This is a genomic window from Halalkalibacillus sediminis, from assembly GCF_002844535.1.
Taxonomy (GTDB): Bacteria; Bacillota; Bacilli; order Bacillales; family Alkalibacillaceae; genus Halalkalibacillus_A; species Halalkalibacillus_A sediminis.
In genome coordinates, this window is record NZ_PJNH01000003.1 from 1 (window position 1) to 55,822 (window position 55,822).

Below are 55,822 nucleotides of genomic sequence, written 5' to 3' on the forward strand. Positions count from 1 at the left end.
CCCGTCCGCCGCTCGTTCCACAAGCGTCACTCCCGAAGGAGATCTGCTTGCTTCCCGCGCTCGACTTGCATGTATTAGGCACGCCGCCAGCGTTCGTCCTGAGCCAGGATCAAACTCTCCAATAAAAGTAGTTTGATTGGCTTTATCTTACTTGTTTTTCCTCTCCCAATCAGATGAGGAAAAACGAATTGACGTCAGGCTATTTTGTTTAGTTTTCAAGGTTCGAATTCAATACTATATGGTGGGCCTGAGTGGACTCGAACCACCGACCTCACGCTTATCAGGCGTGCGCTCTAACCGGGCTGAGCTACAGGCCCATATATGGAGCGGGTGAAGGGAATCGAACCCTCATCATCAGCTTGGAAGGCTGAGGTTTTACCACTAAACTACACCCGCATAATTATTGAATCTATTATATTGTCATCGCTATTAATTTCACCGTAAGATCTCATGGCGCGCCCGAGAGGAGTCGAACCCCTAACCTTCTGATCCGTAGTCAGACGCTCTATCCAATTGAGCTACGGGCGCTTAATGGCGACAAGATTCATAATAACAAATACAAATCAAAAATGCAATAGCTTTTTTGAAATATGCGGTCGAGAGGATTTGAACCTCCACGGGGTGAACCCCCACTAGGCCCTCAACCTAGCGCGTCTGCCGTTCCGCCACGACCGCATGTAATAAAAAAAGTGAGCCATGGAGGATTCGAACCTCCGACCCTCTGATTAAAAGTCAGATGCTCTACCAACTGAGCTAATGGCTCATATCAAAATAATCTAGAATGTTCTTCAGACGAAAACATTAAAAAAAGACTTATTAACGTTGAGTCATACTAATTGAATCAATGTTGATTCAAACAACGTCAGCCTCATGAGAAATAAATGGCTGGGCCAGCTGGATTCGAACCAGCGCATGACGGTACCAAAAACCGTTGCCTTACCGCTTGGCTATGGCCCAACAATTAATGGCGGTCCGGACGGGACTCGAACCCGCGACCTCCTGCGTGACAGGCAGGCATTCTAACCAACTGAACTACCGGACCTATTTGATTTTTAAAGTAAAGTGACCCGTACGGGATTCGAACCCGTGTTACCGCCGTGAAAGGGCGGTGTCTTAACCACTTGACCAACGGGCCAAAAAATAATGGCGGAGAAGGAGGGATTTGAACCCTCGCGCCGCTTACGCGACCTACACCCTTAGCAGGGGCGCCTCTTCAGCCACTTGAGTACTTCTCCAATATGGCTCCAGCGGCAGGACTCGAACCTGCGACCAATTGATTAACAGTCAACTGCTCTACCACTGAGCTACGCTGGAATCTTAATAAACTTTAAATTGTTTAACTTTCGTTTTCACCTTGTCTTGTCCACTGTATTCGTCGCGTTGCAAGATCATTTGGTGAACATTAAAACAAGTTTTTCAATTAAGTAATTGTCTTGCGTTTTTCGCTATCTATTAAGTAGCGACGATAAGTATAATACAACATCTTTTCAGTAGTGTCAATTCATCATCACAAGATTTTTTACTTTTTTCATTGATCTATTTAAATCAAATAAACCAAAGATATTTCGCTCGCTAACGAAGAGCTTTTTAAATTTAACACGGGGCGATTTAAACTGTCAATATTGTTTAGTGAATTTATGTGAATTAGATTTTCTTATCCTATTCTTTCATTAATAGTTCCCCACGACATTTGCCACACCGATATTTATTCAAGTTGATCCTTCTTTTTCTTGAATATTGTTTATTGCACTCTTTACAGAAATAAATATAGTTGAACTTAGTATCTTCTGAAGGTAATCGTTTGCAGAATCTTGGAGACCCTGTAGCTTTCAGAAGTTCTCTGAATTCACGGCTACGATGATTGAACGGCTTCCCTTGCTGGTGTAAATGGTAATGGCATAGCTCATGCTTAATGATGCCGTCTAATTCTTCGTACCCTAGTTCTTCTAAATACTTAGGGTTAATCTCTATGACTCCTTCAGAGGGGATGTATCTTCCACCTGTAGTTCTTAATCTATAATTGAATCGAGCTTCCCCTGTAAAAGATAACCCAAAAAATGCATCAGATAGCTCCATCGTTTTTTTGTTCAGCTCTTGATCATTCATGTCAAAGCACCTATCTTTTTAAAAAACTAATAAGAGCCGTGAAGTTTCGTGCACTCGACACAGCTCTTATTGGTAACATTTTCATTCAACCATTTTCGACATACCGCATATACTATAAAAAAATGTAAAGGTGATTCGTATGCCTAAGTGGTTCATGAGTCAATTGAGAAAAGCTTATCAAACAAAGAATCTACAACAAATTAAAATGTTGAATCAATGCTGGTTCTTTTATCGTGATAGGAATATCAAATTATAAATTATTTACCTGAAGGGACCATTGTAAGAGCAATCCGTTCTCTTTTTGTATCTACTTCATCAACCCAGACTGTTACAATATCTCCCACAGCTACTACGTCTAGTGGATTTTTCACAAAACGGTTAGAGAGTTTAGAAATGTGTACTAATCCGTCTTGCTTCACCCCAACATCAACAAACGCGCCGAAATCAACGACATTGCGCACAGTTCCTTGTAGTTCCATTCCCTGCTCTAAGTCTTCCATAGCCAAGACATTCGTCTTTAACAATGGTTTAGGGTGTTCATCTCTTGGGTCTCTATTTGGTTTCTTCAGATCTTCAACAATATCTTCTAATGTTAGCTTACCAATATCAAGTTCCTCTGTGAGTTTAGTAAGGTTCTCTAGATCGAGTTGTTTATTTAATGTCTCTGAACCCAACCCTTCTGAAGACAAGCCTAAGCGTTTCAATAATTGTTTGGTCGCTTTATAGCTTTCAGGGTGAATGGAAGTTGCATCCAATGGTTCGTCGCCTTCCATCACTCTTAAGAAGCCAATTGCTTGCTCATAGGTTTTAGCTCCTAATCGTGGAACGTCCTTAATTTGCTTTCGATTCGTGAATTTTCCTTCTTCCATACGGTATTTCACAATGTTATTCGCTACAGTCTTATTCAATCCTGAAATATACTGGAGTAATGACGATGATGCTGTGTTGACATTAACTCCTACTTGGTTAACGGCCGATTCTACTACAAACGTCAATGAATCGTTCAATTTCTTCTGGCTGACATCATGTTGGTATTGGCCGACACCGATCGATTTAGGGTCTATTTTCACTAACTCACTAAGTGGATCTTGGACTCTTCGTGCAATTGATACTGCACTTCTTTCTTCTACTTGAAGATCAGGGAATTCTTCACGCGCTAATTTGGAGGCTGAATAAACACTCGCGCCAGCTTCATTTGCAATTAAGTAAGCAACATCCAGATTATGCTTACCAATCATTTCCGCGATGAATTGCTCAGTTTCTCTCGAAGCTGTTCCGTTCCCAATAGCAATTAACTCGATAGGATAATCTTCGAATACTTTCATTAATTTCTTTTCTGCTCCAGCCACATCATTTTTAGGGGCAGTTGGATAGATTACGTCAACACTCTTCATTTGTCCCGTCTCATCTACGACAGCAAGTTTACAACCTGTTCTGAATGCCGGGTCAACGCCTAGGATCGTCTTTCCTTTCAATGGAGGTTGCAAAAGAAGGTTCTTGAGGTTTTTAGCAAAAATATCAATCGCATGTTCCTCGGCACCTTCAGTTAAAGTAGAACGAATATCCCTCTCAATAGAAGGCTGAATGAGTCGCTTGTAACTATCTTCAATTGCATTTTCTAGAAAAGCCTTCTCTTCCCCACCACTTTTGATGATTGAACGATGTAAGAAGTCCATTATCATTTCTTCAGGTGGCTCAATCATGACCTTCAGCACTTTTTCTTTCTCTCCGCGGTTCATTGCTAGTACACGGTGAGGAGCTGTTTTCACCACAGGTTCGTGGTATTCATAATACATTTGGAAAATACCTTTTTCGTCCTCAGCGTTTTTCTTCATTTCTGTTTGCAAAGAACCTTTATCATACGTCAACTTACGAATTTTCTCACGGTAAGATGGTTCATCCGAGATCCATTCAGCAATAATATCACTAGCGCCCGCTAATACATCTTCAACTTCATTCAATTCGTGTTCTTCCGAAAAATACTGCACCGCCTCAGCGTTCAAGTCAATTCCTGTTTGTTCCCAAATTTGTTTAGCCAAAGGCTCCAAACCTTTTTCTTTGGCAATCGTAGCTCTTGTTCTACGTTTTTGTTTATAAGGGCGGTATAAATCTTCTACTTGTTGAAGTTTTTCCGCTTTCAATAAGTCGTTTTTCAGCTCTTCTGTTAATTTCCCTTGCTCGTCAATTAAGCGAATGACTTCCTCTTTTCGCTTATGTAACTGAACTTGGTAATCATAGGTCTCTTTGATCGATTGGACTTCCATTTCATCTAAGTTATTCGTTTGTTCTTTTCTATATCTTGAAATGAATGGAACAGTATTCCCCTCATCCAATAAAACGATGACACTTTTTACATTCTGTTCTTTTAATTTCAGCTGCTTGCTGACTATTTGTATGATTTGTTGGTTTTCAACCGCTAATTCTGTCAATGTGTTTCCTCCTTAAAGATGGACGCATATCAATCAACTTCCGTTAACTATTTTATCACATAAAAAAGTAGAAGAAACCTGTTATTCCAAGCTTCTTCTACTTCACCCTAAATATTTCATAGCGACGAGCGTCGTGTCATCATCCATATAATCACCTAGTTGATTCTCATACCAATCTACCGTGAGTTGCATCGATTGATGTGAATAAAAATCCTTTGTTAGTGTTCTTTCATTCACGCCATCAGAGAAAAGGAAAAATACGGTGTTTTCTTTTAAGGGGTGTTCGTGGACTTTCACTTTTCGTTTGATTCCGGATAAATACCCAGAAACGGGAATGCTACGATGTTTTTTACCGTCATTGAATAGAGTAATTACACCGATATTTCCAACTGATGCATAACAATAAGTATTAGTTGTGAAATCAAGTTTTATAATGGAGAGCACACAACCACGCAATTCTGTGCCGATAAGTGCTTCATTGCATTTATCAAAAATAACTTCTAACGATTGATGGTGATTCTCTTGAATTACGTCCATCGCTACATCTGCTGAAGCCTTAGCCATTTCACCACTACCTAAGCCATCTGCAAGGGCACCAATGAAATAATTTTTGTTTTCCAAATAAAAAAAACGGTCTCCCGAATAGTAGTTTCCTTTTTTTGGTTTTTGAAAAGTTGCAACTTCCATATGGTCTTTGCGGTCTATCAAAATAAAACCTCCAGGTCTTCTTCTGATATGGACTCACGCAATTTACGTAGCGCTCTACGTTGCAACCTGGAAACATGCATCTGAGATAGACCGAGACGTTCGCCAGTCTCTTTTTGGCTAAGGTTATCAAAGTAAGTACACTTCAATATTTCTTGTTCTCGTTCGCTTAAGAGAGGCATGATCTTTTCAATGATCATTTGATGATTCACTTTTTCGTACCCTTGTTCTTGTGAACCTACAAGATCAAGAATAGTTACAGTACTGCCATCAGAATCAGCCTCGATTTTTCTGTCTGCTGAAAGGGCATTATAACTTTTACCCATTTCCATCGTCTCTAGTACTTCTTCTTCGGTTACCCCGATATAATCGGCAATTTGTTGAACAGAAGGTGAATCCTGATACATATTAGTCAGTTCTTCATTTGCCTTCTTGATTTTAGGACCTAATTCTTTGATTCTTCTCGGAACGTGCACACTCCAGGTTTTATCACGAATAAAGCGCTTGATTTCACCAATAATCGTAGGAATCGCAAATGACTCAAAGGATTTCCCGAAAGAATCATCATACCTTTTGATCGCAGCCATTAAACCTAACATTCCTACTTGCACCAAATCTTCATGAATCGGACTGTTTTTAGAATATTTTTTTGCTATAGAATGAACTAGGTTTTCATATTTCAGCACAATCTTCTCTTGAGTAGATTCATCATTTGGGTGCTCTCTAAGATAATTTATTAGTTCATAAATATCTTCGTCATTACTGTGATGTTGAGATTTGGTCGTCACTGCGCCCCACCTCATTTTCCTGCAAAAACTTGGTCATCAATACAATTACGCCATGGTTATTTGTAATTTCTACTTTATCCATCAGAGCGTCTATCAAGAAAAGACCGAAACCTCCCTCACGCATGTCATCTACTGGGTCACCATCGCTATACGGCCCAATCGCTTCTTTCACTTCTTTAAGGTCAAAGCTTCCACCATGGTCGGCAACCATGACTTCAAGGCGATTCTCATACATTCCAAACCCTATAGTTACTTCTCCCGTATCCTCTTCAAAGTATGCGTGTTTTACTGCATTTGTTATAGCTTCTGAAATAGCAACTTTCAAATCTTCAATATCTTCAAACGAGAATCCCATTCGATTAGCGACCCCCGAAACAGTTAATCTCAATACGCCCACATATTCTGACTTTGCAGGCAACTTCACTTCGACAAAATCAAATGGTTCCTGCATTACATACCACCTCGGACAGTATTCTCAATATCGATGACTTCGTTCAATCCAGTAATGTTAAAGAGGCGATAAACATTTTCTTGTAAATTCACCAATTTAAACGTACTTTCCTTCTCTTTCGAAGCTTTTAAAGCACTGATAAATACTCCTAGGCCAGTACTATCCATATAGTTAACTTTTTGCATATCTACATGAACTTCAGCTCCCGGCTCTTCAACAAGCTCTAATAATTTTCCTTTTAATTGTGGTGCTGTATAGGCATCAATTTCACCCGTAAGCTTTACAATCGTTTGATTTCCATCTTGAAAATCATCGATATGTAAATTCATAATAAATCCCCCTCGTTACTTTAACTTTTGTACTGGTTTTACATTACCCAAACAATATTAATATTAAACATTTAGTGATTTCTTTTAATTATGACTAGAGTAAAGTCATCTCTTAATTCGAATCCTTGTAAACGTTCAAATTGTTTATACACGTTGTCTACAATTTCATTTGCAGGTAAATGTCTATTACTACGAATGGCATCCAGTACTTCTTCTTGTTCAATGAATCGGTCACCCTGTCGACATTCCGTCACTCCGTCAGTTAAGAGTACGATGAAATCATCTTCCCCGATCGGCGTCTCATATTGTTTGTAACGCATTTCTTGTTCAACACCAAGAAGCAACCCTTTTGCTTGGATTTCTTCAAACTCGTCTTTATCAGCACGATAAATGAAACCAGGTTCATGACCAGCAGAAGCGTAATAAAAATGGTGATCGTGTACATCATAGAGACCATAAAACATCGTGACGAACATACCTTGTTCCACATTTCTTTCTACGACGCGATTCAATAACTCTAAGATCATCTTGGGGTACATTCTATTTTCAGGAAAACTTTCCATCGCATACTTAATCATGGACATGCAAAAAGCCGCAGGAACTCCCTTACCTATAACATCCGCTATGGCAATTCCTACGTTGTTCTCTGGATCCTGTACAAAATGATAGTAATCCCCGTTCATTTGTTTTGCAGGTATGGATTTTGCTCCAATATCTAGCCCATCATTCTTCGGTATGTGCGACTGCAGAAGAGTATTTTGCATATTAGCAGCAACGTCGATCTCTGCTTTCAACTCTAATTGTTTTTCACGTAACACTTGATACTCCTGATAAGCCAAACCGTAAGAGATCATTGTTTCAATCAAGAAATAAAATGAGTCCTTAACATTATCATCAAGATCCGGAATTAAATCTAGCATCGCCTGATAATGGACGTTTACGATTTCATCCGGTGATATATTCTTCTGTATGGATGACTTACTGAATTGTTCTGCTCGATACAGGATTTCCTCATTTTTGGTTTGTAAGTACTGTTCTAATAGTTGCTTATAATTGGACATATCCTCTTGTAATGAGCTCATGTACGCTCACCCCTCTATTTATCTAAGCCATTTTATTATTTTAATGACCGTCCCTTTTTCACTTGATACGATGTCGAATTCATCCATCAGTCTTTTGACACCTGGTAAACCAGCTCCTAAACCACCTGATGTTGAATAGCCATCTTCCATTACTTTGGAGATATCTTGAATTCCGGCACCTTCATCAGCTGCAATTATTTTAAGCCCCACCGGAGTTTGTCCTTGTACTTCTTCGAAAATGACCTCACCTTTTCCTGCATATAAATAAATATTTCTTGCCAATTCAGAAATAGCGGTGGCAATTCTAGCTTGGTCCACGGAACCAAACCCTAAGTTGGATGCAAAATTTCTACCGGCTTGTCTTGCCCCGACGATATCCCACTCTTGCTTTATTGGTACACAGGATAGAGTCTCCTTCATCACTTCTCCTCCAATTCCTGTTTAAGCTTTGATAACCCTTGTTCTAAATCCAAAGCCGTAGGAACATCTTGAAGATGAATTCCAAGGTCGATCAAAGTCATGGACACTGCAGGTTGAATTCCTGTGAAAACAACTTGTGCGCCCATTAAGTCTGCCATCGATACTACATCACCTAATACCTTAGCAATGAAGGAGTCGATGATTTCTACTGAAGTCAAATCTATTACAACTCCAATGGCACCTGTAGAGTGTATTTTATTTAAAAGATCTTCTTGAAAGTCCATCGCTGTTTGATCATCAAGTTCAGTTTGAATGGAAATCAACAAGTAGTCATGCAATTTTAAAATAGGAATTCTCATAAATTTTACTCCTTCCCAATAGAATCTAGGATGTTTTCTGCCTCATCCATTTGTTTTTTTGTTGAAACAATGTAACGGTCGGTCATCTCAAGCGCTGACTCAAACCCTTTTTTCAGAGAGCTCTTTGTAGGGAATTTAGATAAATCAATACCTAAGTTCACAATTGTTTGGGCAACTTCAGGACGAATTCCCACAAGAATACACGTTGCGCCAACTAAACGAACAGCTTCAGCAGCTTGAATGATATGGTGAGCGACCATAGTATCAACAACAGGCACACCTGTAATGTCTATTAAAACTACGCTTGAACGATGTTTGATTACACCATCCAGTAAATTCTCCATAATCGTCTTCGCCCGGTCAGTATCAATCGTTCCAACAAGTGGCAGGACTGTGATGCCCTCCATTACTGGTATTAATGGAGCTGATAATTCCTGAAGTGCCACTCTTTGAAGTGAAACCGTGTTATTCCAGTTACTAGAATATTCGTTAATCAGTTGATTTTTAATAGGGTCAACCCAATTATTTACATCTTGCATAACTTGAAGAAAGACTTCTTTACTTTCCTCTTCAACTGCATTTAAGATCACATTGATGCTGACTGTGCGGAAAGTTTGCATCCCTTCAGTCAGATATCCTAATGGCCAACCTAAGTTTACGATTCTCTCAGAAAATTGGTTGATATGATCATACGAATTATCTTTTTCAATTGTCGAAAAAATGACACTTACGAACTCCCGATTTTGTTCCTCTATCAAATCAGTTGAAATCGTAGATGTATAATCTTGTAGTCTTGTTTGATCTAATTGACTTAACCACTTATTTTCAATTTTTTCTTTATTTTCCAGCACAATACTTCTGACATCCACGCTCACATTGATACCTCCAAAAAAATATGTTTAATTACAATTTATCACTAACATTCAGAATAATCTAGCCATTTACTATCAAAGACAGCAAATGTTTACTTGAAAAGACTGGAATCGACAGCTATTTTCCTAAAAGAAGAGGTCTCTTTTTTCCTAAAATTAACAAAAATAAAAAACCACCCTTTACTGTAGGATGCAAACTAGCACCTACCTAGGATGGTTTACACTTACAAATCTAATAAGCCTAGACTAATTTGTAATGCATCATCAACTTGATTCATCAAGTATTCGTCAAGCGTCGTGATTTTATCTGTCAATCTCTGTTTATCAATTGTACGTATTTGTTCTAATAATACAACTGAATCACGTTCAAAACCATATTTTTCTGAATCTATTTCTACATGTGTTGGTAATTTTGCTTTTTGAATTTGTGCAGTGATCGCTGCCACTATAACAGTCGGACTAAAACGATTTCCAATGTTATTTTGGATAATAAGCACTGGGCGAACACCGCCTTGCTCAGATCCTACCACCGGGGTAAGGTCTGCATAAAAGACGTCGCCTCGTTTTACGTACAAATTAATTACACCCCACTCACTAAGCGCTCTAGAGTGATTTCAGCCTCCTCTTCAGCTTGGAAAGCCTCAGATGCAATATCCAGGTTGATATTTTTCATCTCTACATAACCACGGCGCATTGATTCTTTGATCTTACGAGCTTTCTCCGATTTTACATAACTGTGAAGCGCTTGAAGAATAACCGTATTACGATCCGATTCTTCAGATTCTACTTCGACTAAATGATCACACTCATTTAATAAAGAAACAGGAAGCTTAACCATAATTTCTTCTGATGTTTCTGCCATTCAGTACACCCCCAGCAAATTTCGAGCCATAAAGCTATTAACAATGATATCATCGTTTTGCCTAATAAGCAAAGAAAAATGTGAAAAAATGTCGATTTTTAAATCATTTTCTCCGCGTTTAGCAAAAAAACGAACCTTTTAACCGTCATTTCCGATAAATTCTAGGAATGCGACGATTAAACATACATGGAATTTCATAGTTAATGGTTTCCAAATATGTAGCGATATCATCGACAGTAACTTCTTGATCTCTACTTCTGCCGATTAGGGTAACTCTTGTACCAACGGGATACTCGCGGGGTAACCGAATCATACATTGATCCATGCATATTCGACCTACAATCGGAACAAATTCTCCTTCAATCAAAACTTCAAAATTTTGAAGTTTCCTTATCCAGCCATCTCCATAACCGATGGGTATCGTCCCGATCCACTCATTATCTGTGGTACGATATGTAGCTCCGTAACTGATTCCTTCATCTTCACTTACCTTTTTAACATGAATTAGCTCAGTATGCAACGAAAAAGCTTGAATTAAAGGTTTTCTTGTGGCAGATGCAACATCTTCTGACGGATATAAACCATACATACCTATTCCAAACCTTACTCCGTCAAACGTATCCTCAGGATAGCGAAAAGCCGCAGCAGTATTGCCCGTGTGCACTTCTACTGTTTCTGGCAAGTACGCTTTCAACTTAGAATATAAGCCTCGAAATCGTTCCAATTGGACCTTATAATAGGAATCATCCGTTTCGTCTGCTGTCGAAAAGTGTGTGAAGACTCCAGTAATATTAAGGCTACTGTCATTAACTTCCTTAATAACATCATACGCTTCTTCGAACGTTCTTATACCTATTCGTCCCATTCCTGAGTCGATTTTAAGATGGATATCCAACTTTTCATCCTTTAGATATTCGCTAGCTGCACGAATCCACTCAGATTGAAAGGCTGTTGCTATAATTCTATTTCGAGCTGCAACCGGGGCATCTTCAGGTCTGATCCACCCCATTACTAATATAGGAATATCTTTAAAATACATTCGTAAGCGAATAGCTTCATCAAGAATTGCCACTGCAAGAGCATCCGCACCCGCTTCTAAGGCTGCTTCAGCAACTTCTATTTCACCATGCCCGTAAGCATCAGCTTTCACTGCGGCATAGATTTTCTTCTCACCATTATAATGATCGTGCAATACCTTCACATTATTACGAATAGCCGATAGATCAACTTCTGCCCAAGTATCTCGATAGAAAGGTTCTGTAGTCATAAAAGTACTTCCTTCTTTTTTCTATCATTATTGATGGTGGAAGCCTCTATTGTCAATTAGAAAAGCGCAAGCGTCCGTTTATCAGCGTATCAATTGGAGAAAAGGACCAGGAAATAAAGGAAACACCGTGAGTAAGCGAACAGATGTTGACTTATTGATTGTTCATTTTAGAAATTGACTAGTTGATGGACGCTGGAGCTAGACAAAGAAAAGTGCATGCACACTCTTTTAAGCAATTAAGAAAATTGAGCTGGTCCGCAATTGAACCAGCTCGAAGTAAAATCAAATAATTTTGAGAGAGGAAATTGAGTATCAACATTCTATTTCATCGAATTGCTTTGAACGGATTTCGCAACTTCAACCATTTCGTCAACTGTCAGACTATCACTGGCTAAAACGAATTTCATCCCATCTTGTTGCCATTCCAAAGAGTGGTTATCCATTAAGCCGACTGTAACCCCTAGGTCTACCATTTCACCTGACGCATATACAGGGACAGTCAGATTAGTGGGGTAAGAATCATATTTTTCCTGGATAATCGTAAAAGGTTTCGATCCTTCAAAAGATAGGATAACTCTTTCACCTTCTTCGAAATCTACGAATTCCTCAGTATCTAAACTAGTTCCTTCAGGAGTCGTGAATGGGTAGTAAACGCTAAACTCTTCTTCTGCCTCTAATTCACTGATTGTCGGTACACTGATCGCTCCTTCAGCAAGGTTTCTTTCAGTGTCGAATTCACCGTCTTCAATTGTTGGGTTTTCCTCATATTCAGTGAAATCAACTTCGACTTTCTTTTCCCCTTCAGCATTGAATACTTTAACTAAAGCTGGATCATATGTTTTTCGATGGAAATAGATTTCTTGAGTAGGTAATTGTTGATTACCTTTATAATTGGTTTGAACTTTGAACACATAATAATTCTCTGTCTTCTTGAATTCTCGCTCAGAATCTTGGTTGATGTCGTCGACTAAAGAAGTGAATAAGTAGGGCTGGCTATGATTTCTTGGCCAGTCATTCTGAAACTTATAGCTTTTGTTAATCGAAGGAGTTAGGACAAAGACACCTTCTTCGTTTCTTAAAATAATTTGATTCCCTTTGTCATCATTCGTATTGTGCATGATAACTTTATAGAAATCATCCTTCTTGTGCCAAACTTCTACATCATAGTTCTGATTTTCTTCCCCTGTGTTCATCGACATATTTACAGTAGCCTTGAAACTATTCGTTTCCTCTGCCTGTTTGTTCAGAGACTGTAATACATCATCAACCGATTCTTCTCCGCATGCTGCTAGCAAGCTTGTCATGAATAAAATAACTAAGAGAAGCACTAGCTTTCGTTTCATTTGGACAACTCCTTCGCCTCATTTTCATTGCTTGATGTTCCAAGCGATCTATAGTGTTGCGGTTACAATGTGCACATTGGATTTATTGTTACCCGCATTAAACTATATGAGACGACCTGTCCGTTTATGCAGACTAGCTATCGATTCAATTTTCTATGATTACTTGAGCCACAGCAAAGGCTCTACTATGAGAGATTGAGACATGGGCACCTTTTTGTTTTTCACCATTTTCAAATAAAAAAGGTTTTCCATTTTCATCAGAAATGATTTCTAAAGAGTGAAAAGATAGTTGCTTTCCTATTCCACAACCTACCGCTTTCGCATATGCTTCTTTGGCAGCGAAACGACCTGCCAGATACTCCGCACGTCTTCGATCACTTTTAATTTTTTCGAAACGATCAATTTCTCTAGTAGTCAAAATTCTTTTCACGAATTTCGGGTGTGAAGAACGCAATTCTTGGATGCGTTCAATCTCACAGATATCAATCCCTGTACCTTTAATCATTCGAAACCCTTCTTTCTAATTGCATGTTCATACAATCATTAGTATTCTTAAGAAGAAAATAATTTGTAACGTATATGAAAGAGGCGTCAATATGTACTTTTTACGCACAGAAAGCTTCAGTCAATTCATCCGATTATACCCAATCATTACAATCATTATAGCTATCCACACCGCATTCTTTGTATTCAATCACGTACTGACCATCTTCATGCCTGGGCTAGAATCGTATTATTACCTATTAATGGGTCAAAACTATTTCATCGCTGTTGAAGGTGAATATTGGCGGTTGATCACACCGATCTTCCTACATGCTGGATTTACCCACGTATTATTCAACTCGTTCAGCTTAGTCCTCTTTGGACCTGTCTTAGAACGTATGCTAGGTAAGTTCAAATTCATTCTAGCATATTTAATATGTGGAATTCTCGCAAACGTAGCGACCCTTTACTTAGCCCCATTGAATTATGCTTCCGTGGGTGCTTCCGGGGCGATTTTCGGGTTGTTCGGCTTATATGTATTCATGTTACTTTTTAGACAGGACCTCTTGGATTCGCAAAGCAGACAGATGATCATGGTCATCGTCATCTTTGCTCTAGTAATGACTTTCGTGAATAGTAATATCAATATTTACGCACATATTTTCGGATTGATCGCAGGCGTTGCGCTTGGGCCGATTATACTAAACCGCGTACGTCCGATACCGCACTATTTCTAAATTAAATTAAGGGGTGGAACTAATGGCGAAAAGCCAACTGACTCCCTACCTTGCAGTGGTCATAGGTGTTTTATCTGTATCAACAGCCGCTATATTCGTCAGGTTAGCAGATGCTCCCGCTTCAATTATTGCAAACTATCGATTATTATTAGCGGTTCTCATTATGCTTCCTTATATTCTATGGAGGAACCGGTCTGAGTTCAAAGACATCTCAAAAAAGGACTGGATGTACTCCCTAGCAGCCGGCGTATTTTTAGCTATGCACTTCATTTTATGGTTTGAATCGCTAAATTACACTTCTGTTGCAAGCTCGGTGGTGTTAGTCACTACACAGCCAATTTTCGCTTTTTTAGGTGCATATCTTTTCTTCAAAGAAAAATTCACAAGCGGCGCAGTACTAAGCATGCTTATAGCATTTACGGGAAGTGTAATAATCAGTTGGGGTGATTTCCAAATCAGTGGACTTGCCCTATTCGGAAACTTCTTAGCATTAATGGGAGCTATAACGGTTACCGGATATTTTTTATTTGGGCAAAATGTTAGAAAGAGATTGTCTCTAATGACATATACATTTGTAGTATATGGTATAAGCTCGGTTACCTTGATTATCTATAATGTTATAATGAGAGAACCATTCGTTGGCTATTCGGTTGATACATGGATATATTTCCTTGCATTAGCCATCATCCCGACGTTCCTTGGACATACCCTATTCAATTGGTCATTGAAATGGATCAGTGCATCCACGATTACTACGGGGATATTGTTCGAACCGATCGGCGCTTCTATTTTAGCCTATTTTGTACTGGATGAACTTGTCACATGGCCGCAATTTCTTGGTGGCTCAATCGTCATATTCGGCCTGATGCTATTCATCATCAGTACTTCTAAAAAGAGAAAAGTAAAGGTCATACACGACCAATAAAAATATATGAGGTGATTTGATGTCAATTCAATTAGTTGTTGACGGAGCAACAGATTTACCACAAGGGTTTGCAGAAAAATTCGATGTTAAAGTAATTCCATTGAACATTCATTTCAGTAACGAGACCTATAAAGCTGGGGAAGATTTGGACATTCAAGGTTTTTATAAAAAAATGGCTTCTGAGCAAGAGCTTCCAAAGACTTCAGCCCCAAGCCCGAACGATTTTTATGAGATTTTCAAAGAGGTAGATGCAGAAACACCGATTTTATATCTGGCGCTCAGCAAAACGTTAAGTGCCACTTACCAAAACGCAACTCTCGGGCGTGACATGTTATTAGAAGAAGAGCCTGAACGTAAAGTTGAAATCATCAATACGAAAACAACTTCGTGCGGAACAGCATTGTTATTGAACGAAGCGATCAAATTGAAAATGAAGCAAATAGATTTCCCTGAACTAGCTCAAACAATGAAAAGTTATGCAGAAAGAACAGTTACATTATTTTCTTTACGAACTGTTGATAACTTGATTAAAGGTGGACGATTGGATCGCTTCCGCGGTACTATCGCCCGTTCATTGAATATCAAACTATTAATGAGAGCTTCTGATGAAGGAGAAATCGAAGTCACTGAGAAAATCCGCGGCGAAAAGAAAGCTCTTCGCAGATTAGTAGACCAGATTGGTGAATACACGAAAAGTTTTGAAGGAAAAACAATTGCTTTAGCCCACAGTAATTGTGAAGATAAAGCGAAACAAATCCTCTCAAACATTCGTGAAAAATACGATTTCAACGATGAAATGACTGTAGAAATGGGGCCTCTCATCGCCACACATGCTGGTGAAGGTGGATTGGTCATCTCATTCCTAGGTGATGAAAAGAAGTAGATTCATGAGAAAAACTTGGCTTATCGCCAAGTCCTAATGGCGAAAGCCTTTGTTTTCACATACTCAATCCTTTAACAAAGTTAAACATTCTTAAAGTACAAAAAACTTCCTCCAGAGATGGAGGAAGTTTTATTTTGCTTTTTTTAGCTGTGATAATCTTCATACTTCGGTGGTGGCGATGTAAGTACTAATATTCCTGCAATCAATGGTAGAAGTGGTGTTAGAAGCAGTACCTCTGAATACCCACCCATTACATCGTAAAACAATCCATATGGCAGAGGTCCTAAAGCTGAACCAACAACCATCACTGATTGAGCGATACTTTTTATACTTCCTAAATGTCTTCGCCCAAAATAATTCGGCCAGATGATGTTCAGTGTAATTCTCTCAAAGCCGTGAGCTACTCCCCATAGAACTCCATAGATGATGGCACCGGTCGCCGTTTGTGTATACCATAACCAAAGAATCGCTAAGATATGGATGGCAAACGTCGCTGATAAAATATAATGCACCTTATACTTGTCCACTAGATAACCTGAAACGAATGTTACTGGAAAACCGATAATTGCCATAAGAGACAAAACAAAAGAAGCAATTTCAGGCGACAGAGATTTACCCTCCATAATTGAAAAGATGTGGAACGTAATCCCCGTATTTGTCAGTGCAGGGATACTGATGCAACCAAGGATAACCCAAAAAGCTTTAGTCCTCATGGCTTCCTTCAGTGTCCAGTTCACTTCATTATCTACTGGATTATCTTCTTCCTCTGTATGATCGAATTCTGCTGATTTTTTTGGTGTTCTTTTAACTATCCAGAAAACTACTAAAATAGCTGCTGTGGTCAACAATATGCGGATATAGGTCGGTGGCATCCAAGAAAATAATTCAGTCAATTGACGATCTATTGGAGGGATGATCGTTAACCCAATCAACGCTACAATACTGACGGCTGTAAACAGGGGGAATCTGGACACTTGTTTTTGGGAAACTTTGCCCCTTCTCCTCCCGTCGATTATCTCGTCGATCTCGCTTGGTTGGTTTCTAACTAGCATGATAGCAAACGGAACGAATAACACTAATAGCGCAATTCCCCAAACAGACCAAGCTGCTCTCCACCCTAATTGTTCGATCATAAAATAATTCAAAGGTGGAATGAAAGCGGCACCCGCAAAGCCACCAATAGCCATTACGCTAAGGGCTCGTCCCCTTTTTTCCAAAAACCACTGGGGTACTAGCGTATTCGGGAGAAGAGTCATCGATCCTTGACCAAAAATTCTCAACATGAAAAAGCCGAAGAACATCATAACAGGACCTACAATCGCTGCATTCCAGAATGTAGCTAAGGCGAGTGCTGTCCCAATCGCTGTCATCATAATCCTCTGGCCGAAACGGTCGGTCAAACGCCCGATGATAAATAGCAAAAATCCCGCTAAAAGGGTCGCGCCTGAATAAAGACCAGAAACATAGGAACGGCTATAATCGAATTCTTCAATATAGTAATCAATAAATGTGGAAATCGCGAAGGTTTGTCCAGGTCCTGAAAAAAACACACTCAGACCCGCCACCGCAACAACCACCCAGCCATAGTAAAAGGGTGTGTTCATTACTTTATTTTTAGAGAGCATGATAAATCCTTCTTTCTATCTCTTTTAAACGCTTTAAATTGTAACATAATTTACGGGTCTCGAAATAATTTACGGTTATTATTTTCTAAAACCATTAATCATTGATTGGAAGTCTTGCATGACCGGAGAGATTTGCTGTGCAGTTTTCATCACTTGACCAAAGGTGACAAAGAGTTTCTCCATATCTACTTCCCCGTCCTCCCCTTTGAAATAATTCATGACTCCACCTAACCCTTGTGGTTGATTCGCAGATTGATAGAAATCCTCAGGTGAATGGTAATAAGGGTTATACTGGTTATAAGGCTGTTCATAAAAATATGGAGGTGTTTGGTAAGTCGTATATGGAACCAACAGAGGGTCAAAAGAATATTCTTGTTGCTGATTTCTATAGTCATTCATTCGAACTCACTCCCTTACCCAATTATATGAACAGGAAAAATTATTGTGCTACCGTCTATTTTTAGAGGATTTCAAAAAGTTTTATTGAACATTATTAGAATGAATGGAGTGATTTGGAATGAACAATTATTTTTTCACTGGCTTCCCTGGATTTTTAGCAACATATATCGTAAAAGAACTAGTCCTCTCCGAACATCCAGTAAGACATGTTCAATTTCTTGTGCTTCCTAACGAATATGATCTAGCGCAACAACGGTTGGAAGAGTTGAAGAGTATTAATCCGAAAGTAAAGTATACAATCTTTTCAGGTGACATCACAAAAGAACAGCTAGGTTTATCGGATGATGATTATAAGCAAATCTCTGAACAAACCCATTACTTATTTCATTTAGCAGCCATCTATGATTTATCTGTACCTTATAAACCAGCTTTTAACGTCAACGTCAATGGAACGATCCAAATCAACAAGCTCGCCGTCAACTGTGTCGAGTTGAAAAAGTATATTTATTTCAGTACTTCCTATGTATCAGGGAAAAGATCGGGTAGAATTTTTGAATCAGAGCTCGAACATGATACAGGATTCAAAAACCATTATGAAGAGACAAAATATCTAGCTGAAAAAGAAGTTCAGCGATGGATGGGCGAGTTGCCAATCTCTATCATTCGCCCCGGAATCGTCGTCGGTCATTCTGAAACTGGAGAAACCCTCAAGTTCGATGGACCTTATTATATGTTAGAGATGTTCAGACGTATTAGGAACTTACCGCTTATCCCTTATATAGGAAAAGGAAAAGCACCAATCAACTTAGTCCCGGTGGATTATATGATTCAATCCACCCTTTACTTATCCCATTTGAAAGGGCGTAACAGTAAAGTTTATCAAATCGCTGACCCTTCCCCATCCTCATCTAGAGAAATTTATCGTTTGTTCGCATTGCATTATTTAGGCAAAGAGCCAAAAGGGCAAATTCCTTCTTTTATAGCAAAAGGTTCGCTCTCAATTCCATTCGCGCGAAAAATGCTAGGAACCCAAAAGCAAACCGTGGACTACATGGACCACTATTGTGTCTACGATACGACTAATACAAAAAGTGACTTGAGAGGTTCTGGCATCGAATTCCCTCAAATCTCTGAGTTGGTGCCAACCTTAGTAAGATATTTCAGAGAGCAAACAAGAGATCGCGAAAGTTCATAGGGCACTAGTATGTTGCCCCTTGTGACTTTCACGTCGGTTACAGTGGATTTCGCTTCCTTTCCCGTGGATTTCGCTTCCTTTCCCGTGAATTCCACATCCTTCCCCTGAAATTCAGCATCCTTTCCCTGAAATTCAGCACCTTATCCCTGAAGTTCAGCTCCTTTCCCTGAAATTCAGCACCTTATCCCTGAAGTTCAGCTCCTTTCCCTGAAATTCAGCACCTTATCCCTGAAATTTCACCGGAGTTTCTTAATTTAATATAAAAAAAATCAGCTCGTTTAACGGAGCTGATCTGCTTCTAATCCTAATTTTTTTATCAATTGAATCGCTTGTTCTTTCTCTTCGTCATTAAGACCTGCAGTTATTCGCTCTAGTTCTGCCCAATGCTGTGGAAAGATTTCGTTTAAAAGGTCGCGCCCTTTGTCGGAAATATCGGCATAACTGATACGTCGATCATGAGCAGCTGTTTCTCTAACCAAAAGTCCCTTCTTTTCCAAGTTATTGACCACATATGTAATGCTTCCGCTCGCCAATAATATGCGTTCCCCAATTTTTTGTAATGGTTGTTTGCCTCTATGGTAAAGAAGCTCTAGTGTCCCGAACTCAGTTGGGTTGAGTCCGTACCGTGTCATGTCTTTTTGAGCAAGGTCAGACAGGGTTCTAGATGCTTTGGATAATACGACGAATAGCTTCAGTGATGGATCTTGTTTGCGTTCTCGATATGTTTCTTCATTCATTGATTAAACCCCTCTCATTACTCGATGAAATCATTATAATTGTATTCAGTGCACCAGTCAAAAAAGGTTTCCTTTCCTATACACTTCTGACATAATAGACGTGAATGAAGGAGGTTTCACCATGTTAGAAGATACTGGAGAAAGAGTGATACCTAAAGAAATGGATCCACTCAACCCTTTATTACTCGAACATATTGCGAGATATCAATTCGCTTTACCCTATATAAAAAAAGGACGTGTTCTTGATCTAGCCAGTGGTTCAGGTTTCGGGACACACATGATAGCCAAACGTCGCAAAAAACAAATCGATGAAGTCATTGGTGTGGATATTGATAAAGATGCTGTCAAATATGCCATAGACAACTACTACCATCCTCTTTCCACTTATAGAACAGCAGATGCAACAAACCCAGAACTTGTTGAAGAACTTGGTACTTTCGATACAATTTTAAGTTTTGAAACCCTAGAACACATCGAAGAAGAACAGACTCTTCTCGATAATTACTACCGCCTTCTCAAACCAGGTGGGATCTTGATTGTATCAACACCTTTCGGGGAAGGACGAGGAGTCCCTAGTGGCCAGCGTTTCCACGTGCATCAATTGACACAAGAGGAATTCCGCAACCTGTTCACTAATTACGAAGAGGTCGAGTATTTTTATCAAAATGGCGTTCTTATAGAACCTAAGCGTGAAGGGGCATATTACCCTCTCGGTATCGCTGTCTGCACAAAAACCAAAGATGTATAATCCCTATATCAATCACCAAAATTTTCTCCAACCAAAAATTTCAGAGGTTGATCGTTCATTTTAATTTCTATCGGAGTTTCCATATAAATCTCTCCATCCGTGTCCACTTCTAATGAAGAATCGGCACTGATGGATATTTTTTTACCTTGGAAATGTGTGATTTGATCTAAATCTTTATTGTCGCTCGTAAGGTTCGATAATGAAAGCCACTCTTTAATTGTTTTCATATTGGATTCCCTTACCACGATGACGTCCAACAACTCATCTTTTACCGATATGGAATTGATAGGCAAGTGATGCGTGCCAATAAAGCAACCATTCATAACGATTACCATGACAGCATCAACCTCGTGTTCCTCCCCATCCACAACTAGGTGAAACCTTTTGGTGCCACCTTGTTGGAAAGTTTGTACCGCACTAAGAAAGTAACTGATTTTCCCAAAAGTTTGTTTCAGCTGATCATCAATATTTTCTGAAGCCTCTGTGATCAACCCTGCACCTGCAAAATTCATGAAGTAATTATCATTTATAGCAGATACATCAATCTCTTCCACTCTATTATTCTGAAGTGTCGAGGTAGCATTTTTTATATTTTGAGGAATGCCTAATGCTCTGGAAAAGTCATTGCATGTCCCACCAGGTAACAGCATGATCACTGGAGTTTCATCCATAGCTGCAAGTACGTTGATCGCTGTATGTAGAGTTCCATCCCCTCCATAAATGATGAGAAGATCATATTTATTTGAAGAGTTACATGCATCTTTCAAATCCTCTTCAGAATGGGTTTGCTTAATGGTTAAATCGTTTATATACGTTATCAATTCTGGTGCTACTTGCTTGATCATAGGCTGCACTTCATTATCATCTTTATTTCCATTGAAAATAAAAAGAGCACGATCGTAATGCATTTTCATCACCTCTCTACATTAACATTCCCGAGTATTCAACATACAAAACTATATGCCGATATTAAGCTAAGACCAGAAATTACATATAGGGGATGAATGAATGCTTAAACTAAAGAGAAAACAAGTAAAAACCGAAGAAGGATTAAATTATGAACCTTTTTTGGAAACTGTCAGAATCGATCTGGATCCAGAAGAAGATCTTTCGAAGCAGTTAAGAATGATTTCACTGAACAGACAAGACCTAGCTATCTTAAGAGCTTTAAAACCTGTTATTTCTTTACATATCGAGAATATCGTTTCGAGGTTTTATAAAAACATAGAACATGAATCTTCATTGATGGATATCATTGAAGAAAATAGTAGTGTCGAACGTTTGAAACAGACATTAACCAAACACATCCAAGAAATGTTCGACGGTGTTATAGACGAAGAATTCGTTAATCAAAGAGTCCGGATTGCACATGCTCATGTCAAAATAGGCTTACAGCCGAAGTGGTATTTGTGTGCCTTTCAGGATTTACTGTTATCTTTTCATAAAATCTATGATGATCATTTTGAAGATAAAGAGGACTTCGCTAAAGCAATCAGTGCTACATCAAAGATTCTGAATATCGAACAACAACTCGTTCTTGAAACATTTGAAGACGAAAACAAGCGACAGCGTGAAGAACAATACGCGACTCAAGAAGAACTCATTCATGAAATCAATGAGATGACAATGAAACTGGTGAATATCTCTGAACAAACCGAAGCCGCGATCCAGGAATTATCGAGTGATGCACAGGATATTCAAGCATTCTCCAAAACCACGTCTGAAGTATCTACAATTGTAGAGGAGCAATCGGATACCGGCAAAGCGGATATGGAAAGACTTCAAGAAGAAATGCTACGAATAGAAAATGACATGAATGCCATATACGGAGAAATGACTGAATTAGAGAAAGCTTCCCTTAAAATCAATGACATCCTGAGCTTCATCACCGACGTATCAGAACAAACCAATCTATTGTCACTAAACGCCTCCATAGAGGCAGCACGTGCCGGTGAATTAGGAAAAGGATTTGCAGTCGTCGCTCAAGAGGTCAAGAAATTAGCCGACCAGACAAAAGGATCGATTGAAAACATCACTGAGCTTGTTACAAACACTAATCGCCAGATCCACCAGGTATCAGAGGATGTCACGTCCACGACTTCATTGATAAAAGAAGGTAGTACAAACGTTCATCAAACCAATCAATTTTTTGATAAGATACTTTCGAAATCCCAGGAGAACAAACAGCTCACCGAACAGATGGAGAGCAGAATCAACAGTTTCAATGACAACTTAGACCAGATTAACGGACTATACGAACAGGTCGTATCATCGGCAAAGCATTTGGAACAACTAGCAAACGATCGATGAGAAAAACATGGCTTATCGCCAAGTCCTAATGGCGAAAGCCTTTGTTTTTCACATACTTTAATCCTTTAACAAAGTTAAACATTTTTAAAGTATAAAAAATACTTCATCGGATAGCATGGTTCTTATTCTAGAACTATGCTTTTTTTGTTTCACATACATATAATATGGGGTAAAGATAAATATAGCTTTTTTTGAAAGGAAGGTAATTTGTAATGGAACTTATACTATTTATTATTGTCGGTGGACTTGTAGGTTGGGTAGCTGGACTATTGTTAGGCGGTGTTCCAGGGGGCATTATCGGGAACATTGTCGCAGGTATCGTAGGTGCATGGATCGGTCACTCAATTATCGGAACAGTTGGCCCAGTTATTGCCGGAATCGCCCTTTTACCTGCTCTGATTGGTGCCATTATATTTGTGGCTATACTCAGTCTGATTATCAAAATCGTCAAATAAAAAAAGAGCTAGCGATTCTGCTAGCTCTTACATACGTGGCGCTCTAATTTCAAATAGTAGGAAACTTAACAGTCGATATATCGGAAAAATAGCACACAAGATATAAGCTACTCTTGGTACATCCAAGAAAAGATAAAATGACGCGAGTAGCAGAAGGAAAATGACCGTCATCCAATTTGAATAGGTACTGTTAAGAGGAATAGCATCGAAAAATAGGGCTTCCCTTTTCTTTTTCTCTGAATATGTATCAAAGCACTTCTTATGATATGGTCTCAATAACATTTTACTATTCGTAACAATCAATTCAGATTGTTGTTCAATTTCTTTTTTACACCATTTACAAATGATTTTTGTCCCCATAGATAACTTCCTTTCAACAATTAAAGCAATTAATTTTATCTTATCGCAACAAATGTGAGGTGTCGAATATGAATTTAAAATTAAGTGTACTTGATCAGTCCCCCCTATTAAAAGGTAACACTGAGCATGATGCATTGAATCAAACGATAGAATTAGCAAAACACGTGGATCAATTAGGATATGAACGTTTCTGGGTCAGTGAACATCACAGTACGAAAAGTTTGGCTGGGTCGGCGCCTGAAATTCTCGTTTCATCGATTGCTGCTCATACTAAGTCAATCCGAGTTGGAACTGGTGGCATTCTACTTCCCCATTACAGTCCCTATAAAGTCGCAGAAACTTTCAGAGTGTTAGAAGGACTATATCCGGATCGAATTGATTTAGGTATTGGACGAGCTCCCGGGGGTATGCCAGGCGTGAACTATGCCTTGAATGGAGGGAAATATCCAGACGTTCATAGTTACCCTCAACAGACGGCTCAGTTACTTGATTATTTACAAGGATATCCTCATGAAAAATATCAAGTCCGCGCCACGCCACTTGGACCCACCGTACCTCCCGTTTGGATGTTAGGGTCTAGCGGGAATAGTGCAAAATTAGCCGGGGAGCTTGGTGTTTCATATACATTCGCACAATTCATCAATGGTGAAGCAGGTTCAATCGCACTGGACCGTTACTATAATAGCTTCATCCCTTCTACTCAACAAAAAGAACCTAAGGCAAGTGTCGCTGTCTTTGTCGTACTAGGTGAGACAGATGAGGAAGCTGATTACTATGCTTCAAGCTTGGATCAAGCATTATTATTGATTGAACAAGGTCAAATAAGGGATTACTTCCCCGACCCAGAAGAGGCTAGTAAACAAACCTATTCCTATTTTGAGAGAGAAAGAGTTCAATATAACCGTCAACGTATGATTATTGGTAGCCTAAACAGCGTTGAAGACCAGCTGAAAGAGATGGCTCAAACTTACAATGTAGATGAAATTATCGTCAACACGATTGTGTCTCCGTTTGAAAGACGAAAGTGGACCTATGAACAATTAGCCTCTATATTCAATTAATCTTTGAAAGGAGAATGAGCATGATTGCATTTGATCATCTTGTCGTATTTTCAAATCAACCAGAACAACACAAACAGCTATTTTCTTCTCTACACGGACAAGTTACTGTGAAAGGCGGAGAACATGAACAGTGGGGTACGTTCAACCACCTCGCCTTCATGGGAAATAAAAGCTATATCGAGTGGATTGGGGTTGAAGACGATGATAAAGCAAAAGAATCAACCAACCCACTCATCCGTCAAGTTATTTTCGCAAAAGAACAATCAATGGAAGGACCGATTCAATTTGGTTTGCGCGTGGAAGACTTGAATGCTTATATCAATCATTTTGACCAGGAAGGGATCGAGTATGAGGGGCCTTTTCCCGGAAGTCGAGCCCAACCAGATGGGACATTGCTTGAATGGACAATGCTTTTTCCGAAAATGAACAGCCATACCGTCCTCCCTTTCTTAATCCAATGGGACGGTGAGGGAAACACAGCACAAGATCCTAGTTTAATGAACAGTACTGAATTCGATTCTGTCACCATTTATACGCAAAATCTAGAATCTACTACTAATCAAATGAAAGGCTATTATTTATTGGAAGAGCCTAGTCACTCATCAGAAAATGAAGTAGAATGGTCACTAGGAAATGGAAAATTAATAGTGAAAAAAGGAGATGGGTTATTGAAAGCGAATTTCGATCACATCGAATTCAACCAAGCTAGATAGCCCGTAATATATTCAAATGAACAAATCTATTTTTCTTATTTTAGTTTCAATTATGCTTATATTGTTGATAGCTTGTGAGGAAGAATCCTCCGAAGAACCGGCTGATGCTCCACAAAAAGATGAAAGCGAACAGCGAGAAGACACCTCATCGAGTGAGGAACCCGCTGAGGAAGCAGACGATGCTGACGAACCCTCTTCCCAAGAGGAGCAAAAAGCACTTGAAATAAACACAGACCTGGACCTTGATTCATATCCCACTGAAAGCACAGAGTGGGGTGAGAATGTCACAGGTGTAAAAAACAAATTAGCAACTGATGAACAGGTGGTTGCCCTTACATTCGATGCTTGCGGAGGTCCTCATGGAAGCAAATATGATGAGGAACTGATTGAATATTTGATAGATGAAGAGATTCCTGCGACTCTTTTTGTAAATAAAAGATGGATTCTCTCCAATGAAGAATTATTTCAAGAACTAAGTGATAACCCTCTATTCCAAATAGAGAATCATGGAACCGATCACCTACCATTATCTGTAGAGGGCAAAGAAGCTTGGGGCATTGAAGGCACTGAGTCACCGGAAGATGTTTATCACGAAGTCGTTGAAAATCATCGACTGATCACTGATTTGACTGGGCAAGAACCTAGTAACTTCCGATCAGGGACTGCATTTTATGATGAAGTCGCTGTAGAAATAGTGAATGACATAGGTCTTGAAGTAGTCAATTTCGATATCTTAGGTGATGCAGGTGGAACTTACTCAAGTGATGAGGTGGAACGTTCTTTACTGGGTGCCACCGCTGGGTCCATTGCGCTTTTGCATATGAATCAACCTGAGAGCGGTACCGCCGATGGAGTTAAAAACGCCATTCCTCATATGAAAGAAAAAGGTTTTGAATTTGTACTTTTAGAAGAATACGACCTCGAATGATAGTTGTTGAATGAAAGGTTTCAATAACTATCATTTTTTTGTGAGAAAAACTTGGCTTATCGCCAAGTCCTATTGGCGAAAGCCCTTGTTTTTCACATACTTTAATCCTTTAACAAAGTTAAACAATTTTAAAGTGTGAAATATTTATTTCAGATTACGAAATATTCTTTAATCGAAATAAAAATCGTGGTATACTATTTTTGTAATTCTATTGAATATTTGCACATTTAATTATCAGAAAATTTCGAAGTATATCGAGGAGGATTTACAATGACACAAACAACTTACCCACAAGTATGGGATTTAGATGTATTTTTCAAAGGTGGAAGTGAATCAAAAGAATTGCGTAACCACCTAGAGAAAGTTAAAAATCGATTAGATGAATTTGCGAAGAAACTACAATCATTTGAAACACCTACATCCAGTAGCCAAGCTGGTGAAATCGCAGACCTGATCGAAGAAGGATCCGATATCTCACTACATATTCGCCAGTCTGGAGCTTTCATCAGTTGTCTAGAAGCCCAGGACATGAAAGATAAAAAAGCTAGCGCTTTAAGAAGTGAAGTGACCGAATTATCAGCTACCTATGGCGCTGCATTTAATGCATTCCAACAAAAGCTTGCTCAGACAGAAGAGAATGTATGGAAAGACTTGCTTAATGATGAACGTTTAAAAGAGTGGGATTTTGTGCTAAACGAGTGGCGCAATAAAGCTCAAGAGCAGTTATCTGAAGATGAGGAATCATTGATCTCTGCCCTTTCGGTAGATGGTTATCATGCTTGGGGCCAAATGTATAACACGATTGTTGGAAAGATGACAGTCAATGTAACTGTTGATGGAGAAGAAAAAGAATTATCTGTCGGACAGGCTAACAATTTATTGTCCCACGATGACCCTGAAGTACGTAAAGATGTCTATGAAAAATTAGAAGCTGCTTGGAAGGATCAAGAAGATCTATTTGCCAATACACTCAATCATTTAGCTGGCTTCCGCTTGAACGTATACAAAAAGCGTGGCTGGGAGAATGTTTTGAAAGAGCCTTTGGACATCAACCGTATGGAACAAAAGACTTTAGATGCTATGTGGGGGGCCATTTCGAAGCATAAAGATCCATTCGCTAAATTCTTGAATCGCAAAGCTCAGTTGCTCGGTAAAGAAAAGTTGGAATGGTATGACCTCGGGGCTTCCACCCAATCGAATAAAGAGAAATTATCATATGATGAAGGAGCTCAATTCATCTTGAAGCATTTCGAGAAATTCAGCCCGGAAATGGCGAAGTTTTCGAAGCGTGCTTTCGAAGAAGGTTGGATTGAAGCTGAAGATCGTTCTGGAAAACGCCCTGGTGGATTCTGTACTGGTTTCCCATTAGACGAACAATCCCGAATTTTCATGACTTACAGTGGATCGATGTCTAATGTAGCGACATTAGCTCACGAATTAGGTCACGCATTCCACTCGCATGCTTTAAAAACGGTTCATCCTTTGAATCGCCGTTATGCGATGAATGTTGCTGAAACAGCATCAACTTTCGCTGAAATGATTGTTGCCGATGCATCTGTCAAAGAAGCATCATCTGAGAAAGATAAGATTGCTTTATTAGAAGATAAAATCCAACGAAGTGTTGCATTCTTCATGAATATCCATTCTCGTTTCTTATTCGAGACACGTTTCTATGAAGAGCGCAAAAATGGCTTTGTTCCAGCAGAGCGTCTGAACGAATTGACTGACGAAGCACAGCGTGAAGCATACAAAGGTGCGGTACAATCGACTAGCCCTAGTTATTGGTCGAACAAACTGCATTTCCATATAACTGGTGTACCATTCTACAACTTCCCGTACACATTCGGGTACCTTTTCTCGCTAAGTATTTATGCAAAAGCTTTAGAGGAAGGTACTGATTATGAGGAACAATACATCGCACTTCTTAGGGACACAGCTACAATGTCTGTTGAAGATCTAGCGATGAAGCACCTAGGAGAAGACATCACTCAAGAAGCATTCTGGGAAAAAGGAATCGAACTTTGCAAAAGTGATGTCGATGAATATTTATCACTCACTGATAAATAATAAAAGCGTAAGCGTCCGGTTATCAACGTATCAATTGGAGAAGAGAAACAAGAAATATAGGAACCACCGTGAGTGTGCGAACGGATGTTGACTTATTGATGGATTCTCTTTGAAATTGACTAGTTGATGGGCGCTGCAGCTAGACAGTATAAAATTACTTGTTACTTGCTTACCCCCATAAGCAAAGATAATAGATATAACGCCCGAGGATGTCTGTCCCTCGGGCGTTTTTATGTTCAATATCATGGATTCAATTTCTTTTCGTAATAACAGTAATTGGTCTCGTGTCCTCCAATAGCAGCAGTTTGCACTAGGTTATACCCTGATTTGATAAATAACTTTTGGGCTGAGGGATTATGTTCGTTGGTATCGGTACAAATATAATAAACTCCGTTGTCCATCGCCACTTTTTCTGCGAATTGATAAAATTGATGACCAATTCCTTCATTTTGGGCTAAAGGATCAACTGCTAACCTCTTCAGACAGTAGTAGGGTTCGTCATACGTCCAGGGAATTTCTTCGTACTCATGGTGCCCTTGATCACTTATACAGATAACTCCACGTATACTTCCATCACTATCGAATACGTATAACCTACCGTTATGTAAATCTTCTTCATAATGTTTAACCGTCGGGTAATGCTCATCCCATTGCTCAATACCTTCTTGTTTCATCTTCAATTTAACTCGCTCGATCATTTCTCCGATCGCCTGCAAGTCAGTTCTCGTCGCTGCTCTGATCATCTTTGTCACCTCGTAAAAAGTTTAATCAAAAAAAATGGTTTAATCAATCGGTTGACATTCAAATCATCATTTGAATATAATACAATCAAACGATCATTTGAATGAAATGAGGTAAACTCAATGAAATTACCGAATTGTACATCAGAAGTAAGCGAAGAATCACTTCAACATATATATAAAGAACTAGCATCGGTACCCACAGAAAGTGTAGCAAAGCTGTTCAAGGTTTTATCTGACGAAACAAGAGTAAAAATCGCCCATGCATTAACAATTGAAAAGGAACTGTGTGTCTGCGATGTCGCTGCCATCACTGAAACGACAGTGGCATCAACTTCTCACCATTTAAGAACACTAAAGAAACACGGTTTAGCAAAGGTACGTCGTAAAGGTAAAAATGTTTATTATTCCCTCGACGACCACCATGTCCATGATCTGATTAAAATCGCAGTCGAACACCAGGAAGAATTGGAGGAATAACATTGGCTAAAGAAACTTATTATGTACAAGGAATGTCATGCACTTCATGTGCTCAAACGTTTGAAAATAACGTCAAAAATTTAAAGACAGTTGAAAATGCCGATGTTAACTTCGGCGCTTCTAAAATAACAGTACACGGCTCTGCCTCTATTGAGGAACTGGAGAAAGCTGGAGCCTTCGAAAACCTACAAGTTTCCACTCAATTGAGCGAGAAAGAAGCAATGAATATTCACTCGATCCTACGTGACCACTGGAATGTCCTTACTTCATTCCTTCTGCTATTGGTTGGCTTAGTGGGATTCTTTACATTGGGTGATGAACATCCGCTGACGATAGGAACTTTTTTAGCTGCAATCGTAATTGGTGGATATGACCTATTGATTGCAGGAGCCAAGAACCTAGTGAAGCTCAGGTTCGATATGAAAACATTGATGACCATTGCCGTGATCGGTGCAATTATAATTGGCGAATGGGTAGAAGCATCGATTGTCGTCATTTTATTCGCAATTAGTGAAGCATTAGAAAAATTTTCGATGGACCAAGCAAGATCTTCTATTCAATCACTGATTAAGTTGGCTCCGAATGAGGCGACGGTCCGCCGTGGTGGAGAGGAATTCGTAGTCAATGTCGATGATTTACAAAAAGACGATATCGTTCTCGTCAAACCTGGAGAAAAGCTACCGATTGACGGAAAGATAGAATCGGGAGAATCGTCTATAAACCAGGCTGCGATTACTGGTGAATCGATGCCTATTCATAAGAAGGTCGATGACAATGTTTTCGCAGGTACGTTGAACGAAGAAGGATTCCTTGAAGTACGTGTCACCAAACTCGTCAAAGACACGACGCTTGCTAAGATCATCCACATGGTTGAGGAAGCACAGAACGATAAAGCGCCAGCTCAACAATTCGTTGACCGTTTTGCAAAATACTATACTCCTTTCATTATGTTAGTAGCACTTGCTGTGGCAACTTTACCACCTCTTTTTCTATCAAGTGGATATGAACTGTGGATCTACCAAGGGCTTGCCGTTCTTGTGGTAGGTTGCCCATGTGCACTCGTCATATCAACACCTGTAGCAATTGTCACAGCGATTGGTAGCGCTGCTCGAAACGGGGTTCTGATCAAAGGTGGAGCCTATTTAGAAACTTTAGGAAAGGTCAAAGCGATCGCTTTCGACAAAACAGGAACAATCACTCGAGGCGAGCCTGTCGTGCAACAAGTAGAATGGGTGGATTCAGCTGTAAATCAATCAGATCTTCTCACTGCAGCTTATGAGTTGGAGAAACGTTCACAGCATCCATTAGCTCAATCAATCATGCGTTACGTAGATTCAGAGATAGAGCGATCACAATCACTTCCTGTTGAAAATTTTCATTCTACGACAGGAAAAGGAATAGCCGGTCGTATCGGAAACAACCACTATAAAGTTGGCAGCCCAAGTATGTATGAGAATTTATCTGCCGAAATCACAACTCAAATTGACCAAATGAGAATGTCCGGTCAGACGGTCATTCTGCTTGCCAAAAATGATGAAGTTAAAGCATTATTCGGAATTGCTGATGAAATCAGGGAACATTCTCCTAAGGTCATCGAGCAACTGAAAAGACTCGGCGTCAAAGAGTCGATTTTACTGACTGGGGATCACAACAGAACTGCACAAGCGATCAGTGAAAAAGTCGGGATCAAACGCTATCTAGCCGATTTACTTCCTGACGATAAGCAAGACCAAATAAAGAAACTCCAAGAAGAATATGGTGGAGTAGCTATGGTCGGTGATGGCGTGAATGATGCCCCTGCTTTAGCAACTTCTGACGTCGGTATTGCCATGGGAGGAGCTGGTACTGATACAGCTCTAGAAACTGCAGATATCGCCTTAATGGGTGATGATATCGAGAAACTCCCATTCACTGTTAAACTCAGTCGCCGAGCATTGAACATCATTAAACAGAACATCGCTTTCGCATTAGGAATAAAAATAATTGCCCTTCTGTTAGTCGTTCCAGGATGGCTTACTCTATGGATCGCCATTCTAGCAGACGTCGGTGCAACACTACTTGTCACATTCAATGGAATGAGATTATTGAAGAACGAACGAAAAGCCAACTAGATTGCTAGTTGGCTTTTTTATATGGCGCTTTTATCGTTTAGTGTTGATTTTATCTAGAAAACTTCGTATGGAGGAGAAACACGTGAAGCGGAGACGCCTGAGGGATCAGCCAGCGCAGTGCGAAAATCCATTTTTCCGAAATTGCAATGGAGTAAAAATTAGTTGAGCGCAAGCCCCTAGGGACGGCTAAAGTCCGTTACGTCCTGTAACGAACGCCGTCATTAAACCATCCAGGTCGTCACAAGCTTCCGCTTTTAAGCGTTTTGACAATATCAACAATGGACTTTAACTGAGACTTTTATATAGTAAAGTTGATTTTAGGTCGACATAATCTCTTCAATTTGTTCAATCAATATTTTCATTTCAGCATCCGTCCCGATAGAGATGCGAATATACCCATCAATCTTCGGTTGGTTAAAATAACGTACATAGATGCCACGTTCCTTCAAGCTCTCATATAAAATTCTCGCGGTCGTTCTGGCAGGCTTCACAAATAGAAAATTCGACTTTGAATCTGTCATATTGAAACCTAGTGAACGTAATTCTCCAGAAGCCCATTCACGCGTCTGAATTACTTGGTTAATAATATGAGAATAGTATGTCTCATCCTCTAAAGCCGCTTCTGCTCCTGCTAATGACACACGATTGATCGTATAAGAATTGAATGAATTCTTGATTCTCTCCAATCCTTCAATTAGATCCTCATGCCCGACCGCATAGCCTAAACGGATTCCAGCGAGTGCATGTGATTTAGACAATGTTCGTGTAACGAGTAAATTGGGGTATGCTTTAGTTAATTTTACTGCTGTTTCAGTTCCAAACTCCACATAAGCCTCATCAACAATCACGACTTGATTTCGGTTGTTTTGGAGGATGCGTTCGATATCATCCAATGCCATAGCGACCCCGGTAGGTGCGTTCGGATTAGGAAAAATCACGCCACCAACTGAATCATATAGACCTTCTACATCGATTGAAAGATCAGCATTCAAAGGAACCTTTTGAAAAGAGATATCATAAAGGTTCGAATATACTGGGTAGAAGCTATAAGTTATCTCTGGAAACTTGATGGTTTCGTTCGGTTCGAAAAAAGCTTGGAACACAAATGCCAATACTTCATCAGAGCCATTTCCGACAAATACGTTAGAAGGTGCTACTCCTTCCCGATTCGCGATTTTTCTTTTCAAATCACTAACCGTCGGAGTCGGATAACGCCTCAAATCATCGTTAATAGCCCCATGCATTGCTTCAAGTGTCTTTTGGGAAGGTGGATAAGGGTTTTCGTTCGTATTCAGTTTGATGACATCTGTTTGTTCTGGCTGCTCTCCAGGTACATAAGGCTTCGCTTCTTTTACCTTTCTACTCCAGAATTTGCTCATCCTTACCTCTCCCTCATTCGTTCAGTCAATACCTCTTTTACGCGTTCGATCGGCATATCTTTTTCAGCTAATAAAACAAGGACGTGATAAACGAGATCAGAAATTTCCATCGCTAGATTTTCATTATCATCATTCTTCGCTCCGATAATGATTTCACTGGATTCCTCGCCAATTTTTTTCAAGATTTTATCGACGCCTTCATCAAATAAGTAGTTCGTATAAGAACCCTCTTTCGGATTTTCCTTCCGGTTTAAAATCGACTGATAGACATCATGGATAATTTCTCTACGATAATCCAACGAGTCATCGTTCAAATCTATATCTCTATAAAAGCAACTACGCGCTCCTGTATGACAAGCAGCTCCTACTTGTTCAACCTGTAAAAGAACAGTATCTTCATCGCAATCATAAGACATATTTTTCACATATTGATAGTTTCCAGAGGTCGCCCCTTTATTCCAGAGCTCTTTTCGAGAACGACTATAAAACCATGTAGTCTTCGTATCGATTGTCTTTTGAAGCGATTCTTCATTCATGTAGGCTAGCATCAGCACCTCACCCGTGCGAGCATCTTGGACAATCGCTGGAAGAAGACCTTGTTCGTCAAATTTGAATTCGATATTTTCCATCTTGTTCACCCTAACCTGATTGGTAAATTTTCTTCGTATAAGTATGTTTTTAAATCTTTGATTTCTATTTCCCCGAAGTGAAAAACAGAAGCAGCCAGTGCAGCATCGGCTTTCCCCTCTTTCAGAACTTGTGAGAAGTGCTCTTTCTTACCTGCTCCGCCCGAAGCTACAACAGGGACACGAACGCGTTCAGCTACCCGACTCATGAGATTCACTTCGTAGCCTTCTTTCACTCCATCTGTATCCATCACGTTCAGTACGATTTCTCCGGCACCGCGGGCTACACCTTCATCAATCCAGTCCCAAAGTTTCTTGCCTGTGTTTTCACGGCCACCTTTAACAAAAACGAACCAGTCACCGTCTTCCTTTTTTACATCGATTGATAACACGACGCACTGGCTACCAAAGCGTTCGGCCGCTTCATTGATCAATTGCGGATTCGAAACGGCTGCACTATTCACCGAAACTTTATCAGCTCCTGCGTTTAGGACACTTCTGAAATCTTCGACTGTTCGGATTCCGCCGCCAACTGTAAAGGGAATGTGTACCTCTTCACCTACCCTTTCAACGACGTCTAGGAAAATGTTTCTCTTTTCATGAGAAGCAGTTATATCATAGAAGACGAGCTCATCCGCGCCAAGTTCACTATATTTTTTCCCTAATGCAACAGGGTCGTCCACGTCTTTGATGTCCTTGAATTTCGTGCCTTTGACGACGCGACCATCGCGCACATCTAAACACGGAATAATTCTTTTCGCTAGCATGACTACTCCTCCATTACTTTCTTCAAATCAACTTTACCTTCGTAGATCGCTTTACCAACGATTGCACCATAAATATTCATTTCTCTTAACTGTTCAATATCTTCCTCGGAAGACACTCCACCAGATGCAATCACCTGAATATCATTTACAGAATCGATCCGCTTCAGTTCTTCAAAGTTCGGTCCTTGAAGCATGCCGTCTTTAGAAATATCAGTGTATACGATCGTTGCAACGCCTACTTGGTCTAACGTTTTCAAGAAATCGACAGCATCTACTTCTGAAGTCTCGATCCATCCATCCGTTGCTACATAACCATTTCGTGCATCTATTGAAACTACGACCTGGTCACCATATTGATTCACAGCTTCTTTTAAAAAATCAGGATCTTTGACGGCTGCAGTACCTAATATCACTCGCGAGACTCCGATATTCAGCAATTGTTCGATTCTTTCGATCGAGCGAACACCCCCACCTACTTGCACAGGAAGCCTAGTCTGCTTAACGATTTCTTTTATGATAGTAAGATTATTCGAAGGGTCACCTTTTGCGGCATCAAGGTCAACTAGATGCAAATACTCCGCACCTTCTTCTTTCCACTTTTGAGCCATATGAACGGGGTTACCGTAATCCGTCTGCTGGTTGTAATCTCCTTGGATCAGGCGGACGCATTGTTGATCTCTGATATCTATTGCTGGATATATATTCATGAAACGATCCCTCCGAAATTCTTCAGTAGCTGCATGCCTGTATTCGAACTTTTTTCTGGGTGAAATTGCATACCTGTAACGTTCTCTCTCTTTACTGCAGATGTAAAAGTCTCACCGTAAGTTGTAGTGAAAAGGACATCTTTATCATCTGCTGGTCTAGCGTAAAGAGAATGGACGAAATACACATATTCCCCTTCGCCGATTTGCTTTTGTATCGGGTCACTCTCAAAGTGTCCATTGAGTTCTAACTGATTCCAACCCATATGTGGAACCTTAACTGCTCCTTCAAAAGGCACGATTTCACCAGGAATTAATCCCAATCCTTCGTGCTCCCCGTACTCGTAACTTTTCTCGAACAGCAATTGCATACCGAGGCAAATCCCTAATAAGGGTTTTCCTGCTTCAGCTTGTTGGATGATCTTATGATCGAATCCACTTTCTCTCAACCTTTTCATCGCTTCACCAAAAGCCCCCACGCCGGGTAGGATGATACCTTCAGCTTCCTCCAAGTCGGAAGGTTGATCGGTGATACGTGAAGATATGCCGATGGTTTTAAGTGCGTGCTGTACATTTTTTAAATTTCCTGCTCCGTAATCTATAATTGCAATCATTGACTTGCACTCCTACTATTATAAAGTCCCTTTCGTCGAGGGCACATCTCCGTTTGCATCGATAATTGTTGCCGCTTCATTCAACACACGACCAAACCCTTTGAAAATCGATTCGATAATGTGATGAGTATTGCTCCCGTGGAAGAGTTTGATATGAAGGGTGACTCCTGCTTGATTAACAAACGCTCTGAAGAACTCTTCAACAAGCTCAGTATCGAATGACCCGACTGAATCTTTCATCCCTTCTACATCAAATACAAGGAAAGGTCTTCCCGAAATATCAGCTGAGACAAGGCTTAATGATTCGTCCATCGGTGTGAAGTCAGAGGCATAACGCTTGATGCCCTTTTTATCACCTAGAGCTTCACGAAATGCTTGTCCTAAAACGATTCCCACATCTTCTACTGTGTGATGGCTATCTACCTGCAAGTCACCATTTGCATCCACCTTCAAACCGAATTTACCGTGTGATGCGAAGAGGGTCAGCATATGGTCAAAGAACCCTACTCCCGTTTCAATCGAATCATCTGCTTTCTTTTGATCCAAGTTCAGTGTCAAATCGATGTTCGTTTCACTAGTTTTTCTCTTAATGGCTGCTTCACGCATACTCTCACTCCTCTTCTTCATTCAAACCTTTTACGGATGGAAGCTGCGTGAGCATCCAACCCTTCAGCTTCTGCAAACTTCTGTATTTTTTGATTGACTTGTTCTAATGACTGTTTATCATAATAGATCACACTCGACTTTTTCTGAAAGTCATAAACCCCTAAAGGAGATGAAAACTTTGCAGTACCATTCGTCGGAAGGGTGTGGTTCGGTCCTGCGAAATAATCCCCTAGCGGTTCTGGTGAGTATGACCCTAAGAAAATAGCTCCAGCATTTTTAATCTTAGGCAGCTGTTCAAAAGGTTGTTCTACTAGAACTTCTAGGTGCTCTGGTGCTAATTCATTAACAAACTCAAAAGCATTTTCTAAATCATCTACGAGATAAATACGGCCTTGCTTAGTAATCGAAACATCTAGAATCTCTTTTCGAGAAAGGTTTTTTGTTTGAGTTTCAACTTCTTGTTGGACTTCGTTAGCTATTCGCTTTGATGTCGTCACTAATATAGAAGAAGCTAACTCGTCATGCTCTGCTTGTGCTAATAAGTCTGCTGCAATCAATTTCGGTTCAGCTTGGTCATCAGCAATAACACAAACTTCACTAGGACCAGCAATCATATCAATATCCACGTCACCAAACACGAATTTTTTCGCCCGTGCAACATATGCATTTCCTGGGCCGACAATTTTGTAGACTTTGTTAACTGACTCAGTACCATAAGCAAGTGTCGCAATTCCGTGAGCTCCGCCAACTTTCAAGATTTGATCAGCTCCCGCAATAGAGGCGGCTACTAGTGTATTAGGGTTCACTTTTCCGTCAGCTTGGACTGGTGTGGTAACTGTGATTGATTCAACACCTGCAACTTTCGCAGGTACGACATTCATTAATACGGTTGAAGGGTATGCTGCCTTCCCACCTGGGACATATACACCGACACGTTCGATCGGTGTGACTTGCTGACCCAGCCAAATTCCTGGCCCGTCATTGGTGTACCATGACTTTTCTGATTGGTTTCTGTGATAGTTATCGATATTATGTCTTGCTTCTTGGAGAATATCGATTAACTCATCATCCACTTGTTCAAATGCTTGATTGATTTCCTCTTCAGTTACAAATAGGTTATCCAGTTTCGCGCCATCTAATTGCTCGATGTAGTCGAAAACTGCGGCATCCCCTCTATCTCTAATTGAATTGATGATGTTTTTAACACGTTCGTCGATCACTTCATATGTTTCAGAATCACGGGAAGTTCTTTCTTCAATTATTGTAGAGAACTGATTTTGATCGATGGATTCGATTTTAAGCATTCTTCAGCCCACCTTCTGACTGTTTGATGGTTTCCTGAATATTTTCAATAAACGGCTGAATGGCTTCACCTTTCGTTTTAAAACTTGCCTTATTACTTATTAATCTAGCACTACTTTGAAACATGTCTTCTAAGACTACGAGACCGTTTTCTTTTAATGTTCCACCTGTCTCTACTATGTCAACAATGACATCGCTTAATCCTACAAGAGGTGCAAGTTCTACTGATCCATTCAATTTAATGGTCTCGATCTGCTTGCCCTTTTGTTCAAAATAATCAGTGGTGACTTTTGGATATTTTGAAGCGATGCGAGGTTTGATCATCCCATCTAGATCAGTACCTTCTTTACCAGCAACAGCAAATCGACATTTCCCAAATCCTAGATCGATTACTTCATAAACATCAGCTGCTGATTCTAGTAGAGTATCTTTTCCGGCAACACCTATATCTGCAGCACCGTTTTCAACATATGTCGCTACATCAGTTGCCTTCACTAATATCATTTCGAACTTCTGATCATCACTTTTAAAAATCAATTTTCTGCTTTCCTCATAGAACTCAGAGAAAACCACTCCAATTGACTCGAATAGTTCTACACTTTTTTCTGCCAATCTGCCTTTTGCTAATGCAATTTTAATTACTTCCATACGTCGAACCTACTTTCTTTACCAAATCTTCTATATCGGTGTATGTTACCTGCTCACCTGAGCTTGGTATTTGTACTGTGCTTTTGTTGATATCGATTGAAACAACATCTTCTGATGATTGATTTTCTCCAGTTATATGAACCTCAAAACCTCTTTGACGAAGTTCTCGAGCTACTTTGAAGCCTTCCACCCACTCATCTGCGTGTACTTGTAGCTTTGTAGATGACTGTTCTTCAGTGATGCCTTGAGATTTTAGAGCTGCAATCAAATCATCCACATACACTCCAAAGCCGATCGCGTCTTGGTTCATACCGAAATATTGAGTCAGGTCGTCGTATCTCCCACCTTGGATCACCGGCTTACCGAAATCATGGATGAACCCTTGGAACACGACACCAGTGTAATAGTTCAAATGATTGATTAACCCTAAATCTATGGATATGAACGATCCATAACCTAGTTGATCTAGTAATGAATAAACATCTGTTAAATATCTCACTGCTTCTTTCATTTCTTGGTTGATGGCAAGCTCATCTGCCTTTTTAAGCACCGCTTCAGAAGTACCGAATAATTGAGGAAGTTGCAGAAGAACCTTCGTTATTTCTTCATCTAATTGCAAATCTTCCAATAACTGCTTCAGCTCTGGGAGATTTTTTTGTTCAATCTTTTCCTGAACCATCAGTTGTTTCTCTGTGGACAAATCTGCTTCTCCAATGAGTGCCTTAAAGTAATTAGCTTGTCCAATGTCCAGTTGAAAACGATTCATCCCTACTTTTTTAAAGGATTCAATAGCAAGGGCAATCATTTCAACATCCGCTTCAACACTTGCCTTCCCGAAATGTTCAACGCCGACTTGAGCAAATGAACGGGAGAAAACATCCGATTCCCCATTCTCCATACGAAAAATATTCGTAACGTATGAGAGTTTGCTTTCTGGATGTTCAGCCTGGTCAGAGCTCGCGACCATGCGAGTGATCGGGATCGTTGCATCAGGACGTAAAACAAGAATTTTACCATCATGATCCACCATCTTGATCATCTGATCCGTATCCATCGTGCCTGGCATACTCACAAATAAGTCGTAATATTCGAAGGTTGGAGTTTGTATTTGCTTAAACCCATATTGTTGATTCAATTGATTTAATTTTTCTATCACTTGTTGTTTCAGCTGATAGTCTTGCGAATATAGGTCAGCTACCCCTTTTGGTAACTGTTGTTGAAATTTCACACGAAATCATCCTTTATTTGTTTATCGCTTTATCAGAGTAAAGTTTTTTAGTTATATTTCATTCTAAGAGGTGTACATGTGCTTGTCAACCCATTAGAATGATAGAATATCTATTTATAGAATTACCTATTTAGGAGGAGAAGAAACATGTACGATTTCCATATGCACTCAACTTTTTCTGCTGACTGTAAAGCACCAATGGAAGATATGGTCCAAGCAGGTATAGAACAACAATTGAAAAAAATCTGTTTCACTGAACATATAGATTATGAATACCCTGATACCTCGATTATCTTTGATGTCGACCTTGATCAGTATGAAAACGAAATTAGGAACATGAACGATCGTTTTGGAAGTCAGATTCAAGTTCTTAGAGGAATTGAAATAGGTGTACAACCACATATTCTTGATCAATATCGTCAGCTATTTAAAGAACGTAGCTTTGACTTCACTATCTGTTCCATGCATACGACTGATCGCAAGGACTTGCATTCAGGTAGGTTATTTGAAGGTGTTAAGCTTGATGAGGCCTATGAGAAATACTACGGGGAACTATATGAATGTGTTAAAAATTTTGAGGAGTTCAGCATTCTGGGACACTTGGATCTAGTTACCCGATATAAATACGAGAAAGGTGTCTATCATTATCTAGACATCATTGAGGAAATTTTTAAAACGATTATCCCGCGAGGACAAGGGATCGAAATCAATACATCTGGTTACAAGTATAATATGGAACGTCTTCTTCCGAGTAAAAATATACTTCAACTCTATTACGATATGGGTGGAGAAATCGTTACGATAGGTTCAGACGCCCACAAACCCGAACGAGTAGGTGACCGAATTGACGAAGCAAGAGAGTTGCTGAAGGATATCGGGTTCAGGTACGTTTCCACTTTTGAAAAAGGTGAACCTGATTTTCATAAATTAACTTAACTTGATGAGAATCTCCGATAATTATGGGATAGGTGCGGTTAAATGTTGGGTAGGTTCAGTTAAATCACGAGTAGGTTTGGTTAAACTAGCCGTAGATTCTGTTAAAAGATAAATAGGTTTAGTTAATTCAGTGTTAGGTTCTGTTAAATCACGAATAGATTCAGTTAATCTAATCTTAGGTTTGGTTAAATAAACATTAAATAAAAAGCCGAACGATTAACTCGTTCGGCTTTCCTAATTTCAATTAATTTTGGTATTCTAATTTTCCTAATAAATAGGCTGCAAGCAGACCACCTGCTAAACACACGACACTGAGGACATTCAACATCGTATCTGATTCAAACCCTGGATAAACTACATATAATGAACCGATCACCAGCCCGAGAATGAGTGCGTAAGTTTTATAAAAGTAATTATCTAAGAAAAACTTGACGATACGTCCCATTACTAATAGGCCAACCACGATTCCTAACCCGAGTGGGATCAAAGCATCTATCACGAAGTTTGAAATTGATTCTATAAAAGTCGGATACATCCCAACTAACAGTAACAGAAACGAACCGCTTATTCCCGGTAAAACCATAGCCGAGCTAGCCATCATACCAGATAAGAACAATAAGATATATGTCGTAGCACTGAACTCATCTATGGCTGAAGCACTTGATTCATTAAAGAACCCCATAGAAGCTACTAATAAGACAGCCAATATCAATATGGCATAATGTGATTTATTAAAAGTCTTTTTATAATCTGATTCTCTTGCCAACATTGGGATGATCCCAACTATAAGTCCTAAAAATACGAATTGCACTTGATTCGGATAATGTTCCAGCAACCACTCCATCGCATTCGCAAAAGCAGCTAACGCTAGCAGAACTCCAACAAACAATGGTAAGAGAAATGCTAAATGTTTCTTCCAGTCTTTAGTGAAAATGCCGGTTATACCATCGATCAATTGTGGGTAAATCCCTAGGACTACTGCAATCGTTCCACCACTTACTCCTGGAATCGCATCGCTTGTACCCATGATTGCGCCACGGTATAAATTCTTCCATTCAATCATTCAATAATCCCCATTTCTAATTTTCCAGTTATGAACAATCCCTTGTCCTAACATTATACTAAAAAACATTCAAAATACTACTGAGGACTCAATAATATTTGAGGAATATTAGATTTGGGGTGACGAATGATTTCTGGTGTTGCATGATAAACTTGACGCAGAGTTTCTTCAGCGATGATATCCTCACTTGACCCTTCTTTGACAACTTCGCCATGATTCATTAAAATAAGCTTCTCACAAAATTGCGCGGCCAAATTCAAATCGTGTAAGACCATCACCACTGTAAGGTTCTCACGCTCCTGCCATTCTTGGACCAATCTAAGGACGTTCAACTGATGTCCTATATCTAAAAAAGTAGTAGGCTCATCTAGCAATAATAGCTCTGGCTCTTGGACCATTGCCTTAGCAATTGCTACTCGTTGCCTTTCACCACCGCTCAAGGTATCTAGCATCTGTGACTTGAAGTCCTTAAGTCCTGTTATTTCTAATACATGGTCGACTTTATCATAATCCTCCTGACTCTCTCTTTGGAAAAAGCCAAGGTGCGGATAACGCCCCATTAGGACGGCATCATAAACTGAGATCGGATAAGGTGCAAGCCCTTCTTGAGTCAACACTGCTACGCTTTTGGCGATCTTTTTGGTCTTCCACTGGTTCACACTCTTTCCTTTTAAATAAATCGAGCCAGCGGAGGGTTCCTCCAACCCTGATATCAGCTTGATCAATGATGACTTCCCTGCCCCATTAGGACCAATTAAGCCGACACATTGCCCTTCAGTTATTTCGATCGTAACATTCTGGACTATGGATTGACCTTCAATTTTTTTTGAAACTTGTTCGAGTTGTAACATGACGAGCCTCCTAGAAGTATCCTCTCTTAGCTTTTCTTAATAGGTAACCGAAGAATGGTGCCCCTAGAAAAGCCGTGATGACTCCAAGTGGGATTTCTCTTGGCGCTAGAACTGTCCTTGCAAAAGCATCAGCACCTACTAAAAAGATTGCCCCACCCACAATCGAAAGCGGTAAAATCAATCGATAATCTGAACCGAAAATCAATCGGATAATATGGGGTACGACTAATCCGACAAAACCAATGGCGCCTGAAACGGAGACAGCTGCACCAGTAATGATAGAAGCAAGCACTAATAGATAAAATCTTGTGCGCTGAACAGAAACACCCGAATGATAGGCCGCTTCTTCACCCAATCCCAACATATTCAATTCCCTAGCAAAAAATAAGGAAATCACAACTACGATTGAAATGATCGGTAGCACGACCTGATTATAACTCCAATCTGTCAGTGCTAAACTTCCCATCATCCAGAAAACGATCGTTTGTAACTTTTCATTAGATAAAGATAATACCAACGACAAACAAGCACCTATGAATGCCTGAACTACGACACCTGCTAAGATGATCGTTTCTAGTCTCGCCTTATTTTCAACGCGCGATAAAAAGTAAACAATCATCAAAGCCGCGAAACCGAACAAAAATGCGACAGCAGGAAGTGTGAAATTTCCTAACCAAGTGACTTGCCATCCGAAAACGAAAAATAAAGCTGCTCCGAACGAAGCTCCAGACGACACACCTAATATGAATGGGTCTGCCAAAGGATTTCTCAATACCCCTTGGTAAATTGCTCCCGCGAGACCGAGCGCAGCTCCCACGATTGCCCCGAGAATGACACGCGGCATACGGATATCCCATACAATCGTTTCACTAGAGGCACTCCAGTCTGAGCTCACCCACTCTTTTATAAGTGGGATTTTAGAAGCGATGACCTCCCACACCATCGAAACCTTGATCGATGCTGCACCCAGTGAAATTGATAGACTCATAGCAAACAGTAACACTAGAACCAAAACCGGCAGCCATGTCATCAATTTTTTTCGAATTGTCGCTTGATTACTTCCCACTTGAATGTGCCCCTTTTATTCCACTTGATCTGGGTAAAGATGTTCAGCGATCGCTTCTAAGCCTTCAACTAAACGAGGCCCCGGGCGCGTCACTTGATCACCGTGAATATCATATACTTCCTCGTTCTGTATCGCAGATATATCCTGCCAGTTTTCCCTACTTAATACTTGTTCCTCAACGTTCTCGGTGTAAGAACCGTAAGTCGTGAAAATAACATCTGGATTTCGTTCTATGATTAATTCTTCACTGATTTGTGGCCAACCTTCTTGATCACTGATGATATTCTCGCCACCAGCAAGGGTAATCAACTCATTAATAAATGAACCTTCCCCACCAGAATATAATTCTGGACCAACTTCTAGCCAAACCTTTTTACGCTCTTCTTCCGGAATTTCCGAAACAGCCGACTCTATTTCATCCACCCTATTTTTCATATCATCTACTAGGTCATTTGCTTGATCGGCATAGCCTGTCGCCTGACCTATCATTTCTATATCAGCATAAACCTCTTCCAAACTTTGAGCCCCTGTGACCACTACATTAAGGCCCGCACTTCTCAGTGAATCTATACTTTCTGCATTATTTAGATCTGCTACCACTAAGTCTGGTTCTAACTCGACAATTTTCTCTATATTTAAATTCATATCGCCGACTTTTTCTAAATCTGCTACCTCTTCAGGGTAGTTGGACCATTTGTCCACACCCACTACATGATCTCCAGCACCTACTGCAAAGACAATTTCAGTACTACTAGGTATAACAGTTACGATTTTTTCAGGTTTTTCTTCAATCGTGACTTCTTCTCCGCTTTTATCTGTAAGAGTCACTGATTCAAATGATGAACCTTCTTCTTTACTTGCTTCTTCTCCACTTGATTCTTCTTCCTCATTCGCTTGCTCTTCCGTTTGTTGATCTGAATTCTCTTCATCCTCTTGGTTATCCCCAGCGTTATCACCTTGGCAAGCTGCTAACCCGACAACTAGCACAAGTACGATGGCCAATAACCATTTTTGAAGTGTGTTGACTTTTGTCATAAAAATCTCCCTCTCTGTCCATATAAAAATGCCTTTGCTTCCTCCAGGAAAAGAAACAAAGGCATGAACAGATATGTATTAACCTACTCAAACAGCCTTTCCTTTAAACCCGAAGGAAAAAGACTCGAACAAATAGGCAGGTCTCCTGGCTTTGGGTCATCGCTTCTCATCCCTTCCCATCCAATTAAACGGACAGTGGTTTGATAAGTCGCTCCCAATCACAGTGGCGGGACCGCGTCGGATTTACACCGAACTTCCCTTTTAAGCGAACAGATTATCTGCTCGCACCTAAATGAGTCGAAATATGAAATTAGTATTCTTCATCATATTAATTCTTTCTTGCCAACTAGTCAACAGGGAAGTAATCACCTACACTTCTTACTAAATAGCCGTAAAAGTGATACGATAGTAGCAACGACAAGGGGTGAAGACGATGGATTTAGGGGTAATGATCCAATACTATCGCACAAAGAATGGTATGACTCAAAAGGATTTAGCCAGTGGAATTTGTTCAATCTCTTATTTGAGTAAAATGGAGAATGGATCGATCCAACCTAAAGATGATTTAGCTGAGTTGTTATTTGAGAGACTTGATATCAGTTTTTCCGAAATCACTTCATATGATGAAGACGACATAAATAAGAAGATTCAACAGCTTTATAAAAAAATTCAACAAAATGATCATGATTCGTCTACTTCGCTGGTCGAGGAATTAGAAAGAATCATTACCCCTTTCCATCGAACAGAAACTCAAAACTTTTTCTTGCTGGTTCACTTCTATTATTTAATAAATGAAAGGGACTCAGAGAAATTCAGTTTGATGGCGCCTGAAGTGTTACGGCTTGAAAATACATTCTATGAAGAAAAAAAATATTATTATTGTAAAATCATTGGTTTGTATTATCAGCTAATCTCTTATCCTAATAAATCAAACGAATATTTTGAAAAGGCTAGATTTTTGCTAGAGGAGCATACTCTTAAGGACCCTGAAATCTATTATTTGTTAGCCTTGTCACTCACGAGTATGAAAAAACCCGCTTATTCCAACTACTATTGTCAGATGGCTACAGACCAATTCGCTAATGAATTCCTTTATAGTAAAGTTACGGATTGCTATATCTTATACGGAATTAATTACACCATACTAGAAGCTTATGACTTGGCTGAAAATTACTTAAAGCAAGTTCTTCACTCCAAACCGATGGGACATACTTCTGATGTACGGGAACAAGCCAAACATTACCTAGCTGTGCTTAGTTATTGGAAAGAAGAATACGACGTTGCAATCAATTTTTTTGATGATACTGTCACAGAGGATTTACATTCAGACCAGGTATTAGAAAAGTATTTGATTTTATCGAAAATCAATTATATTAAAGGAGAATTGGATCAAGCTAAAGAATATTTAAATAAAGGGAAAGAGTTATTGAAGAAGGAAAAGCACGTTAGCTTCCAGCATCGCTTCTTCATTCTCGACCACCAGATCCATGGTACCATCGGAGAATTCCATTTCATTCGAAAAGCAGAAAAAGTGCTCCTCCCTTTTTTCGAGGAGACAGAAGACTCAACTTCGTACAATGAAGTTGTACAAATTCTCGCTAACATCCATTATGACCGAGAAGAATTCCAAGTGGCCACTGAGTATTTCAAAAAATTGATGATTAAATAAAAGACGAGGTGCAAACAATGACAGACACAGTTTTATTAAATGAAGAAAACAATATTGCTACAATCACACTCAACCGACCTGATCAACTCAATTCTATGAACCTAGAGTTGTTGGAGTCATTGGCTGAGCGCTTAAAAGAAGTGAAGGAGAGTTCTTCTCAAGTAGTCGTACTGACTGGAGCTGGGAAGGCATTCTCTGCGGGTGGCGATGTGAAGATGATGCTTCAGTCTTCAGACCCAAAAGACTTCGAAAAAGTTATGAGCTTAATAAAAGAAGTCATTACGACTTTTTATCAATTACCTAAAATTACGATTTCCGCTTTAAATGGAGCGACTGCTGGCCTAGGCCTAAGTTTAGCTTTGGCTAGTGATTATGTCATCGCACAACAGGATGCTAAAATCGCCATGAACTTCATTGGTATTGGATTAATTCCTGATGGCGGTGGTCATTTCTTCATGGAGCAACGAGTTGGAACAGTGAAAGCAAAACACATGATTTGGGAAGGCCAAATGATCCAAGGAGAACAAGCATTAAAACTAGGATTGGTAGATCATATCGTAGAAGGAGAGTTAGATAAAACCGTTAATCAGTACACTTCAAAACTGACAAACTCTCCATTATTAGCCATGATAGAAACCAAGAATATTTATGCTAACCAAAATATTTCAAAGCTTGAGGCCATTTTAGAAGCTGAAACGAAAGGGCAACTCAAAATGCGTCAATCAAAGGACCACCAAGAAGGAGTCCAAGCATTCCTAGATAAAAGAAACCCAGTTTTTAAGGGAGAATAGAGTAGAATAAAAGAAGTATAAGCATCCTTTAAATAACTTTTAAAGTGACGCAATTATCAAAGAAAGTGGCGCAACTCCATTCTTGTATTAAATAAAATGAACCGGACGATCGTCTAATCGTCCGGTTCTCTTTATACCCACTTCAGTCATTTGAAGTGCTTCCGCAATTCCTTTTTAAAAATCCGTGGATAGATTGTCACCTTTCTGTAAGTCAGAACTCATTTGCATATAGTAATAAAATACTCGAGCCAATTCCTCGATTCTAAACTTTACGTCTTCATCAATGATTTCGTTCACATGGGAGAAATGAGCAGACTGAGTATATACATAGTTAGGTGTGATAAGTGATCTAAAGTAATCCAGTATTGGTTTCAATTGATTTTCAATTACCAAGTGATGTTGAAATGTCCCACCATTCGCAACAATTGCTACAGGCTTGTAACGCATCACTTTTGGAGAGATTAAATCAAACAAGTTCTTTAACGCACCTGGGATAGAACCTTGGAAAATAGGAGTAGCGATAATATAGCCGTCTGCTGCCTCCATTTCATCAATCATCGATTGTGTATCTTCGTTATAATCATCCTTCGGTCTTCCATCAGCAAATTGCATGTCATATTTCTCGAGATTCAATTCTTTTATTTCATAATCCGCTGAAAACTTTTCAAGTTCTGTTTTTACAGCTTCAAGTAATATCTTGGTTTTCTCACCTACAATGGATCCATTTATCAACAAGATTTTCAAAGTATGTTCTCCTTCCTTACAAACCGCTCGTCTTTTATATCTTGCACTATCTATCATTGTAAAACGATTACACTACTATCCGTCAATTGATTAATTCCGGCATATCTTACATATAGCTTTCCAAATTGCTCAAAAATTCATCTGTTTCTTTCTGGGATGTTAAATGGATAACTGTTCTTTTCTCCTCTTCAGATAACTTAGCCTTAATTTTACGGCCGTTTTTCTTGGGGAAGTCCCATATGTATTTTAAAAATTCCATATCTATCTTTTCAGGGCAACCTTTTCCCATGTCTGGTCGTTTTCTTCCTCTATATTTTAAAAATCTGCTTATAGCACGATACAAACATTTAACTCTAGGGTACTCTAAAAAGATTATTGTATCGGCCTTTTCATATCGAATATCGAGTGTTGATAGGTATGTACCATCAATAATCCATTGGTCTTCTTCAACAATCTTCATTTGTGCATTTATAAATTCATCTTTATTTATTGCTTTCCAACCAGGCTGCCAAAAAAACGAGTCTAAATGGAAAACCTCTGTATTCATTAACTTCCCTAGCCTTCGAGACAGTTGAGACTTCCCTGCCCCACTGGATCCCAGAACAATAATTCTCTTCAATGCACTCTTCCTTCCACTTAAGACGTACCTTCATCAGTTTACCGATAGATAGCCGATTAATCAAATAGGTTTTAATTTTCAGAATCATTACGTGCGATGATATATAAACGTAACCTCCTTGTATAAGCATTGAAATTGACCTGTGATACATGCCTGTTATACTGCACAAGGTGGATATTTTAGCAACCATAAATATCCATTCTACTTTGAAGTAATGCATCTGGAGGGATGGTAAATGAAAAAATCTTTATCAGGTATCATAATTCTATTCTCAATAATTTTAATGACAAGTCTAAGTGTGAACGCACAGGCAAACGGAGATCAATCAACTCACGCTACTAGTAACGGAAACAAAACAACTTTTGATAATATAGCTTATGATCTATCAACTTCTGACAAAACATTAGAAGCAAAAGACAAAATCACTTTGAACGAACCAGAATCTGAACAAGAAACAGAGCAAAAAGAACAAAAATCTGAACAAGAAGAACAAAATGTAGCTCAAGCTAGTGAACAGAAAGAACCTCAAAAAGAAACTGAAGAAAAAGAAGAGGATCAAAACATTGTACAAGCTTCATCTAAATCTGAACCAGAAGGTATAGAGCTAACAGTTGAAGCAACTGCTTATACCGCTTATTGTGAAGGTTGCAGTGGCATCACTTATACAGGTGTTGACCTTCGCGCGAATCCTGACGCAAAAGTAATCGCAGTTGACCCAAATGTCATTCCACTAGGCTCTAAAGTATGGGTTGAAGGATATGGAACATTTACAGCTGCTGATATCGGCGGAGCAATTAAAGGTAATCGTATCGACGTCTTCGTCCCAGGCGAAGCTGAAGCATTTAAATTCGGAAGACAAAGCTTGAAAGTAAAGATTTTAGAATAAAATATGATAATACAATACAACCCCGCTGGGATTCCAGCGGGGTTGTTTTTGTATTAGTGATATTAATCTATTATATTGCTCGAGCTTCTAACTCTACATCGACATTGCCACGTGTTGCTTTAGAATACGGGCACACCTGATGTGCGGCTTTCATTAATTCGTCAGCTTTATCTTGAGATACTCCCTTGAATTCTGAAATTAACTTCACTGAAATCTTAAAGCCACCATCTTCTTTATCTTTCATAAAGCTTACTTCAGAATGTGTAGTCGATTCTACATCGACTTTCTTATCCTGAGCAACGGCACCAATTGCTCCATCAAAGCAAGTTGCATACGTTGCTGCGAATAATTCTTCTGGATTCGTTCCAGTTTCATCTGTTTTTTCAGTTGGCATAACGACGTTTAAGTCGATTACTCCATTATCAGATTTGACATGACCCCCACGGCCACCTTTTGCCGTCGCTTTTGAAGTAAAAATTGCGCTCATATAGTAACACTCCTTTTTTGGAATCTTGGTTACATATAAGTATTACCCTTTAAGCAAAGCAATCATGCAATTCTAATAAAATTAATATATTTTCTTCATATATACTTGTTCGATCAACTCTTCAAACCCCATCTTCTGAAAAATTTCAATGAACCATCCATCATCTACAGGGAAATTAGAAATCACCCTAGGAAAATCCCCTTTTTCAACTTGAAAGACATCTGCCAACAATAAACGGATTTTCTCCTCACCTTCAACGGATTTAGAATCGATGCTGCACTGATGCAGTACAACACGCTCCAAACTCCCTAATTGATCATATGAAGACCGATAGACGGCGTAAGCAACAGGACTTCCGTCTTCCACCAACCATTTGCACTCAGCACCTTTTAGACTCTTTAGTTGGTTTTGCCAAGGAACCTCTTCGCGATAAAAAGATAGTGATTGAATTTTCTCTTTTGGAATATCTTCGATTTGATATTTTGTTGGGCTTGTTAGTTTAGATTTTACAATTTTTTCAGCTTTTAAGAACTTTAAACGGTTATCAATTACATAGCCATTTTTTTCGTACAAATTAATCGCTTTCTCATTAGAAGAAATAGCTTCTAAAACAGCGATATCAACATTATTATCCTTATACACTTGATCAACCGAACCCATTAAATATCGGCTGACTCCTTTTCCTCTAAAAGCAACAGGGATACCAGTTCCACCATTCCAAGCATAGTTTTTTCCATCGATTTCACGAAAACTATTCATAACGATTCCAGCTGGCTTTCCGCGCTCAAAACATACGACCGAACGAGTAAGGTCGAGGTTTTCATTTGCAACTCGTTCAATCATTGTCGCTGGGGTCATCTTAACATCGACCGCATACCCCTCAAAGCTAATATTCCAAATATCTACCAGTTCTCGCATAGTACAATCAACAGCCCATTTCCTGTCCATTGCTACAACCCCTTATAGATTAATATTTGCAATCATATCGATATGAGGAATATTATCTTCCAAATACTCCTCTGACATTACAACAAAACCACAATTTTCATAAAAACGTTGGAGGTGTGCTTGTGCTTGAATTTTTATGTAATCATTCTCAGGCCATTCTTCACGAGCAATTTCAATAGAACGATTGATCAACTCAGTTCCTAGACCATCCCTTCTATAAGGAGGTAACGTTATTACCCGACCAATTGAAGCCTGATTATATTTAACAGAAGGTGCAATGATACGACTGTAGGATACAATTTTTTCATCGTCTACCGCATACAAATGAATGGCTTCTTGATCATAATCATCCAATTCAGGGTAAGGACAATCTTGTTCTACTACAAACACATCCACGCGAAGTTTCATGATTTCATAAAGTTCATTAATTGATAGTGCATCGAATTTTTTACTTGTCCATCTCATGGTGTTCGTCTCCTTTTAGTGATATAGAAAAGATACCCGTCATTATGACGAGTATCTAACTGAAGAATCGCAAACAAAAAGGCGCACGTTAGTAACGTACGCCTTTTACATTTAACTTTTATTATTCAGCTACTACGTTAGCTGCTTGTGGTCCACGGTCGCCTTCGACAACGTCGAAAGTTACTGATTGACCTTCGTTTAAAGTTTTGAAACCTTCTGATTGGATCGCAGAGAAGTGTACGAAAATATCGTCACCGTCTGGGCGTTCGATGAAACCAAAACCTTTTTCTGCGTTAAACCATTTTACTGTACCTGTCATTCTTAATGACCTCCTAAAAAAAATATATTCACAAAACAATTGAATCGACTTACTGGACTGACTTCTAACCTGAGGTCATTAAGTAACTTGCGTTCAATTCCTTCGTACATTTAATACTATAACTCCTTTCGGGGAATAATGCAAGTGAAATGATAAATATTACAATTCAATATCAAAATTCTGTATGGCTTGTATTAGCTCTTCAACGTATGCTACCATTCATAAATGGCACAGAAAATATACTTCAAAGGATGTGTAAGTAGTGAAGAAATTACTTTTAGCGGGGATACTTGTACTTTTGACAGCAATCGTAGTTGCTTGTTCAAGTGGCGAGGAAGATGGACAAGACGACAATTCAACTGATACAGAAGGAACAGAAGAAAATGAAAATACAGAAGAAGAAGGCACTGAAGGTGAAAGCGACGAAGGTGGCGAAGGTGACAGCGCTGAAGAAGGCGATTCTGCTTCAGAACTTGATGTAGAAGTCGTAGCTACTGTAAATGGTAAAGAAATTCAAGCAGAAGAACTACTTGAAAATGAACAAATGGTGAAACAGAACTATCAAAGTATGGGTATGAATGTTGAAGAACGTTCAGATGAAATTCGAAAATCAGCCCTAGATCAACTAATTAACACTGAAGTAATCAAACAAAATGCAAAAGACGCTGGTATTGAAGCTTCTGATGAAGAAGTAGATGAAGAATACGATAAACTTGTCCAGCAATTAGAAGAACAATATGAAGATCAAGACGTTTCAGAAGTCTTTGAACAATTCGAAACAAGCGAAGAAGAAGTTAGAGAAGACCTTCGCAATCAACTTGTGACTGATAAATTTATCGACCAAAACACTGAAGAAGTCGAAGTTACTGAAGAAGAGCTAGAAGAGCAATATGCAACATATGAGGAACAAATGAGCCAGGCTGAACAAGAGGTTCAAGATTTTGAACAGGTTAAACCACAATTAGAGCAACAACTGATTCAACAAAAAGAAGGCAAACAACTTCAAAAGTTAATTGAAGATCTGAAAGAAGAAAGTGACATTGAAATTATGATCTAAACGTAAGAAAGCCGATTCAGAAGACTGAATCGGCTTTTTTGTATCTATATCTGTTTTGTTTCATGTTGGATAACAAAGCATTATTAATTAGACGCTATCTTTTTATATCTCTATTTGCTTAGATTTTCTACTCTTTTTTTAATTTCATCACGTACTTCACGAAATACTTCATTGACTTCTTCTTCGCTTCCTGTTGCTTTTGCAGGGTCTTCTAAGCCCCAATGATCAGATTCTATCCCTTTTGGTAGTACCGGGCAATTTTCTTTTGCGTCTCCACATAGTGTAATCACTAATGAGGATTTATTTAGAATATCTTGATCGATTACACTTGATTCCTGGTTGGAAATATCAATTCCTACTTCATTCATCATTTCCACAGCTTTCGGGTTCATACCGTGGGCTTCAATCCCTGCACTTTTCACTTCCCATCGATCGTTTAACAGCTCATGTCCAAACCCTTCTGCCATCTGACTTCTACATGAATTCCCTGTGCATAGAAAATACAAAATTGGTTTCTCTGCCATAATAATAACCCCTCCTTTATAGTTGGATCCATACTAATGATAAGAATAACCCGACCAAAGTGATGAATAGGACTGGAACAGTCAGGATGATTCCCACTTTGAAATAGTATCCCCATGATATATGGATTCCTTTTTTAGATAAAACATGTAACCACAATAATGTCGCTAGGGAACCGATCGGTGTGATTTTAGGACCGAGATCACTTCCAATGACATTGGCGTAGATTAAAGCTTCTCGTACAACACCTGTAGTATTCGTATCAGCAATTGCGAGTGCATCAATCATGACTGTAGGCATATTGTTCATCACAGATGATAAAACCGCTGCAATGAAGCCCATTGATATTGTTGCGACGAATAAACCTTGGTCAGCTGCACCATCGAGTACCCTTGCAAGCACGTCGGTCAGACCGACGTTTCTGAGTCCATAAACGACCACGTACATTCCGATGGAGAAAAAGACGATTGCCCACGGCGCTCCTCTTACAACGTCCATTGTAGGTACTGCTGGACTTCTTTTTGCCATAACTAAAAAGAAAATGGCAATGATACCTGCAATGAATGATACGGGCACTTCAATAACTTCACTTACGAAATAACCAATCAGTAATACCAATAGAACTCCCCATGATAAACGGAACATCCGGTGGTCTTTGATTGCGTCTTTCGGGACCTTCAAGTTTGCCACATCGTATTCAGTTGGTATATTTTTTCTGAAAAACAAGTAAAGAACTACGATACTGGCAACCATCGAAAACAGATTAGGAATAATCATCCGAATTAAATATTCAGTAAATCCGATACCGAAAAAGTCAGCAGATACGATGTTCACCAGGTTACTGATGATGAATGGTAATGAAGTCGTATCGGCAATAAACCCACTAGCCATAATAAAGGGTAGGATCATTGCTTCTTTGAAGTTCAATGCACGAACCATCGAAAGAACAATTGGTGTCAAAATCAGAGCTGCCCCATCATTTGCGAATAAAGCAGCAACCGCCGAACCAAGCAAAGTTACGAGAATGAACATTTTGACCCCATTCCCGTTTGCAATTCTGGCCATATGTAGTGCGGCCCATTCAAAGAACCCAATTTCATCTAAAATCAATGAAATGATGATGATCGCGATGAACGCTAAAGTCGCATTCCAAACAAGTTCCGTCACATCTATGACATCTTGAAAAGTGACAACACCTACAATCAATGCGATGATTGCCCCAGCACAGGCAGTCCATCCAATTCCCAACCCCTTAGGTTGCCAGATTACAAAAGTTAAAGTAACTAAAAATATAATAGTTGCTAAAATAATCTCCACAAAAATAACCCCTTATCTCTCTAATCACATATAATTCTTAAATTATTATTTGATAATTCTTCAAGCTCCTCTTTTCCATCAGGTAATTGATCGATAATAGAAGCAATCATTTCAAACGACTCATGTTCTTTATTCGCTTTATAAAAAACCCAATGACCCTTACGATTTTCAAGCACAAGCTTCGCATCTTTCAACTTCCTTAAATGTTGGCTGATTGCTGGTTGGCTCATATTTAACAACTCCACCAATTCACAAACGCAACACTCATCATTTGTCACATAACGCATGATCGACAAGCGGTTCTTGTCACCCAACAACTTCAGAATCGAAGCAACTGCATCAACACCCATACGCACTTTCTCCAATGGCGTTCCTCCTTATATAATCAATTGCTTATATAATTATATATTAATTATTAGGTATATTCAAGATGACTTACAAATGGCTCAATTCGGCCTAATTAACTAGTCAAAAACGCCCCTGTACTGTTATTCTAGAAATAGTGAATTAAATAGTTTATAGAGAATTTAATTGCAAAGGAGGGAGTTGAAAGGATGACTCCCATGGACAAATACAAAAAAGCATATATGAAAGCCATTACTGATGGGGATATACAATCCGCACAAGATATCATATCTAAGTCTTTAGAGGATGATTACTCCTTGGATGATATTTACTCTATGATTGCTAGCTCGATGTACGATATCGGGAACAGTTGGCAGTTTAATGATATCAGCGTCGCCCAAGAACATTTCTCGACTGCAATATCGCAAACGATTATTTCTCAGTTGGGGTTGCAAAAGATGCCGGTTGATTATGAACGTCGAAAAGAAACCGCTGCACTCTTCTCAGTTGAGACGAACGCACATTCATTGGGCATTCAGATGATTCAAAATATATTTCAACATTTTGGTTACCGAACCTATTATTTCGGAGCAGACTTGCCAAATGCCCATATTATTAAAGAGCTCAAAAAAATCAAACCTAATTATATCGCATTCTCAATAACTCTTTCAGACCATGCCCTAGCAGCCATTGAATTAAGCCAAATGATTAGGGACGAAAATGAGTTGTCAGATACGAAGATTATAATAGGTGGTTACGCTTTTCATAACAGAGCAGAATTAAAAGACCATATTGAACATGATTATTACTTCCAGAACGTAAGTGATTTCAATGATTGGTTAAGTGAGAAAGACAGGT

64 protein-coding genes, 10 tRNA genes, 1 rRNA gene and 1 riboswitch (1 of these 76 cut by a window edge) are annotated in these 55,822 nt (G+C 39.3%); of the genes, 21 read left to right on the plus strand and 54 right to left on the minus strand.

Annotated elements, in window-relative coordinates:
* From CEY16_RS09575 to CEY16_RS09630, 12 genes are all read right to left on the minus strand, one after another.
* Positions 1–125: ribosomal RNA gene (locus CEY16_RS09575) — 16S ribosomal RNA — on the minus strand; the annotation flags it as partial.
* A gap of 114 nt (positions 126–239) precedes the next feature.
* Positions 240–317 (minus strand) — tRNA-Ile (locus tag CEY16_RS09580).
* A 5-nt stretch (positions 318–322) separates the two neighbouring features.
* Positions 323–396, minus strand: a tRNA-Gly gene (locus tag CEY16_RS09585).
* 55 nt (positions 397–451) lie between these two features.
* Positions 452–528: transfer RNA gene (locus CEY16_RS09590), tRNA-Arg, on the minus strand.
* A 63-nt stretch (positions 529–591) separates the two neighbouring features.
* Positions 592–675, minus strand: a tRNA-Leu gene (locus CEY16_RS09595).
* 15 nt (positions 676–690) lie between these two features.
* Positions 691–763: transfer RNA gene (locus tag CEY16_RS09600), tRNA-Lys, on the minus strand.
* 119 nt (positions 764–882) lie between these two features.
* Positions 883–957, minus strand: a tRNA-Gln gene (locus CEY16_RS09605).
* Positions 958–965: 8 nt separating this feature from the next.
* Positions 966–1,042 (minus strand) — tRNA-Asp (locus CEY16_RS09610).
* Between the two features lie 21 nt (positions 1,043–1,063).
* Positions 1,064–1,135, minus strand: a tRNA-Glu gene (locus CEY16_RS09615).
* A 9-nt stretch (positions 1,136–1,144) separates the two neighbouring features.
* A tRNA-Ser gene (locus tag CEY16_RS09620) sits at positions 1,145–1,235 on the minus strand.
* Positions 1,236–1,239: 4 nt separating this feature from the next.
* Positions 1,240–1,314 (minus strand) — tRNA-Asn (locus tag CEY16_RS09625).
* A gap of 345 nt (positions 1,315–1,659) precedes the next feature.
* Positions 1,660–2,106 carry a SprT family protein gene (locus CEY16_RS09630; protein WP_101331802.1) on the minus strand — a complete coding sequence of 149 codons (447 nt, stop codon included), beginning with the start codon at positions 2,104–2,106 and terminating at the stop codon, positions 1,660–1,662.
* A 139-nt stretch (positions 2,107–2,245) separates the two neighbouring features.
* Here CEY16_RS09630 and cmpA point away from each other — a divergent pair, with 139 nt between their 5' ends.
* The gene (cmpA, locus tag CEY16_RS09635; RefSeq protein WP_101331803.1) at positions 2,246–2,362 is read left to right on the plus strand and encodes a cortex morphogenetic protein CmpA; all 117 of its coding nucleotides are present in this window, start codon (positions 2,246–2,248) and stop codon (positions 2,360–2,362) included.
* Position 2,363: 1 nt separating this feature from the next.
* Here the strand turns inward: cmpA and CEY16_RS09640 are convergent, their stop codons facing one another.
* From CEY16_RS09640 to alr, 12 genes are all read right to left on the minus strand, one after another.
* Positions 2,364–4,535 (minus strand): Tex family protein, encoded by a 2,172-nt coding sequence (locus CEY16_RS09640; protein ID WP_101331804.1) that lies wholly within the window; start codon positions 4,533–4,535, stop codon positions 2,364–2,366.
* A gap of 102 nt (positions 4,536–4,637) precedes the next feature.
* Positions 4,638–5,243, minus strand: coding sequence for a SpoIIE family protein phosphatase (locus tag CEY16_RS09645; protein ID WP_101331805.1), 606 nt, complete (start codon positions 5,241–5,243; stop codon positions 4,638–4,640).
* Positions 5,240–6,028 (minus strand): RNA polymerase sigma factor SigB, encoded by a 789-nt coding sequence (gene sigB / locus CEY16_RS09650; RefSeq protein WP_101331806.1) that lies wholly within the window; start codon positions 6,026–6,028, stop codon positions 5,240–5,242. The genes CEY16_RS09645 and sigB overlap by 4 nt, the downstream gene beginning before the upstream one ends.
* Entirely contained in the window at positions 6,000–6,479 is a 480-nt protein-coding gene (rsbW, locus tag CEY16_RS09655; protein ID WP_101331807.1) for an anti-sigma B factor RsbW, read from the minus strand. Before rsbW ends, sigB begins: the two co-directional genes overlap by 29 nt.
* On the minus strand, positions 6,479–6,808 hold the full coding sequence (locus CEY16_RS09660; RefSeq protein ID WP_101331808.1) for an STAS domain-containing protein: 330 nt from the start codon (positions 6,806–6,808) through the stop codon (positions 6,479–6,481). Before CEY16_RS09660 ends, rsbW begins: the two co-directional genes overlap by 1 nt.
* Positions 6,809–6,879: 71 nt before the next feature.
* The gene (locus CEY16_RS09665) at positions 6,880–7,890 is read right to left on the minus strand and encodes a PP2C family protein-serine/threonine phosphatase (RefSeq protein ID WP_101331809.1); all 1,011 of its coding nucleotides are present in this window, start codon (positions 7,888–7,890) and stop codon (positions 6,880–6,882) included.
* 18 nt (positions 7,891–7,908) lie between these two features.
* Complete coding sequence (locus CEY16_RS09670; protein ID WP_101331810.1) at positions 7,909–8,310, minus strand: anti-sigma regulatory factor; 402 nt, start codon at positions 8,308–8,310, stop codon at positions 7,909–7,911.
* On the minus strand, positions 8,310–8,669 hold the full coding sequence (locus tag CEY16_RS09675; protein WP_101331811.1) for an STAS domain-containing protein: 360 nt from the start codon (positions 8,667–8,669) through the stop codon (positions 8,310–8,312). The genes CEY16_RS09670 and CEY16_RS09675 overlap by 1 nt, the downstream gene beginning before the upstream one ends.
* 5 nt (positions 8,670–8,674) lie before the next feature.
* Positions 8,675–9,544: an STAS domain-containing protein gene (locus tag CEY16_RS09680; protein ID WP_101331812.1), complete on the minus strand. Its 870-nt coding sequence runs from the start codon at positions 9,542–9,544 to the stop codon at positions 8,675–8,677.
* Positions 9,545–9,765: 221 nt separating this feature from the next.
* The gene (locus tag CEY16_RS09685; RefSeq protein WP_101331813.1) at positions 9,766–10,116 is read right to left on the minus strand and encodes a type II toxin-antitoxin system PemK/MazF family toxin; all 351 of its coding nucleotides are present in this window, start codon (positions 10,114–10,116) and stop codon (positions 9,766–9,768) included.
* A gap of 5 nt (positions 10,117–10,121) precedes the next feature.
* Positions 10,122–10,403 carry an antitoxin gene (locus CEY16_RS09690; protein ID WP_101331814.1) on the minus strand — a complete coding sequence of 94 codons (282 nt, stop codon included), beginning with the start codon at positions 10,401–10,403 and terminating at the stop codon, positions 10,122–10,124.
* 145 nt (positions 10,404–10,548) lie between these two features.
* Positions 10,549–11,670 carry an alanine racemase gene (gene alr / locus CEY16_RS09695; protein ID WP_101331815.1) on the minus strand — a complete coding sequence of 374 codons (1,122 nt, stop codon included), beginning with the start codon at positions 11,668–11,670 and terminating at the stop codon, positions 10,549–10,551.
* A gap of 49 nt (positions 11,671–11,719) precedes the next feature.
* On the opposite strand from alr, the gene CEY16_RS15510 reads away from it, so the two are divergent.
* Complete coding sequence (locus tag CEY16_RS15510) at positions 11,720–11,848, plus strand: hypothetical protein (RefSeq protein ID WP_274379937.1); 129 nt, start codon at positions 11,720–11,722, stop codon at positions 11,846–11,848.
* A gap of 142 nt (positions 11,849–11,990) precedes the next feature.
* Here the strand turns inward: CEY16_RS15510 and CEY16_RS09700 are convergent, their stop codons facing one another.
* Entirely contained in the window at positions 11,991–13,013 is a 1,023-nt protein-coding gene (locus CEY16_RS09700; RefSeq protein ID WP_101331816.1) for a LolA family protein, read from the minus strand.
* A gap of 145 nt (positions 13,014–13,158) precedes the next feature.
* Positions 13,159–13,518: a holo-ACP synthase gene (gene acpS / locus CEY16_RS09705; RefSeq protein ID WP_101331817.1), complete on the minus strand. Its 360-nt coding sequence runs from the start codon at positions 13,516–13,518 to the stop codon at positions 13,159–13,161.
* A gap of 91 nt (positions 13,519–13,609) precedes the next feature.
* On the opposite strand from acpS, the gene CEY16_RS09710 reads away from it, so the two are divergent.
* Genes CEY16_RS09710 through CEY16_RS09720 form a run of 3 tightly spaced genes read left to right on the plus strand, consistent with a single transcriptional unit; the run spans position 13,610 to position 16,041 of the window.
* Positions 13,610–14,233 carry a rhomboid family intramembrane serine protease gene (locus CEY16_RS09710; protein WP_101331818.1) on the plus strand — a complete coding sequence of 208 codons (624 nt, stop codon included), beginning with the start codon at positions 13,610–13,612 and terminating at the stop codon, positions 14,231–14,233.
* 22 nt (positions 14,234–14,255) lie between these two features.
* Positions 14,256–15,158 carry a DMT family transporter gene (locus tag CEY16_RS09715; protein ID WP_101331819.1) on the plus strand — a complete coding sequence of 301 codons (903 nt, stop codon included), beginning with the start codon at positions 14,256–14,258 and terminating at the stop codon, positions 15,156–15,158.
* 19 nt (positions 15,159–15,177) lie between these two features.
* Positions 15,178–16,041, plus strand: a complete 864-nt coding sequence (locus CEY16_RS09720) for a DegV family protein (RefSeq protein ID WP_101331820.1) — start codon at positions 15,178–15,180, stop codon at positions 16,039–16,041.
* A 143-nt stretch (positions 16,042–16,184) separates the two neighbouring features.
* Here CEY16_RS09720 and CEY16_RS09725 read toward each other — a convergent pair whose 3' ends face one another.
* Together CEY16_RS09725 and CEY16_RS09730 are read right to left on the minus strand one after the other, a co-directional pair.
* On the minus strand, positions 16,185–17,666 hold the full coding sequence (locus CEY16_RS09725; protein ID WP_101331821.1) for an MFS transporter: 1,482 nt from the start codon (positions 17,664–17,666) through the stop codon (positions 16,185–16,187).
* Positions 17,667–17,744: 78 nt separating this feature from the next.
* The gene (locus CEY16_RS09730) at positions 17,745–18,065 is read right to left on the minus strand and encodes a YppG family protein (RefSeq protein WP_101331822.1); all 321 of its coding nucleotides are present in this window, start codon (positions 18,063–18,065) and stop codon (positions 17,745–17,747) included.
* A 118-nt stretch (positions 18,066–18,183) separates the two neighbouring features.
* On the opposite strand from CEY16_RS09730, the gene CEY16_RS09735 reads away from it, so the two are divergent.
* The gene (locus tag CEY16_RS09735; protein ID WP_101331823.1) at positions 18,184–19,260 is read left to right on the plus strand and encodes an SDR family oxidoreductase; all 1,077 of its coding nucleotides are present in this window, start codon (positions 18,184–18,186) and stop codon (positions 19,258–19,260) included.
* A 278-nt stretch (positions 19,261–19,538) separates the two neighbouring features.
* Here the strand turns inward: CEY16_RS09735 and CEY16_RS09740 are convergent, their stop codons facing one another.
* The gene (locus CEY16_RS09740; RefSeq protein ID WP_101331824.1) at positions 19,539–19,997 is read right to left on the minus strand and encodes a MarR family winged helix-turn-helix transcriptional regulator; all 459 of its coding nucleotides are present in this window, start codon (positions 19,995–19,997) and stop codon (positions 19,539–19,541) included.
* Positions 19,998–20,118: 121 nt separating this feature from the next.
* Between CEY16_RS09740 and CEY16_RS09745 the strand changes: the two genes are divergently transcribed.
* Entirely contained in the window at positions 20,119–20,745 is a 627-nt protein-coding gene (locus CEY16_RS09745) for a class I SAM-dependent methyltransferase (RefSeq protein WP_101331825.1), read from the plus strand.
* 8 nt (positions 20,746–20,753) lie between these two features.
* On the opposite strand, the gene CEY16_RS09750 is transcribed toward CEY16_RS09745, so the two are convergent.
* Positions 20,754–21,653, minus strand: a complete 900-nt coding sequence (locus CEY16_RS09750; RefSeq protein WP_162297914.1) for a diacylglycerol/lipid kinase family protein — start codon at positions 21,651–21,653, stop codon at positions 20,754–20,756.
* A gap of 100 nt (positions 21,654–21,753) precedes the next feature.
* Here CEY16_RS09750 and CEY16_RS09755 point away from each other — a divergent pair, with 100 nt between their 5' ends.
* Positions 21,754–23,055, plus strand: coding sequence for a globin-coupled sensor protein (locus CEY16_RS09755; RefSeq protein WP_101331827.1), 1,302 nt, complete (start codon positions 21,754–21,756; stop codon positions 23,053–23,055).
* Positions 23,056–23,267: 212 nt separating this feature from the next.
* A complete protein-coding gene (locus tag CEY16_RS09760) occupies positions 23,268–23,510 on the plus strand; it encodes a GlsB/YeaQ/YmgE family stress response membrane protein (RefSeq protein WP_101331828.1) in 243 nt (80 codons plus the stop codon).
* 27 nt (positions 23,511–23,537) lie between these two features.
* Here the strand turns inward: CEY16_RS09760 and CEY16_RS09765 are convergent, their stop codons facing one another.
* Positions 23,538–23,870: a hypothetical protein gene (locus CEY16_RS09765; protein ID WP_101331829.1), complete on the minus strand. Its 333-nt coding sequence runs from the start codon at positions 23,868–23,870 to the stop codon at positions 23,538–23,540.
* A 68-nt stretch (positions 23,871–23,938) separates the two neighbouring features.
* Here CEY16_RS09765 and CEY16_RS09770 point away from each other — a divergent pair, with 68 nt between their 5' ends.
* From CEY16_RS09770 to CEY16_RS09785, 4 genes are all read left to right on the plus strand, one after another.
* Positions 23,939–24,931: an LLM class flavin-dependent oxidoreductase gene (locus CEY16_RS09770; RefSeq protein WP_101331830.1), complete on the plus strand. Its 993-nt coding sequence runs from the start codon at positions 23,939–23,941 to the stop codon at positions 24,929–24,931.
* Between the two features lie 20 nt (positions 24,932–24,951).
* The gene (locus tag CEY16_RS09775) at positions 24,952–25,644 is read left to right on the plus strand and encodes a VOC family protein (RefSeq protein WP_162297915.1); all 693 of its coding nucleotides are present in this window, start codon (positions 24,952–24,954) and stop codon (positions 25,642–25,644) included.
* A gap of 52 nt (positions 25,645–25,696) precedes the next feature.
* On the plus strand, positions 25,697–26,572 hold the full coding sequence (locus tag CEY16_RS09780) for a polysaccharide deacetylase family protein (RefSeq protein WP_238378825.1): 876 nt from the start codon (positions 25,697–25,699) through the stop codon (positions 26,570–26,572).
* A 270-nt stretch (positions 26,573–26,842) separates the two neighbouring features.
* Positions 26,843–28,639 carry a M3 family oligoendopeptidase gene (locus CEY16_RS09785; RefSeq protein WP_101331833.1) on the plus strand — a complete coding sequence of 599 codons (1,797 nt, stop codon included), beginning with the start codon at positions 26,843–26,845 and terminating at the stop codon, positions 28,637–28,639.
* A 242-nt stretch (positions 28,640–28,881) separates the two neighbouring features.
* Here CEY16_RS09785 and CEY16_RS09790 read toward each other — a convergent pair whose 3' ends face one another.
* Positions 28,882–29,382, minus strand: coding sequence for a GNAT family N-acetyltransferase (locus tag CEY16_RS09790; RefSeq protein ID WP_101331834.1), 501 nt, complete (start codon positions 29,380–29,382; stop codon positions 28,882–28,884).
* A gap of 120 nt (positions 29,383–29,502) precedes the next feature.
* Here CEY16_RS09790 and CEY16_RS09795 point away from each other — a divergent pair, with 120 nt between their 5' ends.
* Together CEY16_RS09795 and CEY16_RS09800 are read left to right on the plus strand one after the other, a co-directional pair.
* Positions 29,503–29,859 carry an ArsR/SmtB family transcription factor gene (locus tag CEY16_RS09795; protein ID WP_101331835.1) on the plus strand — a complete coding sequence of 119 codons (357 nt, stop codon included), beginning with the start codon at positions 29,503–29,505 and terminating at the stop codon, positions 29,857–29,859.
* Complete coding sequence (locus CEY16_RS09800; protein WP_274379942.1) at positions 29,856–31,970, plus strand: heavy metal translocating P-type ATPase; 2,115 nt, start codon at positions 29,856–29,858, stop codon at positions 31,968–31,970. The genes CEY16_RS09795 and CEY16_RS09800 overlap by 4 nt, the downstream gene beginning before the upstream one ends.
* A gap of 317 nt (positions 31,971–32,287) precedes the next feature.
* On the opposite strand, the gene hisC is transcribed toward CEY16_RS09800, so the two are convergent.
* From hisC to hisZ, 9 genes are read right to left on the minus strand one after another with little or no spacing between them, the layout of a single operon-like run.
* Complete coding sequence (gene hisC / locus CEY16_RS09805; protein ID WP_101331836.1) at positions 32,288–33,349, minus strand: histidinol-phosphate transaminase; 1,062 nt, start codon at positions 33,347–33,349, stop codon at positions 32,288–32,290.
* Positions 33,350–33,351: 2 nt separating this feature from the next.
* Positions 33,352–33,987, minus strand: a complete 636-nt coding sequence (gene hisIE / locus CEY16_RS09810; RefSeq protein ID WP_238378826.1) for a bifunctional phosphoribosyl-AMP cyclohydrolase/phosphoribosyl-ATP diphosphatase HisIE — start codon at positions 33,985–33,987, stop codon at positions 33,352–33,354.
* A complete protein-coding gene (hisF, locus tag CEY16_RS09815; RefSeq protein ID WP_101331838.1) occupies positions 33,984–34,742 on the minus strand; it encodes an imidazole glycerol phosphate synthase subunit HisF in 759 nt (252 codons plus the stop codon). The genes hisIE and hisF overlap by 4 nt, the downstream gene beginning before the upstream one ends.
* A gap of 2 nt (positions 34,743–34,744) precedes the next feature.
* Complete coding sequence (gene hisA / locus CEY16_RS09820; RefSeq protein ID WP_101331839.1) at positions 34,745–35,449, minus strand: 1-(5-phosphoribosyl)-5-[(5-phosphoribosylamino)methylideneamino]imidazole-4-carboxamide isomerase; 705 nt, start codon at positions 35,447–35,449, stop codon at positions 34,745–34,747.
* Entirely contained in the window at positions 35,446–36,060 is a 615-nt protein-coding gene (hisH, locus tag CEY16_RS09825) for an imidazole glycerol phosphate synthase subunit HisH (protein WP_101331840.1), read from the minus strand. Before hisH ends, hisA begins: the two co-directional genes overlap by 4 nt.
* 18 nt (positions 36,061–36,078) lie before the next feature.
* On the minus strand, positions 36,079–36,666 hold the full coding sequence (gene hisB / locus CEY16_RS09830) for an imidazoleglycerol-phosphate dehydratase HisB (protein ID WP_101331841.1): 588 nt from the start codon (positions 36,664–36,666) through the stop codon (positions 36,079–36,081).
* A gap of 17 nt (positions 36,667–36,683) precedes the next feature.
* Positions 36,684–37,970 (minus strand): histidinol dehydrogenase, encoded by a 1,287-nt coding sequence (gene hisD / locus CEY16_RS09835; RefSeq protein WP_101331842.1) that lies wholly within the window; start codon positions 37,968–37,970, stop codon positions 36,684–36,686.
* Positions 37,963–38,616: an ATP phosphoribosyltransferase gene (gene hisG / locus CEY16_RS09840; RefSeq protein WP_101331843.1), complete on the minus strand. Its 654-nt coding sequence runs from the start codon at positions 38,614–38,616 to the stop codon at positions 37,963–37,965. The genes hisD and hisG overlap by 8 nt, the downstream gene beginning before the upstream one ends.
* A complete protein-coding gene (hisZ, locus tag CEY16_RS09845) occupies positions 38,603–39,844 on the minus strand; it encodes an ATP phosphoribosyltransferase regulatory subunit (RefSeq protein ID WP_101331844.1) in 1,242 nt (413 codons plus the stop codon). The genes hisG and hisZ overlap by 14 nt, the downstream gene beginning before the upstream one ends.
* Positions 39,845–39,991: 147 nt before the next feature.
* Between hisZ and CEY16_RS09850 the strand changes: the two genes are divergently transcribed.
* Positions 39,992–40,780 (plus strand): histidinol-phosphatase HisJ family protein, encoded by a 789-nt coding sequence (locus CEY16_RS09850; RefSeq protein WP_101331845.1) that lies wholly within the window; start codon positions 39,992–39,994, stop codon positions 40,778–40,780.
* A 244-nt stretch (positions 40,781–41,024) separates the two neighbouring features.
* Here CEY16_RS09850 and CEY16_RS09855 read toward each other — a convergent pair whose 3' ends face one another.
* From CEY16_RS09855 to CEY16_RS09870, 4 genes are all read right to left on the minus strand, one after another.
* Entirely contained in the window at positions 41,025–41,843 is an 819-nt protein-coding gene (locus CEY16_RS09855; protein WP_101331846.1) for a DUF368 domain-containing protein, read from the minus strand.
* 77 nt (positions 41,844–41,920) lie between these two features.
* Positions 41,921–42,694 (minus strand): ABC transporter ATP-binding protein, encoded by a 774-nt coding sequence (locus tag CEY16_RS09860; protein WP_101331847.1) that lies wholly within the window; start codon positions 42,692–42,694, stop codon positions 41,921–41,923.
* A gap of 10 nt (positions 42,695–42,704) precedes the next feature.
* Positions 42,705–43,760, minus strand: coding sequence for a FecCD family ABC transporter permease (locus tag CEY16_RS09865; RefSeq protein WP_338015920.1), 1,056 nt, complete (start codon positions 43,758–43,760; stop codon positions 42,705–42,707).
* Between the two features lie 15 nt (positions 43,761–43,775).
* Positions 43,776–44,795, minus strand: a complete 1,020-nt coding sequence (locus tag CEY16_RS09870) for an ABC transporter substrate-binding protein (protein WP_101331848.1) — start codon at positions 44,793–44,795, stop codon at positions 43,776–43,778.
* A 119-nt stretch (positions 44,796–44,914) separates the two neighbouring features.
* A riboswitch (cobalamin riboswitch) is annotated at positions 44,915–45,102 on the minus strand.
* A 126-nt stretch (positions 45,103–45,228) separates the two neighbouring features.
* On the opposite strand from CEY16_RS09870, the gene CEY16_RS09875 reads away from it, so the two are divergent.
* Positions 45,229–46,464 (plus strand): helix-turn-helix domain-containing protein, encoded by a 1,236-nt coding sequence (locus tag CEY16_RS09875; protein WP_101331849.1) that lies wholly within the window; start codon positions 45,229–45,231, stop codon positions 46,462–46,464.
* 17 nt (positions 46,465–46,481) lie between these two features.
* On the plus strand, positions 46,482–47,255 hold the full coding sequence (locus CEY16_RS09880; RefSeq protein ID WP_101331850.1) for an enoyl-CoA hydratase: 774 nt from the start codon (positions 46,482–46,484) through the stop codon (positions 47,253–47,255).
* Positions 47,256–47,429: 174 nt separating this feature from the next.
* Here CEY16_RS09880 and CEY16_RS09885 read toward each other — a convergent pair whose 3' ends face one another.
* A complete protein-coding gene (locus CEY16_RS09885) occupies positions 47,430–47,999 on the minus strand; it encodes an NADPH-dependent FMN reductase (protein WP_101331851.1) in 570 nt (189 codons plus the stop codon).
* A 106-nt stretch (positions 48,000–48,105) separates the two neighbouring features.
* Positions 48,106–48,618, minus strand: coding sequence for a DNA topology modulation protein (locus CEY16_RS09890; protein WP_101331852.1), 513 nt, complete (start codon positions 48,616–48,618; stop codon positions 48,106–48,108).
* A 235-nt stretch (positions 48,619–48,853) separates the two neighbouring features.
* On the opposite strand from CEY16_RS09890, the gene CEY16_RS09895 reads away from it, so the two are divergent.
* Positions 48,854–49,504, plus strand: coding sequence for a 3D domain-containing protein (locus CEY16_RS09895; protein ID WP_101331853.1), 651 nt, complete (start codon positions 48,854–48,856; stop codon positions 49,502–49,504).
* A gap of 70 nt (positions 49,505–49,574) precedes the next feature.
* On the opposite strand, the gene CEY16_RS09900 is transcribed toward CEY16_RS09895, so the two are convergent.
* From CEY16_RS09900 to CEY16_RS09915, 4 genes are all read right to left on the minus strand, one after another.
* Positions 49,575–49,991, minus strand: coding sequence for an organic hydroperoxide resistance protein (locus tag CEY16_RS09900; RefSeq protein ID WP_101331854.1), 417 nt, complete (start codon positions 49,989–49,991; stop codon positions 49,575–49,577).
* A gap of 81 nt (positions 49,992–50,072) precedes the next feature.
* The gene (locus CEY16_RS09905; RefSeq protein ID WP_101331855.1) at positions 50,073–50,939 is read right to left on the minus strand and encodes a GNAT family N-acetyltransferase; all 867 of its coding nucleotides are present in this window, start codon (positions 50,937–50,939) and stop codon (positions 50,073–50,075) included.
* Positions 50,940–50,951: 12 nt separating this feature from the next.
* Positions 50,952–51,404 (minus strand): GNAT family N-acetyltransferase, encoded by a 453-nt coding sequence (locus tag CEY16_RS09910; RefSeq protein WP_101331856.1) that lies wholly within the window; start codon positions 51,402–51,404, stop codon positions 50,952–50,954.
* 121 nt (positions 51,405–51,525) lie between these two features.
* On the minus strand, positions 51,526–51,723 hold the full coding sequence (locus CEY16_RS09915; protein ID WP_101331857.1) for a cold shock domain-containing protein: 198 nt from the start codon (positions 51,721–51,723) through the stop codon (positions 51,526–51,528).
* Positions 51,724–51,985: 262 nt separating this feature from the next.
* On the opposite strand from CEY16_RS09915, the gene CEY16_RS09920 reads away from it, so the two are divergent.
* Complete coding sequence (locus tag CEY16_RS09920) at positions 51,986–52,780, plus strand: SurA N-terminal domain-containing protein (protein ID WP_101331858.1); 795 nt, start codon at positions 51,986–51,988, stop codon at positions 52,778–52,780.
* 110 nt (positions 52,781–52,890) lie between these two features.
* Here CEY16_RS09920 and arsC read toward each other — a convergent pair whose 3' ends face one another.
* The 3 genes from arsC to CEY16_RS09935 are packed head-to-tail and all read right to left on the minus strand — an operon-like array spanning position 52,891 to position 54,975.
* Positions 52,891–53,304: an arsenate reductase (thioredoxin) gene (arsC, locus tag CEY16_RS09925; RefSeq protein WP_101331859.1), complete on the minus strand. Its 414-nt coding sequence runs from the start codon at positions 53,302–53,304 to the stop codon at positions 52,891–52,893.
* A 16-nt stretch (positions 53,305–53,320) separates the two neighbouring features.
* Positions 53,321–54,619 carry an arsenic transporter gene (locus tag CEY16_RS09930; protein ID WP_101331860.1) on the minus strand — a complete coding sequence of 433 codons (1,299 nt, stop codon included), beginning with the start codon at positions 54,617–54,619 and terminating at the stop codon, positions 53,321–53,323.
* Between the two features lie 20 nt (positions 54,620–54,639).
* Positions 54,640–54,975 carry an ArsR/SmtB family transcription factor gene (locus tag CEY16_RS09935; protein ID WP_338015930.1) on the minus strand — a complete coding sequence of 112 codons (336 nt, stop codon included), beginning with the start codon at positions 54,973–54,975 and terminating at the stop codon, positions 54,640–54,642.
* A 207-nt stretch (positions 54,976–55,182) separates the two neighbouring features.
* On the opposite strand from CEY16_RS09935, the gene CEY16_RS09940 reads away from it, so the two are divergent.
* A protein-coding gene (locus CEY16_RS09940) for a cobalamin B12-binding domain-containing protein (RefSeq protein ID WP_162297916.1) crosses the window boundary here: on the plus strand, positions 55,183–55,822 show its 5' portion. 2 nt of this gene lie beyond the right edge of the window; the window shows 640 of its 642 coding nt (coding positions 1–640); it begins with the start codon at positions 55,183–55,185; the stop codon is cut by the window's right edge — 1 of its three bases falls inside, at position 55,822.

What these genes read in the sequence shown, in the direction of transcription:
- CEY16_RS09630 (WP_101331802.1), bottom strand. Translation starts at nt 2,106, where the DNA reads ATGAATGATCAAGAGCTGAACAAAAAAACGATGGAGCTATCTGATGCA.
- cmpA (WP_101331803.1), top strand. Translation starts at nt 2,246, where the DNA reads ATGCCTAAGTGGTTCATGAGTCAATTGAGAAAAGCTTATCAAACAAAG.
- rsbW (WP_101331807.1), bottom strand. Translation starts at nt 6,479, where the DNA reads ATGCAGGAACCATTTGATTTTGTCGAAGTGAAGTTGCCTGCAAAGTCA.
- CEY16_RS09660 (WP_101331808.1), bottom strand. Translation starts at nt 6,808, where the DNA reads ATGAATTTACATATCGATGATTTTCAAGATGGAAATCAAACGATTGTA.
- CEY16_RS09665 (WP_101331809.1), bottom strand. Translation starts at nt 7,890, where the DNA reads ATGAGCTCATTACAAGAGGATATGTCCAATTATAAGCAACTATTAGAA.
- CEY16_RS09670 (WP_101331810.1), bottom strand. Translation starts at nt 8,310, where the DNA reads ATGAAGGAGACTCTATCCTGTGTACCAATAAAGCAAGAGTGGGATATC.
- CEY16_RS09675 (WP_101331811.1), bottom strand. Translation starts at nt 8,669, where the DNA reads ATGAGAATTCCTATTTTAAAATTGCATGACTACTTGTTGATTTCCATT.
- CEY16_RS09690 (WP_101331814.1), bottom strand. Translation starts at nt 10,403, where the DNA reads ATGGCAGAAACATCAGAAGAAATTATGGTTAAGCTTCCTGTTTCTTTA.
- alr (WP_101331815.1), bottom strand. Translation starts at nt 11,670, where the DNA reads ATGACTACAGAACCTTTCTATCGAGATACTTGGGCAGAAGTTGATCTA.
- CEY16_RS09700 (WP_101331816.1), bottom strand. Translation starts at nt 13,013, where the DNA reads ATGAAACGAAAGCTAGTGCTTCTCTTAGTTATTTTATTCATGACAAGC.
- acpS (WP_101331817.1), bottom strand. Translation starts at nt 13,518, where the DNA reads ATGATTAAAGGTACAGGGATTGATATCTGTGAGATTGAACGCATCCAA.
- CEY16_RS09710 (WP_101331818.1), top strand. Translation starts at nt 13,610, where the DNA reads ATGTACTTTTTACGCACAGAAAGCTTCAGTCAATTCATCCGATTATAC.
- CEY16_RS09715 (WP_101331819.1), top strand. Translation starts at nt 14,256, where the DNA reads ATGGCGAAAAGCCAACTGACTCCCTACCTTGCAGTGGTCATAGGTGTT.
- CEY16_RS09720 (WP_101331820.1), top strand. Translation starts at nt 15,178, where the DNA reads ATGTCAATTCAATTAGTTGTTGACGGAGCAACAGATTTACCACAAGGG.
- CEY16_RS09725 (WP_101331821.1), bottom strand. Translation starts at nt 17,666, where the DNA reads ATGCTCTCTAAAAATAAAGTAATGAACACACCCTTTTACTATGGCTGG.
- CEY16_RS09730 (WP_101331822.1), bottom strand. Translation starts at nt 18,065, where the DNA reads ATGAATGACTATAGAAATCAGCAACAAGAATATTCTTTTGACCCTCTG.
- CEY16_RS09735 (WP_101331823.1), top strand. Translation starts at nt 18,184, where the DNA reads ATGAACAATTATTTTTTCACTGGCTTCCCTGGATTTTTAGCAACATAT.
- CEY16_RS09740 (WP_101331824.1), bottom strand. Translation starts at nt 19,997, where the DNA reads ATGAATGAAGAAACATATCGAGAACGCAAACAAGATCCATCACTGAAG.
- CEY16_RS09745 (WP_101331825.1), top strand. Translation starts at nt 20,119, where the DNA reads ATGTTAGAAGATACTGGAGAAAGAGTGATACCTAAAGAAATGGATCCA.
- CEY16_RS09750 (WP_162297914.1), bottom strand. Translation starts at nt 21,653, where the DNA reads ATGCATTACGATCGTGCTCTTTTTATTTTCAATGGAAATAAAGATGAT.
- CEY16_RS09755 (WP_101331827.1), top strand. Translation starts at nt 21,754, where the DNA reads ATGCTTAAACTAAAGAGAAAACAAGTAAAAACCGAAGAAGGATTAAAT.
- CEY16_RS09760 (WP_101331828.1), top strand. Translation starts at nt 23,268, where the DNA reads ATGGAACTTATACTATTTATTATTGTCGGTGGACTTGTAGGTTGGGTA.
- CEY16_RS09765 (WP_101331829.1), bottom strand. Translation starts at nt 23,870, where the DNA reads ATGGGGACAAAAATCATTTGTAAATGGTGTAAAAAAGAAATTGAACAA.
- CEY16_RS09770 (WP_101331830.1), top strand. Translation starts at nt 23,939, where the DNA reads ATGAATTTAAAATTAAGTGTACTTGATCAGTCCCCCCTATTAAAAGGT.
- CEY16_RS09775 (WP_162297915.1), top strand. Translation starts at nt 24,952, where the DNA reads ATGATTGCATTTGATCATCTTGTCGTATTTTCAAATCAACCAGAACAA.
- CEY16_RS09780 (WP_238378825.1), top strand. Translation starts at nt 25,697, where the DNA reads ATGCTTATATTGTTGATAGCTTGTGAGGAAGAATCCTCCGAAGAACCG.
- CEY16_RS09785 (WP_101331833.1), top strand. Translation starts at nt 26,843, where the DNA reads ATGACACAAACAACTTACCCACAAGTATGGGATTTAGATGTATTTTTC.
- CEY16_RS09790 (WP_101331834.1), bottom strand. Translation starts at nt 29,382, where the DNA reads ATGATCAGAGCAGCGACGAGAACTGACTTGCAGGCGATCGGAGAAATG.
- CEY16_RS09795 (WP_101331835.1), top strand. Translation starts at nt 29,503, where the DNA reads ATGAAATTACCGAATTGTACATCAGAAGTAAGCGAAGAATCACTTCAA.
- hisC (WP_101331836.1), bottom strand. Translation starts at nt 33,349, where the DNA reads ATGAGCAAATTCTGGAGTAGAAAGGTAAAAGAAGCGAAGCCTTATGTA.
- hisF (WP_101331838.1), bottom strand. Translation starts at nt 34,742, where the DNA reads ATGCTAGCGAAAAGAATTATTCCGTGTTTAGATGTGCGCGATGGTCGC.
- hisA (WP_101331839.1), bottom strand. Translation starts at nt 35,449, where the DNA reads ATGAATATATATCCAGCAATAGATATCAGAGATCAACAATGCGTCCGC.
- hisH (WP_101331840.1), bottom strand. Translation starts at nt 36,060, where the DNA reads ATGATTGCAATTATAGATTACGGAGCAGGAAATTTAAAAAATGTACAG.
- hisB (WP_101331841.1), bottom strand. Translation starts at nt 36,666, where the DNA reads ATGCGTGAAGCAGCCATTAAGAGAAAAACTAGTGAAACGAACATCGAT.
- hisD (WP_101331842.1), bottom strand. Translation starts at nt 37,970, where the DNA reads ATGCTTAAAATCGAATCCATCGATCAAAATCAGTTCTCTACAATAATT.
- hisG (WP_101331843.1), bottom strand. Translation starts at nt 38,616, where the DNA reads ATGGAAGTAATTAAAATTGCATTAGCAAAAGGCAGATTGGCAGAAAAA.
- CEY16_RS09850 (WP_101331845.1), top strand. Translation starts at nt 39,992, where the DNA reads ATGTACGATTTCCATATGCACTCAACTTTTTCTGCTGACTGTAAAGCA.
- CEY16_RS09855 (WP_101331846.1), bottom strand. Translation starts at nt 41,843, where the DNA reads ATGATTGAATGGAAGAATTTATACCGTGGCGCAATCATGGGTACAAGC.
- CEY16_RS09860 (WP_101331847.1), bottom strand. Translation starts at nt 42,694, where the DNA reads ATGTTACAACTCGAACAAGTTTCAAAAAAAATTGAAGGTCAATCCATA.
- CEY16_RS09870 (WP_101331848.1), bottom strand. Translation starts at nt 44,795, where the DNA reads ATGACAAAAGTCAACACACTTCAAAAATGGTTATTGGCCATCGTACTT.
- CEY16_RS09875 (WP_101331849.1), top strand. Translation starts at nt 45,229, where the DNA reads ATGGATTTAGGGGTAATGATCCAATACTATCGCACAAAGAATGGTATG.
- CEY16_RS09880 (WP_101331850.1), top strand. Translation starts at nt 46,482, where the DNA reads ATGACAGACACAGTTTTATTAAATGAAGAAAACAATATTGCTACAATC.
- CEY16_RS09895 (WP_101331853.1), top strand. Translation starts at nt 48,854, where the DNA reads ATGAAAAAATCTTTATCAGGTATCATAATTCTATTCTCAATAATTTTA.
- CEY16_RS09900 (WP_101331854.1), bottom strand. Translation starts at nt 49,991, where the DNA reads ATGAGCGCAATTTTTACTTCAAAAGCGACGGCAAAAGGTGGCCGTGGG.
- CEY16_RS09905 (WP_101331855.1), bottom strand. Translation starts at nt 50,939, where the DNA reads ATGGACAGGAAATGGGCTGTTGATTGTACTATGCGAGAACTGGTAGAT.
- CEY16_RS09910 (WP_101331856.1), bottom strand. Translation starts at nt 51,404, where the DNA reads ATGAGATGGACAAGTAAAAAATTCGATGCACTATCAATTAATGAACTT.
- CEY16_RS09915 (WP_101331857.1), bottom strand. Translation starts at nt 51,723, where the DNA reads ATGACAGGTACAGTAAAATGGTTTAACGCAGAAAAAGGTTTTGGTTTC.
- arsC (WP_101331859.1), bottom strand. Translation starts at nt 53,304, where the DNA reads ATGGCAGAGAAACCAATTTTGTATTTTCTATGCACAGGGAATTCATGT.